This is a genomic window from Streptomyces uncialis (genome assembly GCF_001905345.1).
Classification (GTDB): domain Bacteria; phylum Actinomycetota; class Actinomycetes; order Streptomycetales; family Streptomycetaceae; genus Streptomyces; species Streptomyces uncialis.
On sequence record NZ_LFBV01000010.1, the window covers coordinates 199,955 to 257,625 of the forward strand.

Consider the following 57,671-nt stretch of genomic DNA (forward strand, 5'->3'; position numbering starts at 1 on the left):
TCCGATCGCGGGCGTCACCGGCACGCCTTGACTGCGTTCATCGTGCAGGGTGCGCAAGGGGTGAACAAGACAGGATTGCTCAACGAACGTTTAGCCTCGTACGGTTCTGCGGTCACCCCGCTCGAAGAGGAGGACTCATGCTGGAACGCCTCGAACTACAGGTCTTCCTCACGCTCGCCGAGGAGCTGCACTTCGGTCGCACCGCGGAGCGGCTGCACGTGACGACCGGCCGCGTGAGCCAGATCCTCAAGAAGCTCGAAGGGCGGGTGGGCACCCTGCTCTTCGACCGCAGCAGCCGTACCGTCGAACTCACGGAGATAGGCCGCCAGCTACGGGACGATCTTCAGAGCGGATATGAGCAGATAGAGACGGGACTCGCGCGCGCGACCCAGGCTGCGCGTGGTTCCGACAGCTCGCTGCGGGTCGGTTTCGTCGGTGCGCTCGCCGGTCAGGTGATGCACAGGGCCGCACAGAGATTCACGGACGACGAACTCGGCGCGCCGGTCCATATCCGGGAGGTCCAGGTCGTCGACGCCCTGGCGCGACTGCGCGGCGGGCACCTCGACGTACTGGTCATCAGCTTGCCGCTCTCCGCGCCCGACATCACGGTCGGCCCCGTGCTGTTCTCCGAGGCGCGCATGCTCGCGGTCCCGGCCGGGCATCCGCTCGCGACCAGGGCGAGCGTGACGATGGAGGATCTCGTCGGCGTCGTCGTGCTGCGGCCGACCGACACCACGCCGGGCGCGTGGCCCGCCGACCGCCACCCCCGCCGTACCCCTGCCGGATCGACCATCGTCGGCGGGCCGCGCGTGGACACGTTCCAGGAGGCTCTTCAGCAGGCGGGGGCCGGCGCGGGCGCGGTCATCGTCGGAGCCCAGGTCCTCCGCTTCTACAGCCGTCCCGACGTCGTCTACGTCCCCTTCAGCGACGCACCCCCCATCGAGTGGGCCGCGACCTGGCTGAAGACCAACGACGTCCCCCGCAACCGGTCCTTCGCCCGCATCGCCCAGAAAATCGGAAGCGGCTTCCTCCAGCAGTGAGACCGGCCCCGAAAGCTCCGACGAGGCCCCCAGCGCCGCAAGGAACCGCGCACCCCCGTCCGACCGCACAGGAAACACGTACATGTGACCGTGGAACCCTAGGGGCGCGGGGAACTGCGCACCCCCGCCCGACCGCACAGGAAACACGTACATGCGGACGTGGAACCCAAGGGGCGCGAGGAACTGCGCACCCCCGTCCGACCCGCACAGGAAAAAGCCACGCCCAGGTATGGAACCCCAGGAACCGCAAGGAACAAGCACCCCGCAGAGGAACAGCGACGAACCCCAGGACGCTACGCACCGGGCGCCCACGCCTAGGGCACGGGCGACCGCGCGTCGTAGCGGGCGAAGTCACGCCACACCACCCCCAGCACCGCCACAGCGACCACGCACGCGATCCCGCCCCCGACCACCGCGACCTCGGGCGAGGTCAGGTCGCCCACCGCGCCCGCGAGGAAGTCACCGAGCCGGGGACCGCCCGCGACGACCACGATGAACACCCCTTGGAGCCGCCCCCGCATCTCGTCGGGCGTCGCCGACTGGAGCATCGTCGAGCGGAACACCATGGACGTGGTGTCGGCGGCACCCGCGAGCGCGAGGAACAGCATCCCGAGCCAGAGGTTGCGGGTCAGCCCGAAGACGGTGACTGCGGCGCCCCAGGACCCCACGGCGAGCAGTATCGCGAGCCCGTGCCGCCGTATCCGCCCCAGCCAGCCGGAGAACACCCCGCCGAGCAGCGCGCCCACGGCGGGGGCCGCGACCAGCAGTCCGGTGGTGGTGGCGTCGCCGCCGTACCAGAGCACCGCGACGGCGGGGAACAGCGCGCGGGGGTGGGCGAGGACCATCGCGCACAGGTCGGTGAAGAACGTCATCCGGATGTTGGGCCGGGTGGCGAGGAACCGCAGCCCGTCCAGGACGGAGGCCCGGCCGCCCCGTTCCGCCGCGCCCGTGGGCCGCATCGAGGGCAGCCGCCACATCGCGTACAGGGCGGCGGAGAAGGTGAGGGCGTCGACGGTGTACGCGGCCTGGTAGCCCCACGCCCCGACGATGAGGCCGCCCAGCATCGGCCCGAGCATCAGCCCGGACGTGGTGGTCATGGACCCCAGCGCGTTGGCGGCGGGCAGCTGTTCGGGCGGCAGCAGCCGGGGGATCATCGCGGACCGGGCGGGCCCGTTGAGCGCCCCGCACACCGACTGGAGCGCGACGATCGCGTACAGGAACCGGACATCGGCGTACCCGGCGAACGCGGCGGCGGCGAGCGCGAGGGACAGCACCCAGGCCCCGGCCGACGACCACAGACCCAGCTTGCGGCGGTCGACGGTGTCCGCGACGGCGCCCCCGTACAGTCCGAACACCACGAGCGGGATCAGCGAGAAGAGTCCGACGAGGCCGACGGAGAAGCTGGAACCGGTGAGGTCGTAGACCTGGAGCGAGACGGCGAGGGAGGTCATTCCCTGGCCCACCCAGGAGACCGTGCTGCCGATCCACAGCCGCCGGAAGTCGAGGGAGGTCCGCAGCGGCGTCAGATCCGCGAGCACCCGCCGCCGCACGACCGGACCTACGGGACCGGCGGGACTTGCGGGGCCTACGGGGCTGGCGGGGCCCGGGGGACCTATAGGGCCACCGCTGTCGCGGTCACCCCCCGTACCGCTCTCCGGACTACCGGATTTCGCACTGGTCACAGCGGATGGTAGCAACGCACCCGCCCCATAAGTGCAGCATGCACCGGTTCTTTCCGGCCGATCCGCTCAGGGGATGGCCTCGATGCGTTCCAGGTGCTCCTCGCCCCATTCGCCGAGCGGGGCGAGCGCGTCGTTGAGGGAGCGGCCGAACGCGGTCAGGGAGTACTCCACCTTGGGCGGCACCTGGGGGTGGACCTCGCGGTGCACCAGTCCGCTGGCCTCCATCTCCCTGAGCTGGAGGATCAGTATCCGTTCGCTGATACCGGACACCGTGCGCCCCAGCTCCCCGAAACGCAGCGGCCCGTCACCGAGCGAGAACAGGATGAGGCCCTTCCACTTGCCTCCCATCACGGCGATGGCGGCGTCGAGTCCGCAGGTGTATCTCCGCTTGGTCACCGGCGTTCCTCCTGACAGGAATGTGAGTACCCGACAAAAATGTCGGTACTTGAGGGAATGCGCGTGCGAACCCAGTATGGGACGGGCGCCGCGCCGGGAACACCACGGAGCGGGGGGCGGGCGCGGCGGGCCGGCATGCCGTGGACGTCCGGCGATCCGACATCTCCTGGAGCGGGAACATGACCATGAACCACCGCACACCCGTGACCGTGATCGGGCTCGGCTCGATGGGCCTGGCGCTGGCCGGCGCGTTCCACGACGCCGGACATCCGACGACCGTATGGAACCGCACCCCGGCCAAGGCGGCGCCGCTGACCGCCGAGGGAGCGGTCCTCGCCCCCTCGGTGGCGGCGGCGGTCGGCGCGAGTCCCCTGGTCATCACGTGTTTGACCACCTTCGACGACACCCGCGCGGCCCTGGCCCCGGCCGCGGCGGAACTGACGGGGCGTGCCCTCGTCACCCTGAACAGCGGCTCCCCGGCCGGGGCCCGTGAGACGGCCGCCTGGGCGGACGGTCTCGGCGCCCGGTTCCTCGCCGGGGCGGTCAAGAACGTGCCCGCGGCCGTCGGGGCACCGGACACCCTGCTCTACTACAGCGGCGACCGGACCGTCTTCGACGAGTACGTGACCACGCTGGAGGTGCTGGGCGGCGACACCGTCCACCTCGGGGACGAGGCCGATCTGGCCGCCCTGTACGAGATGGCGGTGGGCGCCATGCTGCTGCCCGCCCTTGTCGGGTTCTTCCAGGGCGCCGCCGCCCTGCGGTCCCGGGGGCTGGAGGCGGCGGGCATGGTGCGGTTCGCGGGCAAATGGCTGGACATGATCAAGTCGCTGCTGCCCGTCTACGCCGCCGAGATCGACAGCGGCGACTACACCGACGGGGCCTCGTCCGTGAATCTGTTCCTCGCCGGAGCCGCCCATGACGCGGAACTGACCCGGGAGACGGGCGTCGACACGTCCTGGACGGCCCCCCTCGACGACCTGGTGCGACGGGCGGCGGAGGCGGGCCACGGCGAGCACAGCGTCGCGGCGCTGACCGAGATGCTCAAGAAGCCGCGCCGGACGGTGTGACACGCGCGACGGCGCGGATCTCTCCCCCGTTCGCCCCGTCCCGGACCCGGTCCCCTACTGCGAACGGCCCCCGGCGTCACCCGGGCGGCGGCCCCCCGCCCGGCCCACCCGCGATGCGTGGGCCCCCGCGCGGCCGGACGATGCGGAGGAAGAACGCCGCACGGCGCCGCCGTACGGTCCGCGCCCTCGGGAGGAAAACGCCCATGACCGGCAGTGCCAGCCTGGACCAGTTGCGTCGGTGCCATATCGCGGTGGACCTGGGCGCCGCCCGCACCCGGGTGTTCGTGAAGGGCGCGGGACTGGTGGTCGACCAGCCGAGCGTCGCCGCCGTCAACACCCGCACCGGATCGCTGATCGCGGTGGGTGAGTTCGCGGAACGGATGACGGGCCGCACCCCCGGCTACATCCGGGTGGTGCGCCCGGTGTCCGGCGGCTCGGTCGTGGACATCGAGATGGCGCAGCGGATGCTCCGTCATCTGATCGGCGAGAAGCTGCGCCGCGCGCTGCGCCGCAAGCCCCGGCTGCGGGCCGCCGCGTGCACCCCGCACGACGCGGACCCGCTCGCGCAGCGCGCGGCGGTGGAGACGATGGTCGGGCTCGGCGCCCGCCGGGTGGAGCTGGTCGACACGCTGCTCGCGGCGGCGGTCGGCTGCGGGCTGCCGGTGGAGCGGCCCGAGGCGACGATGATCCTGGTGTGCGGGGCCGCGACCACCCAGGTCGCGGTGCTGTCGCTCGGGTCGATCGTCACGGCGGAGCGGATCGCGGTCGGCGGGGACGCCATCGACCACGCGATCGTCCAGCATCTGCGGCACCGGCACGAACTGATGCTGCCGTCGCAGTCGGTGCGCCCGCTCCAGCTCGCCCTCTCCGGCAACGGCCTCACCCCGCACGGTCCGACGTCCACCGAGATCCACGGCCGGGACGTGGCCACCGGGCTGGCCCGTTCGGTCCAGGTCGACACGGCGGCGGTGCGGGACGCCATCCACACCCCGCTGACGGCGGTCCTCGACGGTATCGGCAAGGTGCTGCGGGACTGCCCGCCGGACCTGGTGGCCGACCTCGCGGACCGGGGCATCATGATGGTCGGCGGCAGCGCCCTGCTCCCGGGCCTGGACCAGATGCTGCGGGACGCGACGGGGATGCCGGTGCACATCGCGGAACGCCCCGACGTCTGCGCGATCCTCGGTCTCGGCGCGATGCTGGAGGGCCGGATCGCCCCGATGCTGCTGGACCCGCTGTCCGGCTGACCCGACCATCGGGCCGAGCCGAGCCGAACCCGACCCGAGCCCGACCCGAGCCCGTCCGCCGGACCGCCGGACCGCCGGACCTCCGCGCCTCCGCGCCTCCGACGGACGGGACACCTCCCGCGGACCCCGCGACGGCGCCGCTGCCGGGGAGCGGGCGGCCCAGGCGGCATCCTGGAACGGTGAGCGAAGACGACGGTACGGCGGCGGGCGGGGCCCGGCTGCCGCTTCTCCTCGAAGCGGTCCTGGAGGTCGGGACGGAACTCGACCTGCCCGCCACCCTCCAGCGGATCGTGACGCGCGCCGCCGGGCTGACGGGCGCCCGGTACGGGGCGCTGGGCGTCCTGGACCTGGGCGGCGGCCCGGACCGCCCCCGTCTGCGCGACCTGTACACGACCGGGCTGCCGGCGGCGGCGCGCGCCCGGATCGGCGGCCTGCCCGACGGGCACTCCGGGCTGATCGGCGCCCTCATCGACGACCCCCGCCCGCTGCGGATCGACGATCTCACCACCGATCCCCGCGCCCGGGGGCTGCCCCCCGGCCATCCGCCGATGCGGTCGTTCCTCGGCGTCCCGATCCATGTCGCGGACGAGGTGTTCGGCAATCTGTATCTGACCGGGAAGCGGGGCGGCCCGTTCACCGAGGAGGACGCGCAACTGCTGCGGGTCCTCGCGTCCCAGGCGGGCATCGCGATCGGCAACGCCCGGCTGTACGGCGCCGCGCGGCTGCGGGAACGCTGGATCGAGGGCGCGGCGGCGGTGACGACCGCGCTGCTGACCGCCGGGTCCGCGACGGACGCGCTGGTGACGGTCGCGGAGCGGGCGCGGCTGCTGGCGGACGCGGCGGCCGGGGCGATCCTCCAGCCGACCCGGGCGGGCGGGATGGAGATCGTCGCGGCGTCCGCGCCGGACCCGGCCGGGGAACTCCTCGGCGCGACGATCCCGCCGGGCAGCGCGATCCTGGACCAACTCCTGGGCGGTGAGCCGGTGTTCATCACGGACTCGGCGACCGATCCCCGGATGGCCACCCCGGTGCGCTCCCGCTTCGGCCCCAGCATGATGCTTCCGCTCCAGTCCGGCGGACGGCTGATCGGCACCCTCGCGCTGCCCCGCGTCCGCGGGGGCCGCCCGTACAGCGCGGTGGAGCGGACGATGGCCGCGCGGTTCGCGTCGCACGCGGCGCTCGCCCTCGTCCTCGCGGACGCCCAGACCCGTCGCGAACGGCTCGCCGTGTACGAGGACCGGGACCGGATCGCCCGCGATCTGCACGACCTGGTCGTCCAACGGCTTTTCGCCACGGGCCTGATGCTGGAGTCGACCCACCGCCGCGCGGAGCGGGCGGCGGACGGGGACGCCCCCGGGGCCGGGACCGGGGTCGCCGAGGCCGGGGCGGCCCGTACGGTACGGAACTGCCTGGCGTTCGCGGTGGACGAACTGGAGTCCACGATCCAGGAGGTCCGTACGGCGATCCTCGCGCTCCAGCAGCCGCCCGCCGACGCCCCGACCACCCTCCGGGGCCGGGTGCTGCGCGAGACGGCCGCGGCGGGCGCCGTCCTGGGCTTCCCGCCGTCGCTGCGGTTCCTGGGCGCCGTGGACACCCTGGTGGACGACCCGGTCGCCGGGCCGCTCCTCGTCGTCCTGCGCCGCGCCCTGTCGGAGGCGGCCCACCGGACGGGGGTGACCCGGGTGGCGGTCGCCGTGGACGTCACGACGTTCCTGCCGGACGGGCGGCCCTGCGTACGGCTCACCGTCCGGGACGACGGCACCGCGTCGGCGGACGACGGGTCCGGGCCGCGGGGCGAAGGCACCGCGCTGGTCTGGCGCTCACCGATCGGACCGGCCCCGGGAGCCTGACACCACTCCCCCGCGCAACGCCCCGGGGCGGTACCGGGAGCGGCCTCGGATCAGGTACCGGCACCGGCGGCGGGCCCCGTACGGCACCGCCCGGGGTGGCGTCCCGGGCCCGCTCAGGGGAGGGCGGCGGAGGCGTCCGCGACCGGGGGCTTCGCGGGGTCGGTGACGCGTCGCTGATGAGGGGTCTCTCATGGCCCTCGACAAGCGGGTGACGAGTCCGGTTTTCTGTCCGTGTCGACCTGACCACAGCTCGGACGTAGAAGCCCCGACGGGGAAGCAGGCACCTGACTCCATGGCACGACAAGCACGGGCGATCCAGACGCGCGAGTCCATCCTCCTGGCGGCCGCGGCCGTCTTCGACGAGCGCGGCTACAGCTCCGCGACGATCACCGAGATCCTCCAGCGTGCCGGGGTCACCAAGGGCGCGCTGTACTTCCACTTCGCGTCCAAGGAGGAACTGGCGCTGGGCGTGGTGGCGGCGCAGCTGGACGTGGGCGAACTGCCACCGCAGCGCACCCGGCTCCAGGAACTCGTGGACCACGGGATGCTGTTCGCCCATCAGCTGCGCCACGACCCGCTGACCCGCGCCGGGGTGGGCCTCGCGATGGACCACCGGCGGGAGCACGGCGACGACCCGGCGCCGTTCCACGGCACCCCGTACCAGTCGTGGATCGACCGGATCGGCCAGGTCCTCGCGGAGGCCGACCGGCACGGCGAGCTGCTGCCGCACGTGGTCCCCGACGACACCGCGCAGTTGCTCGCGGGCGCGTTCACCGGCATCCAGGGGATGTCGCAGACCCTGTGCGAGCGGGCCGATCTGACGCACCGGGTGATCGTGCTGCTCCAGCATGTGCTGCCGAGCATCGCGCAGCCGTCGCTGCTGCCGACCCTCGACCTCGGCGCGGACCGCGCGGAACGGCTCCTCGCCGCCCGCGTCGGCACCGCCGCGGGCACCGGGCGGGCGGGTGACGGGCGCCCGGCGGCGGAGCGGCCCGGCACGGAGCGGTCGGCCGACCTGTCGTCCGGCGCTCAGCGGCCCACCGGGGAGCACGGGATCCCCTCCCCCCGCCGGACCCCGACCGCCGTGCGCTGAGGCCCTGACGGGCCCCTGGCGCCCTCGCAAGGGGGTGCCAGGGGGCGTCAGGGACAGCAGGGGCGCCCGGGACGACGGAACGGACCGCCACGACCGCCCACGGGCCGCGCCGCCCGTGGCCACCCATGTCCGCCGGAACCGTCCCCACGGACCGCACCACCCGTGACCGCTACGACCGCCCACCCATGACTGCTACGACCGCCCGCCCAGCCGCCGCGACCGCCCCCGCGCACCGCGCCGCCGGTGGGCGGCACGGCTCAGTCGACCTCCGCCACCGCCTGGGCGAACTGCGCCGCGTACAGCCGGGCGTAGGCGCCCCCGGACCGCAACAGCTCCTCGTGGGTGCCCTGTTCGACGATGGAACCGTGCTCCATCACCAGGATGGTGTCCGCGTCGCGGATCGTGGACAGCCGGTGGGCGATGACGAACGAGGTCCGACCGTGCGAGAGCCGGGCCATCGCCTTCTGGATCAGTACCTCGGTGCGGGTGTCGACGGAGCTGGTCGCCTCGTCGAGGACGAGGATCACCGGCTCGGACAGGAAGGCCCGCGCGATGGTGATCAGCTGCTTCTCGCCCGCGCTGACCCCGGCGCCCTCGTCGTCGATGACGGTGTCGTACCCGTCGGGCAGGGTCCGGACGAACCGGTCCGCGTGCGCGGCCCGCGCCGCCTCCTCGATGTCGTCACGGGTGACGTCCCGGGACGTGCCGTAGGCGATGTTGTCCGCGATGGTCCCGCCGAACAGCCAGGTGTCCTGGAGGACCATCCCGATCCCGGCGCGCAGTTCGTCGCGGGACATCTTCGCGATGTCGACGCCGTCGACGGTGATCCGCCCGCCGGTCACCTCGTAGAACCGCATGAGCAGATTGACCAGGGTCGTCTTGCCCGCCCCGGTCGGTCCGACGATGGCGACGGTGTGCCCGGGTTCCACGGTCAGCGACAGGTCCTCGATGAGCGGCCGGTCCTTCTCGTAGCGGAAGGACACCCGCTCCAGGGCGACCCGCCCGGTGCGCTCCACGGGCCGCACGGGGTGCTCGGGGTCGGGGGCCTGCTCGTCGGCGTCGAGCAGTTCGAAGACCCGCTCGGCGGACGCGACCCCGGACTGCACCAGGTTCGCCATCGACGCGACCTGGGTCAGCGGCATGGAGAACTGCCGGGAGTACTGGACGAACGCCTGGACGTCCCCGATGGACAGCGCGCCGGAGGCGACCCGCAGCCCGCCGACGACGGCGACGAGGACGTAGTTCAGATTGGACACGAAGAACATCAGCGGCTGCATCAGCCCGCTGGTGAACTGGGCCCGGTAGGTCGCCTCGTACAGCGCGTCGTTCTCCTCGGCGAACCGATTCGCGCTCTCGTCCTGCCGTCCGAAGACCTTCACCAGGGTGTGCCCGGTGTACATCTCCTCGACATGCGCGCTGAGGGTGCCGGTGGTGCGCCACTGGCGGACGAACTGCGGCTGGGACCGCTTGCCGACCTTGGTCGCGATCAGGAACGACAGCGGGACGGTGACGAGCGCGACCAGCGCGAGCAGCGGTGAGATCAGGAACATCATCACCAGCACACCGAGGATCGTCAGCAGCGAGTTGACGAGCTGTCCGAGGCTCTGCTGGAGGGTCTGCCCGAGGTTGTCGAGGTCGTTGGTGGCACGGCTGAGCACCTCGCCGCGCTGCCGCTTGTCGAAGTACGCCAGCGGCAGCCGCGACAGCTTCGCCTGGACCTCGCCGCGCAGCCGGAACACGGTCCTGTTGATGGCCCGGTTGCCGAGCCGGGTGGCCACCAGCATCAGCAGTCCGCCTATCACGAACGTGATCAGCGCGAAACCGAGGACGGAGGCGACGGCCCCGAAGTCGACACCCTCACCGGGGGTGAAGGCCACCCCGGAGAGCATGTCGGCGACCTTGCCCTCACCGTCGGCCCGCAGCTGCGCGAGGGCCTGTTCCTTGGTCTGCCCGGCGGGCATCGGGCGGCCGACGATCCCGGCGAAGATCAGGTCGGTGGCCATCCCGAGGATCTTCGGGCCGAGCACGGACACCGCGACGCTGATCAGGGCGCAGCCGACCATCCCGTACATGGTGGCGCGCTCGGGCCGGAAGTGGCCCAGCAGCCGTTTGCCGGAGCCCTTGAAGTCCATGGACCGATGGTCGGGTCCCGTCCCGGCCATCATGCTGCGTCCCGCCGCCATCAGGCCGCCTCCGCTTCCGTCAGCTGGGAGAGCACGATCTCCCGGTAGGTCTCGTTGTCCCGCATCAGTTCGGCGTGCCGGCCCGCGCCGACGACGCGGCCCTCGTCGAGGACGACGATCCGGTCGGCGTCCCGGATGGTGGAGACGCGCTGGGCGACGATGACGACGGTCGCCTCCCGGGTCTCCGCGGTGAGCGCGGCCCGCAGCGCGGCGTCGGTGGCGTAGTCGAGTGCGGAGAACGAGTCGTCGAAGAGATAGATCTCGGGGCGCTGGACGAGGGTGCGGGCGATGGCGAGCCGCTGCCGCTGGCCGCCGGACACATTGGTGCCGCCCTGCGCGATGGGCGCGTCGAGCCCCCCTTCGAGCTGGGACTCCACGAAGTCGCGTGCCTGGGCGACCTCCAGGGCCCGCCACAGGTCCTCGTCGCTCGCGTCGGGGTTCCCGTAGCGGAGGTTGGTCGCGACGGTCCCGGCGAAGAGGTACGGCTTCTGCGGGACGAGGCCCACGGTCCGGGCGAGCAGCCGCTGGTCGATGTCCCGTACGTCGACGCCGTTCACCAGGACGGCGCCCTCGGTGACGTCGAAGAGCCGGGGCACCAGGCCCAGCAGGGTGGTCTTGCCGCTGCCGGTGGACCCGATCACGGCGGTCGTCCGGCCCGGCCGGGCCACCAGGTCGACGCCCTTGAGGACGGGTTCCTCGGCGCCCGGGTAGCGGAACCCGGCCTCCCGCAGCTCCAGGTGCCCATGGGTGCGCATCTCGCGGACGGGCGCGGCGGGCGGCACCACACTGGACTGGGTGCCGAGCACCTCCTGGATACGCTCGGCGCACACCTCGGCGCGCGGCACCATCATGAACATGAAGGTGGCCATCATCACGGACATCACGATCTGCATGAGGTACGCGAGGAACGCGGTCAGCGACCCGATCTCCATGGCCCCGCTGTCGATCCGGTGCGCCCCGAACCAGACGACGACGACCGACGACACGTTCACGACGGTCATCACGATGGGGAACATGAACGCGAGCAGCTTGCCGGAGCCGAGCGCCATCTCGGTCAGGTCCTCGTTGGCGCCCCGGAAGCGTTTCTGCTCGTAGCCGTCCCGGACGAACGCCCGGATGACCCGGTTGCCGGTGATCTGCTCGCGCAGCATCCGGTTGACGGTGTCGACCCGTACCTGCATGGCCCGGAACAGCGGACGCAGCTTGTGGACGATGACGCTGACGCTGATCCCGAGCACGGGGACCACCGCTATCAGCACCGTCGACAGCGGCACGTCCTGCCCGAGGGCCATCACGATCCCGCCCACGCACATGATCGGCGCGGTGACCATCAGGGTGAACGCCATCAGGGTCAGCATCTGGACCTGCTGGACGTCGTTCGTGGTCCGGGTGATCAGGGTGGGCGCGCCGAAGTGGCCGACCTCCCGCGCGGAGAACGACTGCACCCGGTCGAACACGGCGCCGCGCACGTCCCGGCCGACCGCGGCGGCGCTGCGGGCGCCGAGCCGGACGGCACCGACGTTGCACACCACCTGCACCAGGGTGACGGCGATCATCAGCCCGCCGAACGACATGATGAATCCGGTGTCGCCCTTGACCACGCCCCGGTCGATGATGTCGGCGTTCATCGTGGGCAGGTACAGCGTGGCGCTGGTCTGGAGCAGCTGGAGCGCCACCAGCACGGCGATGGGTTTTCGGTAGGGACCGAGGTAGGTCCGGAGCAGTCGTATGAGCACGTGCGGGTCTCGCTCACTGGGTTCGGCCGGCGGGGCCGGACGGTCGGCGGGGCGGGTGCTGGCGGTCGGCGGGGCGGGCGGTGGCGGTCGGCGGGGCGGGCGGTGGCGGTCGGTGGCCGGGCTGCTTCGGCGGGCCGGGCCGCTGGGCGGGTGGGGGGCGGACAACACTCATCACTTCACGCCCCATCGTCCGTCACGCACCACCCGTTCACCCGGCTTATTGGCCCAAGAGCACGCCAAGAAGAACCCATACGCACGTCAGCGGCCCGCCCCGGCCCTGACGGGCGGTACGGGGCGGGCCGCTGAGCGGGACCGGGGCGAAGCGGGAACGCCCGGGACGGGGCCCCGGGCGGAGGGAGCGGTACGGGGCCGGGGTCCCGGGCGGTCGGTGCGGGCCGGGCCGGGCCGGAGCCGGTGCCGAAGTCCGGGGGAGGTGGGAGCGCGCCGGAGCGGAGACGCCCCGGGCGAGGCGAGCGGGTACGGGCGCCGGGTACCGGCTCTGGGTTCCGGGTCCGGGTCCGGGTCAGAGCGAGAAGGCTCCGGGGTGGATCTGCTCCCGTACGGCCATGTACTGCTGGCGCACCGCCTGGCCGGCGGCCAGTTCCTCGCCGGGCGCGAAGACCTGTCCCGTGGCGCCGGGCCACGCCGGCGGCGTGTGCGGGTCGAGCCCCCCGCGGGACACCCCGAACGCCCAGGCGGCCTGCCGGGCCGCGCCGAGCGCCGCGTACTCGGCGGGCTGCGGCACCACGACCTGCGCCCCGAACAGCGACGGGGCGGCGGCCTGCACCGCGGGCAGGTCCGCGGCGGCGCCCAGCAGGAACACCCGCCGCACCTCCACGCCCCGGCCGCGCAGCACGTCCAGGGCGTCCGCGAGCCCGCAGAGCATCCCCTCGAACGCGGCGCGCGCCAGATGCTCGGGCTTCATGGCCTCGCGCCGCAGTCCGGCGAGGGTCCCGGCGGTGTGCGGCAGATGCGGGGTGCGCTCGCCCTCCAGATACGGCAGGAGGACCAGCCCGTGGGCGCCGGGCGTGGACTTCATCGCCAGCTCGGACAGCGCGGCGGGGTCGGGGAGGCCGAGCAGTTCGGCGGCGCCGCGCAGGGTGCGGACGGCGTTGAGGGTGTGGACGACGGGCAGATGCATCCCGGTCGCGTCGGCGAGGGAGGTGATCATGCCGCCGGGGTCCGCGAGTGGCTCCCGGTGCACGGCCATCACGGAGCCGGAGGCCCCGAGCGAGACGACCGCGTCCCCGAGCCCGATGCCGAGCCCGAACGCGGCGGCCATGGTCTGGCCGGTCCCCGCGGAGATCAGCAGGCCCTCCGGGGTGGTCCCGGCGGCCTCGGCGGGACCCAGGACGTCGGGGAGCCGGATCTGGTGGCCGAGCGCCAGCTCGACCAGGTCGGGCCGGTAGCCGCCGGTGGCGGCCGACCAGTAGCCGGTGCCGGAGGCGCCGCCCCGGTCGGTGGTGCGGCGCGCCGGGCGGCCGAGGAGCTGCCACACCAGCCAGTCGTGGGCCTGCACGGCCGCGGCGACGCGCTGGGCGTTGTCGGGTTCGTTGGCGGCGAGCCAGCGGAGCTTGGCGACGGGGTGGGCGGGCTGCGGGACGCAGCCGACGGCCTGGGCCCACGCCTCCCGGCCGCCGAGCGCGTCGACGAGGTCGGCGGCGGCGGCCTGGGTGCGGCGGTCGTTGCCGATCAGCGCGGGGCGGACGGTGCCGCCCTGGTGGTCGAGGGGCACGAGCGCGTTCTGCTGCGCGGACACCCCGATGGCCTGGACCCCTTCGAGGAGCCCGCCGCCCGCGGCGTCGCCCAGCGACAGGAGCCACGCCTGCGGGTCCACGTCGGCGGGACGCCCGCCGTCCCCCTGATCGGCCGCCGCCACGGGGTGCGGGGCGTATCCCTGCCTGAGTACGGCACCCGTGTCGGTGTCACAGACGACGATGCGCGTGGAATCGGGCGAACTGTCCAGACCGGCGACTATCCCCATGCCGGAATTCTGCACCACGTTCGGGGGTGACCCCTACCGTGGTGCCGGAGGAACGGCCCGGAGCGCGGGCCCGGCGGGGCGGATCAGGTGTTGGTCGTGCCCCAGTCGTCGCCCTGTCCGCCGCGGCTGCGCTCGCGCAGGGACCGCACCCGGTCGGCCACGGAGTCCGGGATCCGGTCCCCCGCCCGTTCGGTCACGGAGTGCAGGGCCTTGCCCGCCACCTCACGGCTCTGCTGGGCCGCGCTCTCGGCGGCGTTGCGGACGGCGGGGTTCTGGGCGAACTGCCGCGCGGACTTCTTGAGCTGCTCGTACCGCTCCCGTCCGGCCCTGGTCCCCAGCACGTAGCCGAGGGCCAGCCCGATGACGAATGTGAGCCGGTAGCGCATGGCAGCCACCCTTCCGTTGCGTTCGGTTTGCGGATCGCGGGGACACCGATTGGCGGAGCACCCCCCTGCTTGCGCTAATGTATGTGTCGCAGCGAGCGACCGCCTTCTGGCGAGTACCCAGGCAGGCTCGATCGATGCGACGAGGCAATCCTCCGTAGCTCAATTGGCAGAGCAGCCGGCTGTTAACCGGCAGGTTACTGGTTCGAGTCCAGTCGGGGGAGCTCGATCCTCCGTAGCTCAATTGGCAGAGCAGCCGGCTGTTAACCGGCAGGTTACTGGTTCGAGTCCAGTCGGGGGAGCAGCCGAGAGGGACCCCCTTAGGGGTCCTTTTTCATGTCCGGTGGAACCATGCGGGCACGCCGGAGGTCTCCTTGGTCAGCAGTGCCGACCATCCGAAGCAGGAGATCGTATGAGCGGCTATGCTGCGGCACACGGCGCGTACATATGTACGCGACACGCCGCAAGGGGGCGGTAGCTCAGCCGGTTAGAGCAGCGGACTCATAATCCGTCGGCCGTGGGTTCGAGTCCCACCCGCCCCACCGCAGGGCCCCCCAGCAGGAACGATTCGACCTGCCGGTCCGGCCCGAAGGCACGCAGCACCGCGCGCCACCCGCCGGCGGGACGCCCTTCCCCGCCACGACGAAGCCCCGCTTTGTGTGGGCCCCCACAGAGGCGTAGCGCGGAGCGCGGACGAACGCCGCACGGGTGCCCGGGGCGGGGGCGGAGGCGACGGCTCCCGTCCGCCGACCGCGTCAGCGGGAGCCCGGCACGACGACACGCTCCCGTCCCCCACGTCCGGGCCGGTCGCCGTAGCCGTGGAGCGTCATGACCGGGTCCCCACGGCGATGGCGGTGGACCCCCCGAGACACGCGAGCGCCCGCAGCACGATCCCCAGCCGCCGGTCCCCCAGCACCTCCACCTTCCACAACGGCACCAGCCGGGGGAACGCCGTAGCGAGGACAAGCGTCAGGAACGCGTCCTCCCCCTCGTCCAGCACCAGCGCACACCGGTACCGCGCCTCGAACCGAGCCCAGTCGCAGAACACGAAGGCCCCGTTCTCCACGACCAGCAGCTGACGAACGTCCCCCCGCGCGAGAACGTCACCCTCCTCGATGAGCGCGGCGACAGCGGCACGCTCGCCGATGTCACGGGTACGGGCCCACATGGTGAGGCGGTCGGACAGCGGAGACGGGGCGGGTTCCGGGTCGGGCGCTGCCGTGGGGGTCGTGATCTGTCCACTCATTGGATCAGTGGTCCGAGCACCGTCCAGGTATGGGGTTGAGGTCATATCGGGACGGTAGGGACGCAGGGTTTCTCACCGCACTCCAAGTTTCACGAAGTTTCTCCACCTGTCACCAGGGTTGCGCAAGGTTTCGCATCAAGCCCAACAGAGCTACGTGTCAATGCTGTTGGCGCCAGGAAGTCTTGAGACATCACCACTCATCACATCGGAGGACCCATGCGGCGACTGCGCTTCAACGGCACCGGCTCCGGGGGCGGCGGCTGCCCTGGCGTGCACGAGGACCTCGACACGGGTGAGGTTGTCGTCCACGGAACGCCGGTCTCAGATCCCGCGGATCTGGCCCAGCTCCAGCACTTCGACGACGGTGAGGTCGCCGTCGTCGTCCCGCGCAATACTTTGGTGGACTTCGGCCCGCGCGACGAGACGCCGCGGCTCATCAACGCCGACGACGAGTTCAACCGCCTCTTCGAGACCTTCAAGCACACGGCTTGGCGCCTGGAGACACGGCGCCGGTACGCGAGCGACGAGACGACGGAGGAATGGGCGCAGTTCGCCGCCGGGCAGCACATCGAGTGGGACTACGACGATGCCTGGTGCCGCAACGTCCGGCGGCAGACCGAAGGCGGCAAGCGGTTCGAGCGCGTGCGCCTGGTCGATCGTCCCGCCACCCCTGGGCAGAGTTACCTCCGCAGCAACGCGGTACGGAACTGCGCCGTCGGGGAGGACATCCGCAACCTCTCCCGAGCCGACGCGCAGCGGCTGCAACTGCCGGACGAGGATTTCTGGCTGTTCGACTCCCGCTTGGTGGCCCGGCTTCTCTTCGACAAGGACGACGGCCTCAAAGGCGCCGAACTCATCACGGAACCGGCGGCGGTCAACCGCTACTGCCAGGTGCGCGACGCCGCCTGGCACTATGCCGTCCCGTACGAAGAGTTCAAGCTCGACGAGTGACGAGGTCCGGTGAGCACCGACTATCAGCAAGCACGCGAGGCCCTGGGGCAACGGCTCCGGGAACTCAGACTGACCTGCCCTGACGGGCGGCTCACCGGAGAACAACTCGCAGGACGCCTCGGCGGAACGTGGACCAAATCAAAGGTCAGCAAGTTGGAGAACGGCCGTCAAACCGCTGACGCGGCCGGCCTCAAGGCGTGGGCCGAAGCAACGGGATACCCGGAAGCATATGACGGCCTGGCCGCGCAACTGCGCGGCTTCGAGTCCCACATCAGGTCATGGCGCCGGCAGTTGGCATCGGGCCACCGGCCGGTACAGGACGCCATCACGGCCGAGCACGACCGCACGCATGTACTGACCATCTGGGAAAGCGTCCTGATTCCCGGGATGCTCCAGACCGCCGACTACGCCCGGCATGTCCTCACCCGGCACGCGGCCCTGATGCAGTCACCACGGGACACGGAGGACGCGGTCCGTGCCCGTATCCGTCGCCAGGAGGGGCTGTACGAACCGAGCAGACGGTACCGAATCCTCATGTGGGAAGGGGCGATGCACGCGCTGGTGTGTCCCGCTCCGGTCCTGGCCGCGCAGCTCGACCGCCTGGCCGCGGTCACCGGCCTGGACACGCTGGAGCTGGGCATCGTCCCCTTCACCGCCTCTCTGAAGATCCACCCCGGGAACGGCTTCTGGATCTACGACGAACGGCGCGTCGTGGTGGAGGACTGGCACGCAGAGATGTGGCTCGACGACGCCCACAGCATGGCCCTGTATCTCCGCACTTGGAAGACCTTGCAGGAGTCCGCCGTCTACGGCTCCGACGCACAGAGTGTGATCAACGACGCGCGGCGCTCCCTGAATCCACGCTGAAGCGGTAGCGAGGAGGGGGCCAATCCCGCAGACGTAGGGGTCGACCCGGCTGAGCGAACGCCTCACGGGGAACCCCAGGGGACCCCCGGCGCCCGGGGCAGCAGGAACTGACCTGCATCGATACCGCGCCCCCAGCCGGGCTGCTCGACCCGTGCCCCTGCGTGAGCCTGGACCGGCCATCCACTCGCGTACTCGGGCCCCCTGTCCGGCGACCCTGCGGGCACTGCGCCCACGAGAAGATCGCGGTCCTCCCCGACGGGTCGGTCGTCCCTTGCGTACTGGGCCGGTTCATCACCGTCGGCAATGTCCGGCAGACATCACTCGCCGCCATCTGGAACGGGCCCCGGCTCCACGCGGCACGCCAGGACATCGAGTCCGCTCACAGTGGCGGCGCTCAAGCCTGCACTCCACCTCAGTTCCTCCCCATGTGCGGCCCCTGCAATCCGTGCGTGCCCTCCGTCCAGCACTGCGACCCCCGCGCCGACAACGGACCCGTCGCCTGACCCGGTCCGGCTACGATCGGCGACGCATTCGCGGACCAGACGGAGGAACAGTGTGAGCCAGCACCCAGCCGAAGCCGCTCCGATCGCCCCTGTCGCCATGGACCGGCAACCACCCCAGCGCACCGAAGCACAGTGGCTCCAGATCGCCCGCTACGTCCGGCACGCGGCCAACAAGGTGGGCCCCGACCTCCCGCTGTGCCTCGCCGGGGAACCGGAGGACTGCGGAAGCAGCGCCCAGACGCACGTCCTCGCCTGGGCCGCCGACCTCAAGGCCAGGGCACAACACCTCATCGAGACCAACGCACCGGACCAGCCCACCGCCTACCACTACTCGACCACGCACTACCGCAAGGCGTTCCACACGCTGACCGAGTAACCGAAGGGGCGAATTCCGGCCAGTACGGCCGGTGATCGGTGGGTCTACGGTGTGGTGCATCCGCTGGTGAACTCCCCCGGACATTGGCGTCCTTGGTGGGATGTGGGGGTGAAGTCCGGCCGAAGTGCGGTGAACCGGCGCCGAACGGCGGTTCGGTGCGCGAGAGTTCGATCACCTGTCCGGGAACCAGCCCCTCCGGTGTCCCTCGGTCCGGACGTCCGCGTCCGTCCGCGGCGCGCACCGGTTCACCCCCATCCGGAGGCCCGATGTTCCCCCGCTCACGTCCGCTGCGGCGGACCCTTGCCCTGGCCACGCCCCTCGCCCTGGTCGGCGCCGTGGTCGTGGCCGCCAGCGCCACAGGCACGCCGACCGACACCGCGTCCGACCGGTCCACGGGACCGGAGGTCGTGGGAACGGCCGTGCTGGACGAGATACCGCTGGCCGGGTTCAGCAATTCCCTGATACCCGGTTCGGTCCGTGACGACCGTGGCGTCCACCTCGGGATCGGCAGCGATCTGTATCCCGCCGACCGGCCCGGGGAGTTCTGGGCCCTCACCGACCGCGGCCCCAATGGCCAGATCAAGGTCGACGGGGTCAAGCGGCGCACCTTCGCCGTCCCCGAGTTCAATCCCGCGATCGTCCGGGTGAAGGTCACCGGTGAGCGCGTCCAGGTGCTCAGAGGCATCCCCGTGACCACCGCGTCCGGGAAGGCCGTCACCGGACTGCCCAACCAGACCGGCCGCGACGAGGCGCCCTTCACGTTCGACGCCAAGGACCCGCTGTCCGTCAACCCGAACGGGCTGGACACCGAGGGCCTGGCGCGTGCCGAGGACGGCACGTTCTGGCTGGTGGACGAGTACAGCCCGTCCCTGGTGCACGTCTCCGCCAAGGGCCGGGTGCTCGCCCGGTACGTGCCCGAGGGGCTGAAGCTGCGCGGCGCCGACTACCCGGTGGTCGAGGCGCTGCCGTCGATCCTGCTCCAGCGCAAGCAGAACCGGGGCTTCGAGTCCCTGACCGTGCTGCCCGGCGGCGATCTGCTGATGGCCGTCCAGAGTCCGCTGCTCGTGCCCGACAAGGCCGCGGGCGAGGCGTCGCGCAATCTGCGGCTGCTGCGGTTCTCGCCCGAGGAGGGCGAGGTCACGGCCGAGTACGCGTACCGGCTGGACCCGGTCACCGAGGTGGACCCCGCCGAGACCGACCCGGCGGAGCTGAAGGTGTCCTCGCTGGTCGCCCTCGGCCCCCGGACCGTACTGGTGCAGGAGCGGACCGACCGGTCCTCCCGGGTGCACCGGGTGACCCTGCCGCGCGGCAAGGGCATCCTCGACAGCCGCTGGGACGACCCGGCGACCTCCCCCAGCTATGAGCAGACCGCCGATCTGGCGGGCGCCGGGGTGAACGTCCTGGACAAGCGGCTCGTCGTGGACTTCGGCAAGGTCGCGGGGGTCCCCGGCAAGGTCGAGGGGATCGCCGTCGCGGGCCGTGACACGCTCGCCCTCATCAACGACAACGACTTCGGCATGACGGACGGTCCCGACGCGTTCGACGGGAACGGCCGGCTGCGCGACAGCGGGCTCAACACCACCGTGATCCACGTTCGGTTGCCCGGCCCGCTGCGCGGCTGACACACACCGTCCGACGGGCGTGGGGACGCCTGGCGGACGGTGTGCACCCATATGAACGGTTGGAAGCGGGGCGTTCCTCCGTGGCCCGGCGGGGTCATGGGGAACGCCCCGTTCCGTTGCCCTGTTCCGTTGCGCCGTTCTGTTGCCCTGTTCTGTTGCCCTGTTCCGTTGGCCCGTTCCGTTGGCCCGTTCCGTCGGCCCGCTCCGTCGGCCCGTTCCGTCGGCCCGTTCCGTCGGCCCGTTCCGTCGGCCCGCTCCGTCGGCCCGCTCCGTTGGCCCGCTCCGTCGGCCCGCTCCGTTGCCCGTTCCGTCCCTCGCCCCGGTCGGCCAGCCGTCGCGCTCCCCCGTCACTCGGCCCCGGCGAGCCCCGCCCCACCCGGTCGGGCGGCTCGTGAGGGACGGGCCGCGTGGGGCCAGGAGTAATCTGCGGGACTGGGTGCGGAGTCGCCTCCGCGCGGGGAGGGAAGCGCACACCATGGCCCGACTGTCCGACTTCTTGACCATGCCGCGGGTGGTCCGGCATCTGCCCGCGACCGCCGAGGGACTGCCTCCGGACGGGGAGATCGTCGTGGACGCGCCCGACGAGGACCTGGCGCGGGCCCTGGACGCGGCCCGGCGCGGTTCGTGGGAGCCCGCCGCCGCGCTGCTGGCCCGTACCCGGGCCGCCGCCGACTGGCAGCTCCGGTCGGACCACCTCACGGGACTCGTCACCCTGGCGCTGCATCACGTCGGCTGGCTGGAGGACTGGTTCCGGGACCGGCCGGCCGACCCCGGCGCCGCGCTGGTGCGCGCCGAACTCGCGGTGCGGCGGGCCTGGGAGATCCGGACGATGACGGGGCCCGGAACCATCCCCCGCGAACAGTTCGAGGCGTTCCGCACCGCGCTCGCGGACGCCGCGCCCCTGTTGCGGGCCGCCGCCGAACTCGGCCCCGACGACCCCACCCCCTGGGGCATCCTCCTCACCCACGCCCGGGGGCTGGGCGCGCCGCGCGAGGTGTTCGAGGAGTACCTCGCGCAGGGCCAGGTCCGCGCGCCGCACGATCTCGCGCTGCACGAGCGGGCGTTGCCGTATCTGTCGGACAAGTGGTTCGGCTCGTACGCGGAGATGTTCGCCTTCACCCGGTCGGCGGCAGGGTCCGCGCCGGAGGGGTCACCGCTGCGGGGGCTGCCCCTGTGGGCGGTGACCGAGTACTCCCTGGAGTACACCGTCCGCGACGGCGAGGGACCCGTACCGCGGGCCCTGGTCCAGGCGGCCGTCGCGGACGGTGTGGAGCTGTCGGCGCGGTTCGCGGCCGGTGACCCGATGGCCGCCGGGCTGCGCAACCATCTGGCGCTGGCCCTGTTCCGCTCCGCGCGGCGGCCCACCGCGGCGCTGGAGACGTTCCGGCTGATCGGGACGGACGCGCGCGCCCTGCCCTGGACGTATCTCGGCGCGCCCCGAGAGACGTTCATCGAGGCGCGGCGGCTGGTGCGGATGCGGGTGGCGCGCGGGACGCCGTACTTCCGGGGCGCGGTCCGGGTCCCGGCCGTCGCACCGGCGCCGGCCGGGACCGTTGCGCCGCCGCAGGCCAAGGCCGTCACGCTGTGCGGGGCGCCGCCGGAACAGGTCGTCAAGGCGGTGCTGCTCACCGGCACCACCCTGCGGCTGGCGCCCGCGCCGGGCGGCCGTACCTATCTGGAGACGGCCCCTTCGGTGGACGCCGCCGACGGGCGCGGGGCCGGGCGGCGGGCCGTCTTCGCGCTGGGCGGGGCGGTCCGGCTGGCGCGCATCCTCAGCCGCGGGGAGCAGTGGCCGGTGGTGGTCGCGCAACAGGAGGGCGGCTCGTACACGCTGACCCTGGTGCGGGACGGGGAGGAGATCGCCGCGCACAGATGGCGGGGCGTCGCGGACGTGCCCGGTCTGACGGCGGCGTCGGCGGTCTCGGCGGCCTTCGCCGAAACGCTCGGGGTCACCGACCCGCGTCCGCTGACCGCCGTGCTGCGGGACTCGGGCGCACCCCGGCGCCATCTCGCGGACGCGTTCGCCGCGCTGGGGCTGCCGCCGCTGCCGGACGGGTTCGGAGAGCGCGACGAACCGCTCGCGGCGGCGCCCGGCGCGCGGGTGGTGCTCCGCAGGTCGCTGCTGGTGGCGGTCAGGGAGATGCTCGGGCCGGAACGGGTACGTGGTCGTCCCGGTCGCGCTGGCCGTCCCGGTCGTCGACCCGGTCGTGGTGGCGGTGGCGGTGGCGGTGCGGGGCCTGGGTGAAGCGGTGCGCGGTGGTCCGGGCCGCTGCCGGGTTCCCGTGCCGGGTGCGCGACGGGTGCCGTGGACGACATGGACGACGTAACCACGTGGTCGGCAGTGCCCCGTCCGCTCAGGGCGGGGCGAGCAACCGGCCCAGCGCGGCGCGGTCGTTGACGCCCAGCTTGCGGTAGACGCGGCCCAGCGTGTTGTCGACCGTACGGACGGACAGACCGCGGTGCGCGGCGATCTCCTTGCTGGTGCGGCCCCGTGCGGCGAGGTGCGCGATCTCCAGTTCACGGGCGCTCAGCACCGCCGGGGCGCCCGGACCGCGTTCCGTCAGCACGGCCAGGGCCGGGGTCGCGGCGCCCTCGCAGCGCTCCCGCAGCAGCAGCGCGCGGGCCGTGGCGCGGCGCTCCGCGACGACCCGGGCGGGGGTCCGGTGCCGTTCGCCCGGTGCCGGTTCCCGCCAGAGCGACGCGGCCTGTGCCAGGGTCTCGGCGGCGAGCAGCACGGTGCCCAGGGCGGTCCAGGTGTCGGCCACGGCCGTGAGCGCGTCGGGGTCCGCTGCGGCGAGGGCCCGCGCGTGGGCGGCGCGGGCGGCCTCGTACGGGCCCTGCGCGGTCGCCGCGAGGTCCGTGACCCGGTCGGCGGCGGCCCGTTCGCCCCAGCGCACCAGGTCGTGCTGGAGAGTGAGGGCGGCGGCGCGTTCCCCGTGGGCGAGGGCGTCGGCGGTGGCCGTGCCCAGTACGGCCACCGCCTCCCCGGCGCGGCCTTGGCAGCGCAGCGCCCAGGCGTGCGCGCGCAGGGTGTCGGCCTGCCGCCACGGCCCGTCCGGGCCCTCGGCGACGGCCGCCAGTTCCGCCGCCGCAGCCCCCGCGTGGCCCGTGTACGCCTGCGCGAGGACCAGTCCGGCCAGGACGCGCTGTTCCGCGAAGCGGTGTCCGCACAGATGGGCCTGTGCGCGGGCCTCCCTGAAGTGCGCGGCGGCCTCGGCGGGCCGCCCCCGGTCCAGCGCGATCCTGCCGCGCACCCAGCCGAACCAGGTGACCAGCGCGGGCACCGGTGCGGCCAGCAGTTCCTCCAGCCCGTCCCGGGCGGTCCGGTCCGCCTCGTCGAGCCGCCCGGCCTCCAGCAGGGCCGCCGCGATCAGATAGGAGCTGCGGGCCGGGTAGAACACCTCGGTGCGCTCGGTCACCGCCCGGTGCGCGGTGTACGCGGCCCGCCCGCTGCGCACCGCGTCCTCGGCCCGCCCTTCCGCGAGTTCGACCCGGAGCCGGGCCTGGAGCAGCAGGACTCCGGCGGGGTCGGGTACGGGGGCCGGGTCCGGTACGGGGGCGAATGCGGGTGCGGGGTTCGCTGCGGGTGACCTGGGCAGTACGGGGACCGATGCGGGTGCGGGTTCCCTGGGCAGCGACGGGCCGGGGTCCGGTGCCAAGGCGTCAGGTCCGGACGGGGACGGGGACGGTGCCAGGGCGGACTCCGGGCCTGACGCGGACGACGGGTCCAGCGCGGACTCCGGGCCTGACGCGGACTCCGGGCAGCCCGCGAGGGCGTGGGCGGCCAGGTCTGTGCGGCCCGCGGCGGTCAGCAGGGTGACCTCCCACCCCGTGAGGACCGGCGAGGGGCCCGCCCGCCCGACGGCCTCCGCGAGGACCGCCAGGGCCCGGTCCAGCCGCCCGGGACCGTAGAAGTGATGGACGGCGAGGGTCACCGCGACGGACCCCACGTCCTCGGGCCCGGCCACGGCGAACGCCCGTTCCAGTACGGCGATGCCCTCCGTGAAGGCGCCGCGCTGGCCGAGCGCCTCCCCGAGCATCAGCGCGGCGCGGGGGTGCGGGCCGTGCACCAGGGCGGCGCGGGCCAGTCGGCACATGGTGTCGACATCGTCCGCGTACAGCGCCCGGCCCGCGGCCCGCACCAGCAGTTCCGGGTCGGCGGTGCCGGTGGCGTCGAGTTCCCAGCAGGCGACGGTGAGGGCGTCGCCCGCGCGGCGGGCGCCGTGGCCGCGTACCCGGTCGGCCTACCCGAGGAGCAGCGCGCGGGCCTTCAGCCTGCTGACACCGGCGCGCAGGACCCTCGCGTGCAGCGGGTGGGCGAGGGTCAGTTGCTCGCGGCGGCCGTCGACGTGGGAGACGATCAGACGGCGGTCCTCCAGTTCCGCGAGCACCTCGGGCCCGCTGTGGGCGAGGCCGTCGCGCAGTCCGATCGGGCCGCACACGGCGAGGAGTTCCAGCAGGGCGCGCCGGTCCGGGGCGAGCGCGTCGAGCCCCTGGCCGGACAGCCCGTCGGCGACCGTGGCGGGCAGCGTTTCGGGCAGCGGGCGGTTGAGGCACCACACGCCCCGCACCTCGCCGAGCCCGTTCTCGGCGAGGGTGGCGCGCAGCAGTTCCCGCAGCAGCAGGGGGTTGCCCCGGCTGGCTTCCCACAGGGCGCGCGCGGTGGGCGCGGCGACCGGGCCGCCGACGGCCGCCGCCAGCAGCGCGGCGCTCTCCCGCGCGGTCAGCGCGGGCAGCGGGAGGTGGCGCAGGGCGTCGTCACGCCACAGGGCGCGCAGCGCGTCGGGCCAGGGGGCGCCGTCGGGCAGGGTCGCGGCGAGGAACAGGGTGGCGTCGGCGAGCAGCAGCGACAGCAGGGCGAGGGAGGTCGGATCGAGGAGGTGGATGTCATCGACGACGAGGACGGTGGGTCCGGCGGTGGCGCGGTGGGCGGCGGCCCGGCGGCGGACCTCGGCGAAGAACCCGGCGGGGCCGTCGACCTCGCTGTCGTACGGGAGGAGCGGGGCCAGCGCCGACAGCGGCATCGCGCGGGCGGCGTCGGTGGCCTGGACCCGCAGCACGCGGTGGCCGCCGCGGTGGCGGGCCCGGGTCAGGAACTCCTCGGCGAGCCTGCTCTTGCCGACACCGGGCGCGCCGGTGATGACGGCGGCCCGGCACGACGGGCGGCGTAACGCGCGCTCCAGCGCTCCGAGTTGTGCGGCGCGACCGGCGAAGGGCAGCCGGGCCCCCGGCCGTCCCGTGCCGGTCCCGGGTATCGGCCGGGCGCCCGGCGCGTCCCGTTCACCGGGCGTCGTCGCCCCTGGCGGAGGGTGTCCCGCCGCCCGGCCGACGCCGTACGTGCTCCCGTCCCCGTACCCGCCTGGGGCCCCGTACTCACCCACGTCCTCGTACGCGCTCATGTCCCCGTCCGTGAGCGCGCCCGCGTCCCTGTACGTGACCGTGCCGGCGCAGGAGCCGGCGCCCGCGCCCGTATCCGTATCCGTAGGCGCGTTCGTGACCGTGACCGCGTCCGTGTTCGTGTCCATCCCCCGGTCCCCCTGGCGTGCGGGGTGGTCCGGCCCCCTGCCGGATGTCCGCCGCGTCCGCCGTCCCGCAGCGTGCCAGGCGGCGGGGCGCGGAGGCACGGGGTGACACACCCTTGGCCGAAACCGGGTTCCGGCCGGTGGTCCCGGGATGGGGTAGGCGGCGGCGCGTGATGGAGCAGTGGGCTGCTCTGTGCCCGGGTGGTGGCGGTGCGGGACGTTGTTCCTGCCCATCAGGGCGACGGCCGCGACCACGAACGGTTCCGGCCACCAGGATCTAGGGGGAGGAAGACTCCAGTGCGTTCCACTGTGTTCCGCAGGCTCGCCACGACCACCGCCGTTCTCGGGGCGGCACTCGCGCTCACCGCGCCGATGGCCTCGGCCGCCCAGCCCGCCCCGCTCGTGCCCGGCGAGCTGTACAAGGTCCAGCTCAACCTGCTGCGCTGCGTCAACATCTCGGAGAGCGGCGAGGACGAGCTGTATCTGAAGCTGGACGGCGGGGTCGTCGTCCCCACGTCGACCTGCGCCGAGCGCGGCACCGTCGACTACTCGGCGATCGACCCGGAGCGGTTCATCTTCGAGGGCGGCACACCCCTCAACGTCGAACTGTGGGAGCAGGACCCGGACTACATCGACCCGGACGACAAGCTGGGGGTGTTCGAGCTGAACGACGCCCGGGTCAACGCGACCAACATCGCCCGGGTGGTCAAGAACGGCGACTACAGCTACACCCTGACGTACACGGTGCTGCCGCTGTAGCGGCCGGACGGACGGGTGAGGGGGCACCGCGAACCTGCGGTGCCCCCTCACCCGTCCGGAACGACGACCGGCGTCCCCCGGTACTGCCGGGCACCCGGCACCCGGCACCCACCGCACGCGACGCCCTCAGTCCAGATAGCCGCGCAGCTGATCGGCGTAGGCGTGGTCGCGGAGCTTGTTGAGGGTCTTGGACTCGATCTGGCGGATGCGTTCGCGGGTGACGCCGAAGATGCGCCCTATCTCCTCCAGGGTGCGGGGGCGGCCGTCCATGAGGCCGTAGCGGAGCTGGACGACCTTGCGTTCGCGTTCCCCGAGGGTGGACAGGACCGCGTCGAGGTGTTCGCGCAGCAGCAGGAACGCGGCCGACTCCGCCGGTGAGGCGGCGTCCCCGTCCTCGATGAGGTCGCCGAGGGCGACATCGTCCTCCTCGCCGACCGGGGCGTGCAGCGAGACGGGTTCCTGCGCGAGCCGCAGTACCTCGCCGACGCGTTCCGGGGTGAGTTCCAGATACGCGGCGACCTCCTCGGCGGTCGGTTCGCAGCCGCGTTCCTGGAGCATCCGGCGCTGGACCCGCACCACGCGGTTGATGAGTTCGACGACATGGACGGGCACCCGGATCGTGCGGGCCTGGTCGGCGAGCGCGCGGGACATGGCCTGGCGTATCCACCAGGTCGCGTACGTGGAGAACTTGTAGCCACGCGCGTAGTCGAACTTCTCGACGGCCCGGATCAGTCCGAGATTGCCCTCCTGCACCAGGTCCAGCATGGTCAGCCCGCGGCCGATGTACCGCTTGGCGACGGACACCACGAGGCGCAGATTGGCCTCGATGAGACGGCGTTTGGCCATCCGGCCCATCACGACGAGCCGGTCGAGGTCGCCCGCGAGCCGGGAGTCCAGATCGGGCGCGGAGCCCAGTTTCTCCTCGGCGAACAGCCCGGCCTCCACCCGGCGGGCCAGTTCGACCTCGTCGGCGGCCGTCAGCAGTCCGATCCTGCCGATCTCCCGCAGGTACTGGCGGAACAGGTCGGAGGAGGGGCCGCCGTGGTCCGCGCGGGCGGCGGACCGGTCCGCCGCGGGCCCGGTGTCCGCGCCGGGGCCGGGCGGCGTCTGCGGACGGACCCTCGCGCGGCTCTGCGCGGGCACCGCCCTGAGCGGTTCGGGTTCCGCCCCGGCGGCGGCCGGGGGGACGTGCGTGTCGGTGGGGAGCTGCGCGAGGGTCCGGGTCTGCACGGCGGCGACCTCCAAGGGGTTCGCTGCTGGAGCGAGCGACAGCGGTACGACGGGAGCGGTAGGGGCGGCCTCGCCGCCGCCGTCCCGTACGCGATGAGCGGAACCGCGGGGGTCCGGGGTCCGCCATGGACGAACCGGCCGCGCTCCGAGGACTCAGGCACCGCTCCCCAGTGTGCTCTACGACACATCCTTGCCACGAGGGGCGTGCGACGACTTTTTACCTCTGTACGTGACCGGCCGGTTACGGGGCGGGTCCGGGGGACGGGTGCGCCGGAAGCCTGGCCGGGACGGCCCTACAGGGCGTCCGCGCCCCGCTCGCGCAGCGACTGACCGTACTGCTGGAGGACCCACAGCTCGTTCTGGACGGCGGCCAGATGGGCCGGGTCCCCGCCGGAGCCCAGCCGGGTGAGGGTCGACTGGATGTCCTGGACCCGGCGGTCGACCGCGCGGCGGCGGACCGCGACGAGCTGCTCGCCCGCGTACAGCTCGTCGACCGTGCGGCGCATGATCGCCTCGACGGCCAGCTCGGTCACCATCGCGCGGACCTGGTCGTCGGGGGCGGCCTCGCGGACCCGGACCAGGTACTCCTGGGGGGCGCGCGCGCCGTGCTCGGCGCCGCCCGCCTCCATGACGGCCTCCCGGACGGCCGCGTAGGGCGGCGCGGTGAACTCGTCCACGCCGTACGCGTCGAAGGCCGGGGAGACCAGCTCGGGGCGCTGGAGGGCGAGCTTGAGCAGTTCGCGTTCGGTCGCGTGGACGGCGTTGCGCAGATTGAGGGCGGCGCCCCGGGGGCGGCCCGCCCCGCTCTCGTCGAAACCGGCGGCGGTCCGCTGGGCGCCGCGCTCGGGGGCGGGGCCCTGGCCGCCGCGGTCGCGGGCCCAGCGGGCGATCTGGCCGACGCGCTTGACGACGAACTGGGTGTCGAGGATGCCGACGAGACCGGCGAGCTGGACGGCGACCTCGTGCTGGGAGGCGCTGTTCTTGATCCGGGCGACGACCGGGGCGGCCTCGTCGAGCGCGGCGGCGCGGCCCGCCGGGGTGTCGAGGTCGTAGCGGGCGACGATCTGGCGCAGCGCGAACTCGAACAGCGGGGTACGGGGCTCGGTCAGCTCCGCGACGGCTTCGTCGCCCTTGGCGAGCCGCAGGTCGCAGGGGTCCATCCCGTCGGGGGCGATGGCGATATAGGTCTCGGCGGCGAACTTCTGGTCGTCCTCGAAGGCGCGCAGGGCGGCCTTCTGGCCGGCCGAGTCCCCGTCGAAGGTGAAGATCACGCGCGCGGAGCCGTTGTCCATGAGGAGGCGGCGCAGGATCTTGATGTGGTCGGCGCCGAACGCGGTGCCGCAGGTGGCGATGGCGGTGGTGACCCCGGCGAGATGGCAGGCCATGACGTCGGTGTAGCCCTCGACGACGACCGCGCGGCTGGCCTTCGCGATGTCCTTCTTGGCGAGGTCGATGCCGTAGAGGACCTGGGACTTGCGGTAGATGGGTGTCTCGGGGGTGTTCAGGTACTTGGGGCCGTTGTCGTCGGCGCGGAGCCTGCGGGCACCGAAACCGACCACCTCGCCGGAGATGTCCCGGATGGGCCACATCAGGCGTCCCCGGAAGCGGTCGATGGGGCCGCGGCGGCCCTCCTGGGCGAGCCCGGACAGCAGGAGCTCCTTGTCGGTGAAGCCCTTGCCGCGCAGGAAGCGGGTGAGGTGGTCCCATCCGGCCGGGCTGTAGCCGACGCTGAAGTGGGTGGCCGCCGACTGGTCGAACCCGCGCTCCGCGAGGAACGTCCGGCCGATCTCCGCCTCGGGCTGGGAGTCGAGCTGCTCGGCGTAGTACACCGCGGCGGCCTTGTGGGCCTCCACCAGCCGGATGCGCTCACCGCGCTGATGGCTGGGGTTGTACCCGCCCTCCTCGTAGCGCAGGGTGATGCCGGCGGTGCCCGCGAGCCGCTCGACGGCCTCCGAGAAGGACAGGTGGTCGACCTTCATCACGAACGTGATGGTGTCGCCGCCCTCCTGGCAGCCGAAGCAGTGGAAGAGGCCCTTGCTGGGGCTGACCTGGAACGACGGCGACTTCTCGTCGTGGAAGGGGCACAGGCCCTTCAGGTTTCCACCGCCCGCGCCGCGCAGCTGGAGGTACTCGGACACCACGGCGTCGATCGGGACCGCGTCCCGGACCGCCTTCACGTCCTCGTCATTGATCCTGCCTGCCACGCCGCGATTCTACGGCGACGCACCGACACTCCCGCGCCGCGTGTGCTCCGGGGGACCCTCCGGACGTGCTCCCGGGAGCCCCGGGCACGCCCCGCCGGAACGGGACGGGCCCGGGGCGCCCGGGTGTGCGCGAGGCCCCGCGGGGCCTCAGGGGACCAGTGACGCCAGGGGCACCGAGGGGTCGGCGAGCGCGTCGGGGTCCACCCGCGCGCGTGACCTGATCAGTGCCTGGACCGGCTCGGTGACGTCCCACACATTGACGTTCATCCCGGCCAGGACGCGGCCCTCCGACAGCCAGAACGCGATGAACTCCCGCTTGCCGAGATCGCCGCGGATCACGACCTGGTCGTAGGAGCCCGCGGGCGCCCAGCCGGAGTACTCCAGGCCCACGTCGTACTGGTCGGAGAAGAAGTACGGCACGCGGTCGTACGTGACGTCCTGGCCGAGCATCGCGCGGGCGGCGGCCGGGCCGCCGTTCAGGGCGTTGGCCCAGTGCTCGACCCGCAGCCGGGTGCCGAACAGCGGATGGTGCGGGGCCGCGATGTCGCCCGCCGCGTGGATGTCCGGGTCGGAGGTGCGCAGCCCCAGGTCCACGGCGATGCCGCCGCCCTCGGAGCGGTCCACCAGCTCCAGGCCCGCGGCCTCCGCGAGGGAGGTGCGGGGCGCGGCGCCGATCGCGGCGAGCACGTCGTGCGCCGGGTGCTCCTCGCCGTCGTCGGTGCGGGCGGCGAGGACCATGCCGTCCTGGCCGACGATCTCCGTGAGCTGGGCGCCGAAGTGGAACCGCACCCCATGCTCGCGGTGCAGGTCCGCGAAGAACTGCCCGAGCTCGGGCCCGAGGACGCTGTGCAGGGGGGCCGGGCCCCGGTGCACCACGGTGACCTCCGCCCCGTAGGAGCGGGCCGCCGCCGCGACCTCCAGCCCGATCCAGCCCGCGCCCGCGATCACCAGATGGCCGTTCTCCCGGCCCAGGCTCGTCAGGACCTGGCGCAGCCGGTCGCTGTGCGCGATGCGGCGCAGATGGTGGACCCCGGCGAGCTGGGTGCCGGGGATGTCGAGGCGGCGCGGTTCCGCGCCGGTCGCCAGCAGCAGCTTGTCGTACGCGATGGCCGTGCCGTCGCCGAGCCGCACGGTCCGCGCGGTGCGGTCGATCAGGTCGACGGTCTGGCCGAGGTGCAGTTCGATGTCGTGCTGCGCGTACCAGGCCGGTTCATGGACGCCGAAGCTGTCGCGTTCGGCCTTGCCCAGCAGATAGCCCTTGGACAGGGGCGGGCGCTCGTAGGGGTGATCGCGTTCGTCCCCGATGAGGATCACCCGCCCGGTGAACCCCTCCGCGCGCAGGGTCTCGGCCGCCTTGGCGCCCGCGAGCCCTCCACCGATGATGACGAACGTCTGATCCGCGTCGACCACTTGATGCCTCCTCGTAAGCATTCCGCCAGGAGCGAGCGTCCCGCACACAGGGTGATGCGGGAAGAGGGAGTGACCCGATCAGGCCATCGCCCGTCACACCCCGTGGCGGTACGCGGGATTCCGTTCCTGTTCCGCGCCCCCGGTCGTGTGCCCCGCGCGGGGCCCGTCCAGTCCTGTCACAGGCCGGTCGGCGCGGCGCCGGGGCGGTCCGTGAGCCGGGCGTGCAGGGCGCCCGCGGACACATCCGTGAGGGACGCGATCTGATCCACGATCACCCGTTTGCGGGAGCGCGCGTCGGGTGCCGTCTCGAACAGCGCGCGGAACTGCGGGTCGAGGCCCTCGGGGGCGCGCCGCGCGAGGGCCTCGGCCAGCTCCGCGACGACGACCCGCTGTTCGGCCCGGATCAGCGCCTGTTCGGCGCGCTGCATGACGTACCGGTCGGCGACCGCCTTGAGCACCGCGCATTCGAGGCGGGCCTCGCGGGGGACGACGAGCTCCGCGGCGTAGCGGGTGAGGCGCAGCCCGGTGTGGCCGGGGTCCCACCGCGCGCGGGTGGCGTGTTCCGCCGCCACGCAGAAGCGGCCGATGAGCTGGCTGGTGGCGTCCTTCAGGCCCGCCTGCGAGGACGCGGAGCCGTCGTAGCCGTGCGGCCACCACTCCTGGGCGAGGAGCCGGTCGAGGGCCGCCGCGAGTTCCTCCGGGTCGGTGTCCGCGGGGACGTAGCGGCCGATCGCCACCTCGTAGACGTCCCGGCGCTCGGGTTCGGCGTGCAGCACCCGGGGGTCGACATGGCCCGCGTGCAGCGCGTCCTCCAGGTCGTGCACCGAGTACGCGACATCGTCCGACCAGTCCATGACCTGCGCCTCGAAGCAGGTCCGGCCGGCCGGGACGCCCTCGCGGACCCAGTCGAAGACCGGCCGGTCGTCCTCGTAGACACCGAACTTCGGGGACGCCGGGTCGGTGGGGTGGCCGCCCAGGGGCCAGGGGTACTTGGTCGCCGCGTCGAGTGCGGCGCGGGTCAGGTTGAGTCCGACGCTGACGGGGGCGGTGCCGCCGCCGTGCCCGGCGGGGGCGAAGCGCTTCGGTTCGATCCGGGTGAGCAGCCGCAGGGACTGCGCGTTGCCCTCGAAGCCGCCGCAGTCGGCGGCGACCTCGTTGAGGGCCTGTTCGCCGTTGTGGCCGAACGGGGGGTGCCCGAGGTCGTGCGACAGGCAGGCGGTCTCCACGAGGTCCGGGTCGCAGCCGAGGGCCGCGCCCAGTTCCCGGCCCACCTGGGCGCACTCCAGGGAGTGCGTCAGCCGGGTGCGGGGGCTCGGGTCCCAGGCCGGGCCGCGGGTGCCGGGGGTGACCACCTGCGTCTTCCCGGCGAGCCGCCGCAGGGCGGCGGAGTGCAGGACCCGGGCCCGGTCCCGCTGGAACGCGGTACGGCCCGGCCGTTTGTCGGCCTCGCCCGCCCAGCGCGCCTCGTCCGCGGAGTCGTAGGGGACCGTGGCGGGTGCCGGGGTGGACGTGGTGGTGCCTTCGCCGTGCATGGGCACGACAGTAGACGGCCGGACCGGGTTCGCGCGCGAGCCGCCCGCCGGGCGGACCCGGGGGCGCCCGCGGTGTGCGGCGGACGCCGGGGCCGGGGCGTTGTCTGCGGGGTGGATTACTCTGGGTGACACGAGGTCGGCCATTGCTTTGGGGGTTGGGGATGCGGCTCGTCCGGGGGGTTCGTCGAACGGCGGCGCGGGTGGTGACCCGTACGGCGCGGGAGGTGGCGCGGGTGCCGTGGCGCTCGCTGCGGCCACGGCTGCCGCGCGGCAGGCGGGGACAGCGGATCGCGGTGCAGTCCGTGATGGTGCTGTGCGTACTGGGGCTGATACCGCCCACCTGGGTCTATCTGTCCGCGGACAGCTCCTTGCGCGACCCGGGGGACGTGCCCCGTACCGAGGTGGCGATGGTCTTCGGCGCCGGGCTGCGCGGCGACGAGCCCTCCCCGTATCTGGCCCGGCGGCTGGACGCGGCGGTCGGGCTGTACCACGCGGGCCGGGTCGAGGTCATCCTCGTCACCGGGGACAACAGCCGCGAGGAGTACGACGAGCCGGACACCATGCGCGCCTATCTGACCCGCCAGGGTGTCCCGGACCGGCGGATCGTCAGCGACTACGCGGGCTTCGACTCCTGGGACTCGTGCGTACGGGCCCGTGAGGTGTTCGGGGTGGACCGGGCGGTCCTGATCAGCCAGGGCTTCCACATACGCAGGGCGGTCGCCCTGTGCCGCGCCGCGGGGATCACCTCGTACGGCGTGGGCGTGCCCGACCGCCGCAACGCGGTCTGGTACTACGGCGCCACCCGCGAGCTGATGGCCTCGGCCAAGGCCGCGTCGGACGTGGTGCTCCGGCCGAGCCCCCGGTTCCTCGGCCCCAAGGAGCCGGGGGTGGCGGCGGCGCTGGCCACCGGGCGCTGAGCGGTCAGGCGGCCCCGGTCGGTTCCGGCTGTCCCCCGGTGAGCGCGGTGTGGGCGAGCCAGTCGCTCCCGGCCAGCCGGGTGCCGTCGCGGCGCAGTCCGTCGGCCACGGACGGGGCCGCGAGGTACACCCAGGCCGGGGTGGTGGAGCCGTCGGCGCGGTGGACGTCCCGGATCACCCGCTCGTACTCGTTGCCCGGGTCCCCGGGGCCGTGGTACTCCTCCAGCTCGTCGAGGGAGACCAGCAGCCCCGGGTAGTCGCTGTCCAGCGCGGTGACCAGTTCGCCCTGTATCCGGCCGGGCCCGGGGACCTCCACGGCGTACGGGTAGCCGGGCCCGTCGTACAGCGCGGCGCCGGGGAGCGTCCCGGGCTCGTCGTGGGCGGTGCCCGCGCGCAGATACGCGTCGTGACAGGACGCGCCGGGCCGCAGCGTGCCGTAGACGAAGAAGGGCAGTGCCGTGGCGGCCCCCCGCGGTCCGTCCGTCATGCTCATATCCGATGTCCGTCCTCTCCCGGTGCGGTTACGGACGCCGATTATCCCGGGTCGGGCCACGGGTCGCCTTCGCTTGCGCCTCTGAGGTCTCCTGTGCCGGGCGTACTTGTCCCTGTGCGGGCCGCTCGTGGGGTGCGCAGTTCCCCGCAGGTCGCCTTCGCTGGCGCTTCTGGGGTTCCACACCTGGCCGCACTTGTCCCTGTGGGGGTACCGACGTGGGTGCGCAGTTCCCCGCGCCCCTGGATGCTGCCCCTGTTCGTTGTCCTTCGGGTGCGGGTCCGCCCTCGTCTTCGCGCAGTTCCCCGCGCCCCTTTGGGGCGCGTCCGGTCGGTTCTTCGGGTCGGTGCCGGTCGGGATTCTCCGTCCTCGCTCCAACGCGCTCGGTACGACGTGACCTTGCCGGACTGAAGAGCATCGGAGTCTGCGGGCAGAGATTCCCGCCCACCCCCTTACGTGAGTCCTGCGACTGCGCGAGGAAGGTGGTTCCGCAAGCGGAGGACCCGCACCTGACCGACGCCCTCAAGGAGCGCCCCCAAAGGGGCGCGGGGAACTGCGCAAAAGACGAGAACAGGCCCGCACCCGGAGAACAACAACAGGAGGCAGCATCCAGGGGCGCGGGGAACTGCGCACAACCACCGAGCGACGGCACAGGAACGAAGTACGCCCAGCCGGACAGACCTCGGAAGCGCAAGCGAAGGCGACCCCTCACGACCCGTACGGGCGGGCCTCCTTGCCCTCGCGGAGGGTCAGGCCCCACCACGTGAGCTGATCGAGCAGGGACTTCACGGCGGCCCCCGCGGCGGACGGGTCCCGATGGGCCCCGTCGTCGTCGAACTGCGACCCGGCGTTGGCGAACGAGACCGAGTCCCGGACGGTGACCGCGTGCAGTTCGGCGAAGACCTGCCGCAGATGCTCGACCGCGCGCAGCCCCCCGGAGATCCCCCCGTAGGAGACGAAGCCGACGGGCTTGGCCTGCCACTCGTCGTAGTGCCAGTCGATGAGGTTCTTCAGCGCGGCGGGATACGAGTGGTTGTACTCGGGGGTGAGGACGACGAACGCCTCGGCGTCGGCCAGCGTGGGTGTCACCTTGGCGACCTCCGCGGCCACCTCGGGCGACGGTCGCCCGGGAAGGGTCGTGGGCAGGTGGACCGCGCCGACGTCCACGAGCTCGGCGCGCAGTTCGGGCCGGACGCCGATCTCCTTGAGCAGCCAGTCGGCGACGACCGGCCCGAACCGGCCGTCCCGGTTGCTGCCCAGGACGACCGCGATCCGCAGGGGCGCCGGAGGCCGGACCTCCGGCCCGTCCGGTTCGGTCGCCGCCCCCGGCCCGCCGGACCAGGAGGGTTCGACGGGAGAGGTGATCGGGGTGGCGGTGGCGGTGGGCACGGTGGATGCTGCGGCCCCGAAGGCCGCGTTCTCGGTGTTCATGTGCCACAGCGTGTTCCCTCAACCAAACTTGAGGTCAAGCGCGCCGCACCCGCCCCGTCCGCCACCCGTCCGGCACCCCGGGAACCGTGCCCGACGCACCGTCAGCCCCCGGCCGGGGAACGCGGGACGCCGGACGCCCCGTCAGATACGCCGTCCGGCCGACCGTCACCCGTTCACAGCCCTGCGGGACGCGCTCCCGCACATTTCCGCCCGCACGTCCATGACCTGCTGAAACAGGGTGCGGCAGGGCGCGGGAGTCAGCCGTTCGCCGGAACCGGGGGCCGGGCGCCGGGAGGCGGCGGGGGCCGGGGGGCCGTTTTCTCGGGGTGCGAGGGCGCGACCGACGCAGCGGCACTTGGGGGCCGCGGGGCGCGCGCTTCCCTAGGAGCGAGTCATGCGTACTGCCCGTCTGCTGAGCGCCGCCGCGCTCGCCGTCGCCACGGCGGCGCTCGCCGCGGCCCCGGCGTGGGGCGGTGACGCGAAGGGCACCCGGCTCTTCCCGTCCTCCGCCTCGCCGGGCGACCTCGTCACCATGAACACGGGCGGCTGCGGGGCGGGCGGTACCGCGGCCGGGGACGCGAGCTCGGTCGGCGCGGGCACCTTCACGCTGGCGCCGAGCAGTCATATGGGGCAGTCCGTCGGTCAGTTCAAGGTGCCCTCGTCCGCGCATCCGGGCACGTACGAGATCGCCGTGAGCTGCGCGGACGGCAAGCAGGCCACGGCCGACCTGTGGGTGGGGCTGGCCGGGGCGGCACTGCCCACGCACCCCAAGGGGCATGTGAACACGGGGGTCGGCGGCGCACTGGGCCCCGACCCCGTCCAGACCGCGGCGGGTGTGGCGGCGCTGGCCGTCGCCGCCGCGGGCGGTACCTGGCTCCTGCATCGCCGGGCGAGAGGCGACGGGATCTGACGGACACCTCCGCTGTCCACCGGTACCGCCTTCCCTCCCCCCTCCGGTCCCGCGACCCCTCGCCGGGCCGGAGGGGGGCGCGGGAGAGACCAAGCGACCCGAGGGGGACCTCATGCGCAAGCCCGGCCACGACGACCCCGCCGCCCCCGGCCGGAGGCCGTTCCGTCCCGGGCGGGGCCCGGGGGACGGGGTGATAGCGGGGATCACCGTGCTCGCCCTGTGCGCGGGGGCGTTCCTGCTGCGCAACGGCTCCACGTCGCATCCGCCGCCGCAGCCGTCCGCCGCGCAGGCCGCGCAGGCCGTGGGCGGTACCGGGGGGCGGGGGTCGGGCGCGGCGCCCATGGCCCCGTCGCCGCCGGACCGTATCCGGGTCCCGGCGATCGGGGTCGACGCGCCGCTGACGGGGCTGGGGCTGACCCCGCAGGGCAGTCTGGACGTGCCGCCGCCCCAGCGGAAGAACCTCGCGGGGTGGTACGAGGCGGGGACGACACCCGGTGAGCGGGGTACGGCGGTCGTGGCGGGGCACGTCGACAACGCGGAGGGACCCGCGGTGTTCTACCGCCTCGGGGCGCTGGTCCGGGGGCGGACGGTGGAGGTGGCCCGGCGGGACGGGTCGGTGGCGGTGTTCACGGTCGACGCGGTCGAGGTGTACGACAACGAGGACTTCCCCGACGAGAAGGTGTACGGGGCCGCGGGGCGGGCCGAGCTGCGGGTCATCACCTGCGGTGGGCCCTACTCCGAGCGGACGGGCTACAAGGGCAACGTCGTCGTCTTCGCCCACCTCACCTCGACGAAATAGCCCCCCACGAGTTGTGCCCCCACGGGGTGCGTCGTGGTCGCCTCGGGCAGCCGGGACGGTGTCCCGCGGCCCTGGGTTCCCACCCGTGGGGCGGCTGTCCCCGTCCGGCTCCCCGCCGCCTTCGCGCAGTTCCCCGCGCCCCTGGGTCGGCGCCTCTTGCGGTACCCGTCGGGTGCGGGTGGTCCGTGGTGCGCAGTTCCCCGCGCCCCTGGGCACTCGTCCCTGGGCGCACTTGTCCCTGTGCGGGTCGCTCGTGGGGTGCGCAGTTCCCCGCGCCCCTTTGGGGCCCGTCCACTGTCCGCGTTCGCCTGCGGGCCCGGTGCCCCCGAAGGGGCGCGGGGAACCGCGCGAGGCGGGCCGGAACCCGGACAGGGACAGCCGCCCCACGGGTGGGACCACGGCCCCCGGCGAGGAACAGCGGGGTCACGACAGGTCGGACGCCTCGAACACCCCCCGGCCCTCCTCCGCGTCGATCCGCTCCCCGATCCGCTGGAGCACCCCCGTCCCGGTGCGCAGCAGTCCGGACGCCCGCGCGTGGCGCGCCCCCGTGTCGAGCCGGTGCCACAGCAGCGGATTGCCCGTCAGGACCTTCGGGTCGACCTCGACCCGGTTCCCCAGCGCGTCCCGCAGCACGAGCCTCGGCTGGACCCCGTCGCTGTGCCGCGCGGCGACGAGCAGGTCCGTCGCGACCTGCCGGGTGCGCCACAGCCCCCGGACGGCGAGCCATCCGGGCCCCGCCGTGACCAGCGGCGGGTACAGCACCGCGTACAGCAGCAGCGCCAGCGTGAGCCACAGCAGCCCCCGGACGGCGGTCAGCGTGCCGTTCGCGATGTCGACCAGGCCGATCAGACCGAGCAGGGTCGACGCGCAGTACACCGCGTCCCTGCGGTCCGTGGCCCAGCGCCGGTCCGCGGCGACCCCGGGGGCCGTGAACGGGCCGTGCCGGGCCGCCGGGCCGCGCTGCCCGACCGTGACCCACACCGGTTCCCGGCGTCCGTCCGGCCGCCGGTCCGCGTCGTCCTCCTCGTCGTCGTCCTCGCCCCGGTCGCCGCCCTCGTACCGTGTCCCTTCACATCCCATGCGGGCACCGTAGAACGACGGACAGCCCACGTCAGCGGGATTGACGCTTCGCTGACCCGGGGGCGCCATCCCTTGGCGAGTTCATGACGTATCCATGTCCGGGTCACGGCTTCCGGACGACCGGAGGCGGCGGGCGGCCGGCGGGCCGGGGGCCGTCCGGCTCAGAGCGTGTCCAGCTCCCCGTACGTGACACCGGTCAGGGCCTCGGAGGCCGCCCACAGCCGGGTGGAGACCCGGTCGTCGGTGGTCCAGCTCGCGCGCCAGGACGGGGCGGGGGCGCCGCGCCAGCCGAGGAACCGGGGGCCGGTGAAGGAGTCCGGGGCGACGCCGGGGGCGGTGGCCGCGTACAGGGTGGGCAGGGCGCCGGCCTCGGGGCCCTGGGCGATGATCCGGTTGCCCAGCTCGATGACGCGTTCGGCGGTCCTGCGGCCCTCCATCCGGACCCCGGCCGTCTGGAGGTTGGTGCGGGCGTACCCCGGGTGCGCCGCCGCGGCGACCGTGTCGGCACCGGCCGCGGCGAGCCTCGCGGCCAGCTCGTGGACGAAGAGGAGGTTGGCGGTCTTGGAGCGCGCGTAGGCGATCCAGCGGCGGTATCCGCGTTCGCTGTTGAGGTCGTGGATGTCGATGTTGGACAGCGCGTGCACCCCGCTGGACACACTGACGATCCGCGCGCCGGGCGTGGCGAGGAGGGTGGGCAGGAGTTCCCCGGTGAGGGCGAAGTGCCCGAGATGGTTGACCCCGAACTGCGTCTCGAAACCGTCGGAGGTGAGGCGGTGCGGCAGTGCCATCACCCCGGCGTTGTTGATGAGCAGGTCGAGCCGGTCGTGGTCGCGTGCCCAGGTCCGTGCGAACTGCCGCACGGAGGCCAGCGAACCGAGGTCCAGGGGGGCGAACTCCGCCTCCGCGCCTGGCACTTCGGCGAGCACCCGGTCCCGGGCCGCGGTGCCGCGCTCCTCGCTGCGGCAGGCGAGGACGACCCGGGCGCCCCGGCGGGCGAGCGCGCGGGCGGCGCAGTAACCGATCCCGCTGTTGGCTCCGGTGACCACGGCCGTCCGGCCGCTCTGGTCGGGGATGTCGTACTCGCTCCAGCGGCTCATGGCGCATGCTCCTCGCGAGGTGTCGGCGCGTCGTCCCCGCACCCTTTCATGGTCCACCGGCGCGGCGGGTCACGCTCCCGCAAGCCCATGGGCACGGCGTACGCGGCCGGGTTCGGCCGCGCTCCCGGGCGCGGAGCCCGCACGCCCGGCGCGCGGGCTCCCGGGGCGCCCCCCGGGTGCTCAGGCGCCCCGCAGCAGGGAGATCCCGAGGCCGGTCACGGTGTGCAGCACGCTGGGGCCGGCCCGGACCGTGGTGACCAGTCCCGCCTCGCGCAGGATCGTGGCGTGCTGGCTCGCGGACGCCGGGGAGATCCCGGCGCGCAGCGCCAGCTCCCCGGTGGTGCAGCCCGCGCCGATGGCGGCGAGGACCCCGGACCGGGTGCGGCCGAGCAGCCGTTCCAGGGCGTGCCGTCCCTCGTACAGGGTGCGGGTGGCGGTGACGGTGCGTGCCGGGTAGACGACGACCGGCGGGAGTTCGGGGTCGATGAGGGTGACGGGGCGGCGGCTGCAGAAGTAGGACGGGACGAGCACCAGGCCTCGGCCGCCCAGATGGAGGTCGTGCGCGACCGGGTAGTCGGCGGTGAGGACGGGCGGTTCCCAGCGCAGCACGGGCCGCAGTCCGGCGAGCAGCCCTTCGGTGCCGCCGTCGAGCAGGTCCCGCCCGGAGCGGGCCCGGTCGGCCTCGACGGCGGCGCGGACGGCGGCCCAGTGGGGGGCGACGGCGGCGGCGTGGTACGTCCGCAGCGCGCAGTCGAGCCGCCGCAGGGCGTCGCGGTCCCCGTCGCTCAGGGCGGTGAGGCGGCGGGGCGGGTCGGGGAGCATGCCGATGTCGCGGCGCAGCAGGGTGCGGGGGGTGGCGAGGATCTGGTCGAGTCCGCCGCCGAGGTCGTCGCCCGGGCTGTCCATGAGGGCGGTGGGGGTGAGGAAGTCGGGGAAGTTGCCGCGGCGCGGTATGAGCGTCCCGAGCAGGGAGAACGCGTCCCGGCCGCGGACCGGGTCGGCCATCAGCCGACGGCGGGCGGCGCCCCGCCAGGTGTCGAGGGCGGTGGGTGACCAGCGGTCCCGGAGCCGGTGCACGCTGAGCACGGTCTCCCACAGCGGGTGGGGGCGTTCGACGACCCGGACCCGCGCGAGGTCGTCCCGCGTGAAGTGGATGCGCAGCACCGTGTCCCCGATCCCCTGACCTCTGCTTTTCGGCCTGTGCCGAAAGGGCTCGCGGGAGGGGTCCACGCGCCTTCAGCATGGTGCCAGTCCGGCGCCCGGGGCGGAACGGGGACCACTGTCCCCGTCGGAACGGATTCAGGTTCCCGGAGGAGACCCGGGGGATGCGACTCCTCCCCAAGGCGCCGCGCGTTCCCGTGCGGGCGCCGGACGAACGCCGAAGAGGAGGCACCCCCGCACAGGGGTGCCGCCCCTTTTTCTCCCGGACGCCCGGTGCCGCCGCCGCGTCGGCGAGGGTGAGGGACCGGCGGCGGTCACGGGCTCGGGTTCCGCGGGGCCACCGGAACACGCGTACCGGTGGCCGTGCAGGAGACAAACGACGTGCAGGGACGGGGGCCGTACCTCACCGGACGGGCGCCCCGCCCACCCGGGTCAGCGGTGGTCGCTGCCCTTCGACTGGCCCGCGCTGGCGGCCCGGCCGGCCTCCAGCCGGGCGACCGGGATGCGGAACGGGGAGCAGGAGACGTAGTCCAGTCCCACCTCGTGGAAGAAGTGGACGGACTCGGGGTCGCCGCCGTGCTCGCCGCAGACACCGAGCTTGAGGTCGGGGCGGGTGGCCCGGCCGGCCTCCGCCGCGGCCCGGACGAGCGCGCCGACGCCGTCCTTGTCGATGGTCTCGAACGGGGACACCCCGAAGATGCCCTTCTCCAGGTACGCGGTGAAGAAGCTGGCCTCCACGTCGTCGCGGGAGAAGCCCCACACGGTCTGGGTGAGGTCGTTGGTGCCGAACGAGAAGAACTCGGCGGCCTCGGCGATCTGTCCGGCGGTGAGCGCGGCGCGCGGCAGCTCGATCATGGTGCCGAGCGAGAGCTTGAGGTCGAGCCCGGCGGCGCGCTGCACCTCGTCGATGACCTGTTCGGCCTCGTCGCGGACGATCTCCAGTTCCTGGACGGTGCCCACCAGCGGGATCATGATCTCGGCGCGCGGGTCGCCCTTGGCGTCGCGGCGTTCGGCGGCGGCCTCCGCGATGGCCCGTACCTGCATGGCGAACAGACCGGGGATGACGAGCCCGAGGCGGACCCCGCGCAGTCCCAGCATCGGGTTCTGCTCATGGAGGCGGTGGACGGCCTGGAGGAGACGCAGATCGTTCTCGTTGGCGTCCTTGCGGGACTCGGCGAGCGCGACACGTACGGAGAGTTCCGTGATGTCGGGCAGGAACTCGTGCAGCGGCGGGTCGAGGAGCCGGACGGTGACGGGCAGTCCGTCCATGGCCTCGAACAGTTCCACGAAGTCGCGCTTCTGGAGCGGCAGCAGCCGGTCGAGGGCCTGCTCGCGCTCCTCGTCGGTGTCGGCGAGGATCAGCCGCTCGACGTACTCGCGGCGCTCACCGAGGAACATGTGCTCGGTGCGGCACAGTCCGATGCCCTGGGCGCCGAAGCGGCGGGCGCGCAGCGCGTCCTCGGCGTTGTCGGCGTTGGCGCGGACCCGCAGCCGCCGGACGCGGTCGGCGTAGGCCATGACGCGGTGCACGGCGGCGACGAGTTCGTCGGCGTCGTCGGCGCCCGCGTGCATCCGTCCCTCGAAGTACTCCACGACGGGCGACGGGACGACGGGCACCTCACCGAGGTACACCTTGCCGGTGGACCCGTCGATGGAGACGACGTCGCCCTCCTCGATCACGATCCCGCCGGGCGCGGTCATCCGCCGCCGCTTGGTGTCGACCTCCAGTTCCTCGGCGCCGCACACACAGGTCTTGCCCATGCCGCGGGCGACGACGGCGGCGTGCGAGGTCTTGCCGCCGCGGGAGGTGAGGATGCCCTCGGCGGCGATCATGCCGTCCAGGTCGTCGGGGTTGGTCTCCCGGCGGATGAGGATGACCTTCTCGCCGGACCGGGACCATTTGATGGCGGTGTACGAGTCGAAGACGGCCTTGCCGACGGCGGCGCCCGGTGAGGCGGCGATGCCGCGGCCGATCTTGTCGACCTTGGCGTCCTCGTCGAACTTGGGGAACATCAGCTGCGCGAGCTGGGCCCCGGTGACCCGCTGGAGGGCCTCGGCCTCGTCGATGAGGCCCTGGTCGACGAGCTGGGTGGCGATCCGGAAGGCGGCGCCGGCGGTCCGCTTGCCGACCCGGGTCTGGAGCATCCACAGCTGTCCGCGCTCGATGGTGAACTCGATGTCGCAGAGGTCCTTGTAGTGGTTCTCCAGCGTCTCCATGATCTGCATCAGCTGGTCGTACGACACCTTGTCGAGCTGTTCGAGATCGGCGAGCGCCACGGTGTTGCGGATGCCGGCGACGACGTCCTCGCCCTGGGCGTTGCTGAGGTAGTCGCCGTAGACGCCCTGCTGGCCGCTGGCGGGGTCCCGGGTGAAGGCGACGCCGGTGCCGGAGTCGGGCCCGAGGTTGCCGAAGACCATGGAGCAGATGTTGACGGCGGTGCCGAGGTCGTGGGGGATGCGTTCCTGGCGACGGTAGAGCTTGGCCCGGTCGCCGTTCCACGATTCGAAGACGGCCTTGACGGCGAGGTCCATCTGTTCGCGGGGGTCCTGGGGGAAGTCCCGTCCGGCCTCGGTCCGGACGGTCTTCTTGAACCCCTTGACGAGCTTCTTCAGGTCGGCGGCGTCCAGGTCGGTGTCGACGGTGACGCCCTTGGCGGCCTTGGCCTCCTCCAGGGCGTCCTCGAAGAGTTCGCCGTCGACCCCGAGGACGGTCTTGCCGAACATCTGGATGAGGCGGCGGTAGGAGTCCCAGGCGAAGCGCTCGTCGCCGGCCTGCCGGGCGAGCCCTTCGACGGAGGCGTCGGACAGTCCGATGTTGAGGACGGTGTCCATCATGCCGGGCATGGAGAACTTGGCGCCGGAGCGCACCGACACCAGCAGCGGGTCGTCGTGCTGGCCGAGCCGCTTGCCCATGCGCTGTTCGAGGGTTTCCAGATGAGCGGATACCTCGTCACGGAGTGCCGCGGGTTCCTCGCCGCTGTCCAGGTAGACCTTGCAGGCGTCGGTCGTGATGGTGAAACCGGGCGGCACGGGCAGCCCGAGGTTGGTCATCTCGGCGAGGTTCGCACCCTTCCCGCCGAGCAGATCCTTGAGGTCCTTGTTTCCCTCGGTGAAGTCATAAACGAACTTCACTACCTGAGGACCTTTGTTCTTCGACATGGGACTCGACTCCTCAAGGATCGGCTGGCTGCCCTGACGGCGAGGAACATACCCAGATCAAAGGCTTATGGGTACGTCCACCTGCCTGTCGTACGACCGCAACCACTCGTCCGCCAGCAGATCGAAACCGGCAGCGGAGTGACACCCGCACCCCTGATGCGTTCACCTCTTGAACCCAAGCACACCGGAACATGACCCACTCCGCTCACCTGAGCGGATTCCCCTACATTTGATTTCGGGCAGTAAAAAAGAACGGGGTGACACTCAGTGCCACCCCTTGGAGAAGTGCATCCGCTGATCGATCGCTCATCAGAGCGGCACCACCCTCAAAGGTGGCGCGAATCACGCCCCGACCGCCCCGCCGAATCCCACGATCCGGACAGTCCTCGTGCGCGGGGATTCCCGGTGCCGGGCGGGTCCGGTGCCGGGGTATCGGGTGCCGTACGGCATGCCAAGTGGTCTCGCACCGGCTCCGCCGCGCGTCCGCGAGGCCGTGGAACTCCGGGACGATGTCAGTGGGGGGTGGTTGGCTGCCGTCATGGACCTACGACAACTGCTGTGGTCGGTGGGCAACCTCACGTGGCCGGACTCCACCGAGCTGATATGCGGCGAGTCGGCACATCCGGCAGGGCATGTGTGCGTACCCGTCCCGGAAGGGACGCCGCTGGACGACCTCGTGGAGCAACTCGCCAACTGGTACGGGGAGCCGCTCACCGAGGACAGCGAGCTGCCGCCGTCGCTGCCCGCCGTCGCACCAGGCGGCTGGAGGTATGCCTGGCCGTCCGGTGGACGATGGGTCGCGCTGGGCGACGCGCAGGCCACCGACCCCGCCCGGCTCCTCCTGGTCGTCGCCCACCGGCCTGTACCGGCCCCCGGCGGGACGTCCGCCGACGAGCCCTGGCCGGACCGGCTGGTCACCCTCACCGGCTGGATCCCGAGGGCCTACGAGGTCGACTGGGCGTCGGTCGAGTCCCGGCTGGGAAACCGCCTGCCCAGCGACTACAAGCGTCTCGTCGAGGTCTTCGGCCGCGGCCAGTTCGACGGCTTCTTCCAGATCCTGATGCCCGAGGAGGTCATCTCGTACGCCGAGACCAACAAGAAGCTCGGCCAGGACCCCTGGGAGCCACACCCGCCCTTCCCTGCATCCGGCGGAATACTCACCTGGGCGGGCAACGAGCACGAGCAGTCGTTCTACTGGGTCACCGAAGACCCCGACCCCGACCGGTGGACCGTGTACGTCACGGATGTCGGCCCCGACCCCGGAACCCGGTTCGACTGCACCGCGACGGAGTTCCTCCACCGCCAGCTCGCCGGCCCACGCCACCCCTCCTCCCACCCGGCCGCCATCCGCGCCCACTGGTTCCAGGCATGCAGCTCCCCGGACGACCTTTCCTGATCACCGGAGGCGCCCCCGATGCCGCCCTTCAGGTGCGGAACGCCCCTCCTCGCGCACTCGCCCGGCTACGGGAGGGGGTGGGCGGGAATCTCTGCCCGCAGACTCCGACGCCATCAGTGCGGCCACTGAACGTCCGTACCGAGCGCGTTGGAGCGAGGACGGAGAATCCCGACCGGCACCGACCCGAAAAACCGGCCGGACGCGCCCCAAAGGGGCGCGGGGAACTGCGCAGGAACGAGGGCGACCCGCACCCGAAGAACAGCACCAGCCAGGCAGCGCCCCCCTAGGGGCGCGGGGAACTGCGCAAAAGACGAGGGCAGACCCGCATCCGAAGAACACCGAACCGGGGCAGCATCCAGGGGCGCGGGGAACTGCGCGAAACCCACGAACGACGGCACAGGAACGAAGTACGCCCGGCACAGAAGACCCAGGGGCGCGGGGAACCGCGCAAGAACGAGGGCGGACCCGCACCCGAAGGGCAACGGTCAAGGGCAGCACCTCAGGGGCGCGGGGAACTGCGCACCCACCGAGCGACGGCACAGGAACAAGTGCGCCCACCCGGACAGACCTAGGAAGCGCGAGCGAAGGCGACCCGCACAGGAACAAGTACGCCCACCCGGACGAACCCGGGCCCGCCGGCGCCGGGCGGGAGCCGAGGGGTGGGTGGGCGGGAGAGAAACCCACCCCCTACACGCCCAGCGCGGACAACCGCTCCTCCACCCGCTCCGCCCCGTACAACTCCTCCACCACCATCGCCCCCGCCCCCACCAGCCCCGCCCGCTCCCCGAGCCGCGCCGTGACCACCTCCAGCCGGGCGGTGGACCGCGGCAGCGCCCGCTGGTAGAGCAACTCCCGTACGCCCGTGAGGAACGCCGTCCCCGCGAGGTCACCGGCGATCATCAGCACCCCGGGGTTCAGCAGGGTGACCACCGTCGCCAGTACCTCCCCGACCGCCCGCCCGGCCTCCCGGGCCAGCCGCACCGCCTCGGGATGCCCCGCGGCGAGCAGCGCCCCCACGTCCGACCCGGACGCGGCGGGCACCCCGAGGTCCGTGAGCCGCCGCGCCAGCGCCCGCCCGCTGGCGACCGCCGCGAGACAGCCGTAGGACCCGCACTTGCAGAGCGCGTCCGCGCCGGCCGGTACCCGGACGTGCCCGATGTCCCCGGCCCCGCCGTCGATCCCCCGGTACACCGACCCGTCCACTATCACCCCGGCCCCGATCCCGGTCGACACCTTGACCAGCGCGAACGCGGAGCATCCGGGGAAGGACGCGCGCTGTTCCCCGTACGCCATGAGGTTGGCGTCGTTGTCGACCAGGACGGGTACGTCCCCGGTGCCCGTCCGGGCGGTGAAGGCGTGGCACAGCCGTCCCCGGATGTCGTGGCCGTCCCAGCCGGGCATGATCGGCGGCTGGACGACCCGCCCGGTCGAGGTGTCGACGGGCCCGGGGACGGCGAGCCCTATCCCGCACACCCGCGCGGGGTCCCGGCCCGCGCGGTCCAGCAACCCGGCGAACCAGCCGCCGAGTTCGCCGAGCACGGACTCGGGGCCGTCCTCGACCCGCAGCGGCCGGGTGTGTTCGGCGAGCGGTGTCCCGTCGAGGGTGAGGACGGCGGCGCGGGCGTGCCGGGTGCCGAGGTCGGCGGCGAGCACCACCGCGTGGACGGTGTCGAACTCCAGCCGCGCCGAGGGGCGTCCGCCGAGGGGTGAGCCGACCGGTCCGGCCACGCCCTCCCGCAGCCAGCCCGCCCGGAAGAGCCGGTCGAGCCGCAGTCCCACGGTCGCCCGCGACAGCCCGGTGGCCTCCTGGAGCGCCCCACGGGTGGTGGCCCGTCCGCTGCGCACCAACTGGAGCAGGTCCCCCGATGTCGTCCGCTGCCCGCCCATGCGTACCCCCTTGCGTCGACCGATCGCACGTTACATATTGAGTTCTGCGTACCGAACAGACATAACCCGGCGGCGCGCACAGCGGAACTGACGCACCGCCACCCAGCCGCACCCACGGTCACGGTCACAGCCCCCGCCACGCACACCCCCGCACCCCGGCTCACGCCCACCGCCCCCGCACCCGCACCCGCACCCGCACCCAGGTTCACGCCCGACGCCACGCCCTCAGCCGCACCCGCGCCCCAAGCTCACGCTCGACGCCGCACCCACCCTCACGCCCACGACCCGTCCCCGAAACCACGGCCCGGGGAGACCCGCGTGTACCGCACCACCCAGCATCCACCGTCCGCCCCGCCGCCCGGTCCCGCGCCCCCCGGTTCCCCCGCGGCCGGTTCCCCCGAGGCCGGTCCCCCGGTGCCGGGGAGCCTCGCCGAGCGTGCCGCGCGGGTCCTCGACGCCAACTGGACGGGCACGTCGACCGTGCCGTCCCGCGCGCTGTACCCGCACCAGTGGTCCTGGGACTCCGCGTTCGTCGCGATCGGGCTGCGTCATGTGTCGCCGCTGCGGGCCCAGACCGAGCTGGAGACGCTGATGCGCGCCCAGTGGGCGGACGGCCGGGTGCCGCACATCGTGTTCAACCCCGGGGTCCCGTCCGGCGCGTACTTCCCGGGCCCGGACTTCTGGCGGTCGGGGAGCGCGGGCCGGGCGGCGGGCGCCCCGCGCGCGGTGGCGACCTCGGGCCTGGTGCAGCCCCCGGTGCACGCGCTGGCCGTGTGGCTGACGCACCTCGCGGACCCGGCGCTGTCCCGCGCGCGGGGCTTCCTGGCGCGGCTGCGGCCGGGGCTCGCGGCGTGGCACCGCTATCTGCTGGGCCGCCGGGACGCGGGCGGCGGCGGGCTGGCCGCCGTGGTGCACCCCTGGGAGCAGGGGATGGACAACAGCCCGTGCTGGGACGCCCCGCTGGCCCGGGTGGAGCCCGCGCCGCCGGACTCGTTCCACCGGGCGGACCTGGCCCACGGCGCGGCCGGGGACCGGCCGACGGATCTGGACTACCGGCGCTACGTACGGCTGGCCACCGGCTACCGGGACGGCGGGTACGCCGACTCCCCGGCGGTGTTCGGGGAGTTCGCCGTGGAGGACCCGGCGTTCAACGCGCTGCTGATCCTGTCCGAGCACGCGCTCGCCCGGATCACCGCCGAACTGCGCGGCGACGGGTCCGCCCGGGAGGCGCGCGCCGAGCGGCTGACCGCCGCGCTGGTGCGGCGGCTGTGGGACCCGGAGCGGGAGATGTTCCTGTGCCGGGACCTGCGCACGGACGCTCTCGTCCCGGAGCGCGGGGCGGCGGGCCTGGTGCCGCTGGTGCTGCCCGCGCTGCCGCGCCCGGTGGTGGGCGCGCTGCTGCGCACGCTGCGGGGACCGCACTTCGGCCTGGGCGGCGCCGCCCGGCTGGTCCCGAGCTACGACCTGACGGGCGCCGCGTTCGATCCGCGCCGCTACTGGCGGGGTCCGGCGTGGTTCAACGTCAACTGGCTGCTGGAGCGCGGGCTGCGGCTGCACGGCGAGCGCACGGCGGCCGACGCGCTGCGTTCCGCGCTGCTGACGACGGCCGGCGAGTCCGGGTTCGCGGAGTACGTGGACCCCCGTTCCGGTGAGGCGCGCGGTGCCCGGGACTTCTCGTGGACGGCGGCGCTGGCCCTGGACCTGGCCGTCACCGGCACCTCACCGGACGTCAAGGACCCGGCAACGTGCGCGAACGGCCCGGGCCACACGGGTACAACAGGCAGGACGAGCACGACGAGCGCGACGAGTACGGACAACATGGACAGCGCGGGCAGGATGAACGGCGCGGACAGCGCGGGCGGCACGGACGACGGGCGCGGGGCGAGGGAATCGAAGTGGGAGGCCGACGATGAGTGAGCGGCGTCATGTGCTGGTGCACGGCGGGACCTTCGCCGCCGTCGGCTCCGGCGGGGACATCACCGGGGTACGGACGGGCGGCGATTCACCGGACGGGCTGTTCGTCCGGGACGCCCGTCATCTGAGCCGCTGGCAGCTCACCGTGGACGGCGCCGTCCCGGACACGCTGTCCCCGGTGGGTCCCGGGGACACGGCGCGCTGCGTCCTGGTGCCGCGCGGCGGCCGTCAGGAGCCGCCGTCCTGCACGGTCATCCGGGAGCAGGGCATCGGCGAGCACGGGCTCGTGGAGTCGCTGCGGGTGGTGAGCAACCGTTCGGTGCCGACGACGGTACGGCTGGGGCTGACGGTGGACGCCGACTTCACCGACCCGTTCGAGCTGCGCCGGGACCACCGGACGTACGCGAAGACCGGTACGGTCCGCACCCGCGAGGCCCAGGACGGCGGGGTGATGTTCGGCTACCGCCGTGGCGAATGGTTTTCCCGCACGGAGATCACGGCCGATCCCGCCCCGGACGCCGTCGAGGAGACGGGTACCGGGGCGCGGCGGCTGGTGTGGGCGCTGGAGCTGGCGCCGCACGCGGAGACGGAGGTACGGCTGCGGGTGACCGCCCATCCGCACGGGGAGGTCTCGGTGCCCCGGGTGCCGGACTCCCCGGCGCAGGCGGCGGGCGACCTCGACGCGCTGCGCGAGGAGCTGGCGGCCCAGTGCACGGCCGTCCCGGACACCGGCTGGCCGGAGCTGACGGAGGCGTGCGCGCGGGGCCTCGCGGATCTGGCGGTGCTGCGGGTGCGGGCGGCCGGTCCGGACGGCGAGGAGCTGCGGGTCCCGGCGGCGGGCATCCCCTGGTTCCCGGCGCTGCTCGGCCGGGACGCCCTGCTGACCTCGCTGTTCCTGCTGCCGCATCTGCCCGCCCTGGCGGCGGCGACGCTGCCCGCGCTGGCGGCGACCCAGGCGACGGAACGGGAGATGTCCCGGGGCGCCGTCGCCCAGCCGGGGAAGATCGTGCACGAGGTGCGGCACGGCGAGCTGGCGCACTTCGACCAGGTCCCGTACGGCCGTTACTACGGTTCGGTGGACGCGACCCCGCTGTTCCTCGTCCTCCTGGACGCGTACACGGAGTCGACCGGTGACCGTTCCCTGGCCCGGCGGCTGGAGCCGCAGGCGCGGGCCGCGATGGCGTGGATGCTGGAGCACGGCGGGCTGAGCACGTACGGCTATCTCGTCTACCACGCGGACGAGGGCGGTCTGGCCAACCAGAACTGGAAGGACTCCCCCGGCGCGATCTGCCGCGCGGACGGGACCCGTCCGACGGGTCCGGTGGTCGCGGCGGGCGCCCAGGGCTACGCGTACGACGCGCTGCGCCGCACCGCGTTCCTGGCCCGCACGGTGTGGGACGACGACGACTACGCGGAGCTGCTGATGCGGGTGGCGGCGGATCTGCGGGACCGGTTCCAGCGGGACTTCTGGATGGCGGGTCACGCGTTCCCGGCGCTGGCGCTGGACGGCGACGGGCGTCCGCTGGACGCGCTGGCGTCCGACGCGGGGCATCTGCTGTGGTCGGGGCTGCTCGACAAGGAGTACGGGGTGGTGGTCGGGCGGCGGCTGCTGGAGCCGGACTTCTTCTCGGGGTGGGGGGTGCGGACGCTGGCCGCCGGACAGCCCGCCTATCACCCGCTGTCGTACCACCGGGGTTCGGTGTGGCCGCACGACAACGCCCTGATCGCCCTGGGCCTGGCCCGCTACGGGCTGCACGACGAGGCGCGGACGGTGGCGCGCGGGGTGCTGGCCGCCGCGCGGGCCGGGGGCGGCCGGCTGCCGGAGGTACTGGCGGGCTACTCCCGCGAGACCCACCCGGAGCCCGTCCCGTACCCGCACGCGTGCGTCCGGGAGTCCCGTTCGGCGGCGGCACCCTTCGCCTTGCTGACGGCCATAGGGGGCGGTCTGTAGGCCCCGGCGGGGCAGTCCGCAGAGCCCCTGGCGGGACGGTCGGCGGCCCTCGCGTCAACGGCGTGAGGTCCCCGAACGGGTGAGTCGCCGGGCTCCGGGCCCAGGTGTGCGGGACCCGCCCCGCGCCGAACGGGCGACTGACCGGACGGGACGGGCCGGGGCCGACCACCGACGACCGTACGGACTCGACCGCACCGGCCGCCCGGGCTCAGCCGCGCCGGCCGTACGGGCTCAGCCGCCGGAGGTGTCCAGCTCCGCTTCCTCGCTGACGCCCGCGCAGTCGTACGGGTCCTTCAGCCAGCCGTCGGGGAGGACGACGCGGTTGTTGCCGGAGGTGCGGCCCCGGGGGCCGTCCGCGCCGAGCGGCCAGTCCTGGGCGAGGTCCAGCTCCGCGAGGCCCTCCGACAGTTCCGCGAGCGACGAGCTGATCGCCAGGCGCTTGCGCATCTCGGAGCCGACCGCGAAGCCCTTGAGGTACCAGGCGACGTGCTTGCGGAAGTCGATGACGCCCCGCGCCTCGTCGCCCAGCCACTCCCCCAGCAGGGTCGCGTGCCGGACCATCACGGCGGCCACCCGTTCCAGCGAGGGCGCGGCCGGTTCGCCGGTGCCCTCGAAGGCGGCGACGAGGTCGGCGAAGAGCCAGGGACGGCCCAGGCAGCCCCGGCCGACGACCACGCCGTCGCAGCCGGTCTCGCGGACCATCCGCAGGGCGTCGGCGGCGGACCAGATGTCGCCGTTGCCGAGGACGGGGATCTCCGGGACATGGTCCTTGAGCCGCGCGATCGCGTCCCAGTCGGCCGTGCCGCCGTAGTGCTGGGCGGCGGTCCTGCCGTGCAGGGCGATCGCGGTGACGCCCTCCTCGACGGCGATCCGGCCCGCGTCCAGGTACGTGATGTGGTCGTCGTCGATGCCCTTGCGCATCTTCATGGTGACGGGGAGGTCCCCGGCGCCGGTGACGGCCTCGCGCAGGATCGCCCGCAGCAGGTGCCGCTTGTACGGGAGCGCCGAGCCGCCGCCCTTGCGGGTGACCTTCGGGACGGGGCAGCCGAAGTTCAGGTCGATGTGATCGGCGAGCCCCTCGTCCGCGATCATCCGGACGGCCTTGCCGACGGTCGCCGGGTCGACCCCGTACAGCTGGAGGGAACGGGGCGTCTCGCTGGCGTCGAAGCGGATGAGCTGCATGGTCTTGTCGTTGCGCTCGACCAGCGCCCGGGTGGTGATCATCTCGCTGACGAAGAGCCCCTTCCCGCCGCTGAACTCCCGGCACAGGGTGCGGAAGGGCGCGTTGGTGATGCCCGCCATGGGGGCGAGCACCACGGGCGGGACCACCGGGTACGGACCGATCGCCAGCCCGCCCCCGGACGGCAGGGCGGCCGGGGCGGGGCCGGGGCCGGGGGGACCGGCGGGCACACGCACGGCGGCGCTCGCGGGTGGGCTCACGGGGGCGGGGAAGTCAGCTGCGGAAGTCATCGCGGGATCGGCCATCGACGGGGACGGGGACGGGGGCATCCCACCATTGTCCCGCACGGCGCGCCTCACCTCAAGGTCGTTAGTTAGACGTACTATTAATGAATGCGGGAATCGACCCCCAAGCGGCTGGGCGCACCGGCGAACACGCAGGTCAACCCCCGGCTCGTGCTGGCGATCTGCTGTATGAGCCTGCTGATCGTCAGCCTCGACACCACCATCCTGAACGTCGCCCTGCCGACCCTCCAGCGCGACCTCCACGCCGATCTGTCGGACCTCCAGTGGACCATCGACGCGTACACCCTCGTCCTCGCCTCGCTGCTGATGCTCGCGGGCTCCACCGCCGACCGGATCGGCCGCCGCCGGGTCTTCGTGGCGGGCCTGGCCGTGTTCTCCGCCGGTTCCCTGCTCTGCTCGCTCGCCCCCGGCCTCGGCTGGCTCGTCGCCTTCCGGATGATCCAGGCCGTCGGCGGCTCCATGCTGAACCCGGTCGCCATGTCGATCATCACCAACACCTTCACCGACCCGCGTGAGCGGGCCCGCGCCATCGGCGTCTGGGGCGCGGTCGTCGGGATCTCGATGGCGGCGGGCCCGCTGGTCGGCGGACTGCTCGTGGACACCGTCGGCTGGCGGTCGATCTTCTGGATCAACGTCCCGGTCGGGATCGCCGCGCTGCTGCTCACCCTGCGGTTCGTCCCCGAGTCCCGGGCGCCCCGCCCCCGCCGGCCCGACCCCGTCGGACAGCTGCTGGTGATCGCGCTGCTCGGCTCGCTGACGTACGGGATCATCGAGGCGCCGGACGCCGGGGTGACGTCCCCGCTGATCCTGGGCTGCGCCGCCGTCGCCGTCGCCGCGCTGGTGACCCTCGTCCGCTACGAGTCGCGGCACCCGGAGCCGCTGATCGATCCGCGCTTCTTCCGCAGCGCCCCGTTCACCGGGGCGACCGTGATCGCGGTGTGCGCGTTCGCCGCGCTCGGCGGCTTCCTGTTCCTGAGCACCCTGTACCTCCAGGAGGTGCGCGAGCTGTCCGCGCTGCGCGCCGGACTGTGGATGCTGCCCATGGCCGCCATGGCGTTCCTGTGCTCCCCGCTGTCCGGACGGCTGCTGGGGGTGAAGGGACCGCGTCCGCCGCTGGTGATCGCCGGGGTCGCGATCGCCACCACGGGCGTGCTGTTCGCCGCGTTCGCCGTCGAGACCTCGGACCTCGGGCTGCTCCTCGGGTACACGCTGTTCGGCCTGGGCTTCGGCTTCGTCAACGCGCCCATCACCAACACCGCCGTCTCCGGGATGCCCGACGCGCAGGCCGGGGTCGCCGCCGCGATCGCCTCCACCAGCCGCCAGACCGGCACCACCCTCGGGGTCGCGGTCATCGGTTCGGTGCTGGCGACCGGGGTGAGCGCCGCCGCGTACCGGGCGGAGTTCGTCGACGCCGCGCGGCCCGCGTGGTGGATCATCGCGGGCTGCGGCACGGTCGTCCTGGTCCTGGGCCTGCTGACCACGGGCCGCTGGGCCGAACGCACGGCCCGCCGCACCGCCCGCGGACTGGCGGATCCGGCCCCCGCCCTCCGGGACGGGAACAGCCATGGGTGAGCGGCCGACCCGGCGGTCGGCGTGATCCCGCCGCCCGGACACCGATGAGTTCCGGACCCGCCTAAGGTCTCCCCTCATGACAGGCCCGCCGGCGCGGCGGGCCCGGGGAGCACGCCGTCACCGGACGCGCCCCGTACGGCACGAAAGGCGGGACGGCACGATGGCCGATCTTCAGCGGGAACTCCAGGACACCGTCGACCAGCTCGTCGCGAGCGGCGCCGAACGCGGGGTGCAGGCCGCCGTGTACGCGGACGGTTCGCTGGTCGCGGAGGCCGTCGCCGGTACCGCCGACCCGGCCACCGGACGCGAGGTGACCCCGTCGACCCCGTTCTACAACTGGTCCATCGGCAAGGGCGCCACCTCCGCGATAGCCCATCTCCTGGTGGACCGTGGCATGTTCGGCTACGACACCCCCGTCGCGGAGCTGTGGCCCGAGTTCGCCGCCCACGGCAAGGAGAAGGTGACCGTACGGCACGTCCTCGCGCACACGGCGGGCGTCCCGGGCATCCCGCTCGACACCACCGTGGAACAGGTCTGCGACTGGGACCACATGTGCGCGGCCCTCGCGGACGCCGAGCTCTGGTGGGAGCCCGGCACCAAACTCGGCTACCACGCCTACACGTTCGGCTACCTGATCGGGGAGATCGTCCGCCGCGCCACGGGCCGCACCATCTCGCAGGTGCTGCGCGACGACGTCACCGGGCCGCTGGGCATCGCCGACGAACTGTACTTCGGCATGCCCGAGCAGGAGCACCACCGGCTCGCGGTCCTGGAGGACGTCCCCTCCGACTTCGACATGAGCATGCTCCCGCCGGAGACGCCCATGCTGAAGGCGGGCCCCTTGTGGACGTTCCCGAACGCCGCGCTCGGCAACCGCGCCGACGTCCTCGCCGCCGACATCCCCGCGGGCGGCAAGACCTCCGCCCGCGCGATCGCCCGGATGTACGCGGCGATGCTCGGTGACGTGGACGGCGTCCGGCTGATCACCCCGGAACGGCTGCGCGAGGTGACCGAGGTGGCGTCCAGCGGCCCCGACGAGGTGTTCGGCATGCCCAGCACCTTGGGCCTCGGCTACAGCCTCGGCGCCCCGGGCGCCGAGCCCGACCCGCGCACGACCGTCTTCGGCATGGGCGGGATGGGCGGCAGCTGGGCGGGCGCCGACACCGCGACGGGCATCACGTTCGCGGTCACCAAGAACCGCCTCGGCCCGGACTTCGAGGCGGCGACGGCGATCATCGCCCTGGTGCGGCGGCACACGGCCTGACCCCCGCCGGTCCGGATGAGCGGGCACGCACCGCGCCCACTCATCCGCCGCCGCCCGTACGGCAGTCACAGGGGGACTGCCGTACGGGGTCCCGGGCCGGGTCGTAGCCGCCGGTGCCCCGGCATCGGCGGCACTCACGCTCGCGCGGCGGGCCGGACATCGACCCGTCCGAGACCCGCCCGCGCGCGTGACAGAAGGGACAGGGACGGCCACCGGCCGCGTCCGGGGCCTTCACGGCAGGTACCAGTGGGGCTTGAGGTAGGCGCTCATGATGACGAGGAAACTGATCGCGTAGATCGCGAACGGGACGAGGGCGTCGAGGTTGCGCGCGACCGCCTGCCGCAGCGAACGGCTCCGCCGGGGCGCACGCCGTTTCCGATGCCGGTGCCGCCTCACGCCTCCCCCGCCTCCGTCTCGCGGCGCGTGACGGTGCCGGGGACGACGACGGCCGTGAGCCGCCCGCCCCGTACCCGCTGGAGGACGTCCTTCAACTGATCCACGAGCCGGGCCGCTTCCCGCTCGCTGAGCATGAGCCCCGTCCCGGCGGGGACGGGGGTGTCGCCCTGGACCACCGTCAGCGGCAGGAACACCATGTCCGGGGCATCGCCCTTGATGACCCGGTGGATCGGTTCCCCGGGCGCCCGGTTGATGGTGATGCCGGTGGGGGTGATCGGTTGCGCGCTCATTTGCCGTTACCTTTCGTTCGCCGTGAGTTGCTTGCTGCACTGCGAGCTTCAACGGACGGGCGGTAATCTCGGAAGACGGTTTATGCCTACAACGCGCTTTGTAGGAAGGAGTGTTGGCCATGGGGCATGCGGAGCGTCACGAACGCCAAGCAGCATTCGAGTTCATGGGCGAGGAGCTGAGGCGTCTCCGCACAGAAGCGAACCTCAGCCAAGAGGACTTGGGCCTGCGACTTTGCCTGGGCGACGGCATGATCGGGCACTTTGAGGCCGGTCGCCGCAAACCGAATCTGGAACAGGCGCAGCTATTGGACCTGACCTTGGACACAGGCGGGTTCTTCCACCGCTGGCGCCGCTGGATCGATGAAGGACACTTTCCAGATCACTTCCGCGCCGCTGCGGAACTCGAAGAAACTGCCACCGAGATAAGGCTGTTCGGGCTCTCGCTGGTGCCAGGGATTCTCCAGACGACGGACTACGCCTACGCCGTGCTTCTGGAAGGTGCCGCCAACCCGGCGACCGTCAAGATGGAGATCGAACTGAAGCTCGCGGGCCGATCGGATCGTGCCCGCGTCCTCGACCGGCCGGACCCACCGGTGGTGTGGGCCATGCTGGACGAGGCCGTCCTGCGCCGCAGAGTGGGTGGCGGGGCCGTGATGGGGGCGCAGTTGCGCCATATCGCGGCACTCGGTCGTGCCGGGCGCGTGCGAGTTCATATCCTCCCTTTCGCGCAAGGCGCGCACCCTCTGATCGAATCGTTGCTCGTGTTGATGGCGTTCAACAACGCCCCGTCGGTCGCCTACGTGGAAGGGCTTCGGACAGGTCATTTGATGGATGATCCCGCTTCGGTCACTCACTGCAACACGGCATATGCTCTCGCCCTGGGGCAGGCACTTCCTGTGGAAGCCTCGCTCGCTCTACTCATCGCAGCGGCAGAGGAGCACGAACGTGCTGATGGAATCCCAGGCTAGGTGGCGTCGATCGAGCTACAGCGGGCCCAGCGGCGGCGAATGCCTGGAAGTGGCCGACGGCGTACCGGACGCCGTCCCCATACGGGACAGCAAGCGGCCCGACGGACCGATACTCCTCGTCCAGGCCCCGGCCTGGACGGCGTTCATCGGAGCGGTCCGGACGAGGGACCCGCTCGGCGGCTGAGGGAAATGAGGACCAGGCATGACCACGCGCAACGGGCCGGTGTGGAGCGTTCCTCTCGACGGAGGGCGGATCGAGATCCCGTCGAGCATCGAGGGTGTACGAGCCGCCCTGGAGACCAGGGGACTCGCGGAGTTCGACGCCGAGATCGCCCGGACCCCGGCCAAGCACCTGGTGTACGTGATTCTCGGCTGGGCGCTGCCGCCGGACGCCGAGGAAGCGGATCCGGAAGCCGTCGGCCGTCTCAAGAGCGGTGACTTCAGCGGTGTGCTGGACGAGAACGGAGAGGTGGTAGCCCCCACGCATCCGCCACTGGACGAAGCGGCGGGTGAGGTCGCCCCTGCGGTGTGGTCCACGGGCTTCCCTGTCGGGTCGAAGACCTTCCCGGCGACGATCGAGGGCATCCGCGCCGCCCTGGACACCGAAAGACTCCCTGA

46 protein-coding genes and 3 tRNA genes (1 of these 49 cut by a window edge) are annotated in these 57,671 nt (G+C 73.1%); 26 read left to right on the plus strand and 23 right to left on the minus strand.

The genetic code is table 11. From position 1 onward, the window contains the following. Window positions 1–137: 137 nt before the first annotated feature. Complete coding sequence (locus tag AB852_RS31150) at window positions 138–1,040, plus strand: LysR family transcriptional regulator (protein WP_073793565.1); 903 nt, start codon at window positions 138–140, stop codon at window positions 1,038–1,040. A gap of 314 nt (window positions 1,041–1,354) precedes the next feature. Here AB852_RS31150 and AB852_RS31155 read toward each other — a convergent pair whose 3' ends face one another. Together AB852_RS31155 and AB852_RS31160 are read right to left on the minus strand one after the other, a co-directional pair. Beyond that, window positions 1,355–2,590 (minus strand): MFS transporter, encoded by a 1,236-nt coding sequence (locus AB852_RS31155; protein WP_245876989.1) that lies wholly within the window; start codon window positions 2,588–2,590, stop codon window positions 1,355–1,357. Between the two features lie 198 nt (window positions 2,591–2,788). Further along, window positions 2,789–3,118, minus strand: coding sequence for a winged helix-turn-helix transcriptional regulator (locus AB852_RS31160; RefSeq protein ID WP_073793566.1), 330 nt, complete (start codon window positions 3,116–3,118; stop codon window positions 2,789–2,791). A gap of 179 nt (window positions 3,119–3,297) precedes the next feature. Between AB852_RS31160 and AB852_RS31165 the strand changes: the two genes are divergently transcribed. The 4 genes from AB852_RS31165 to AB852_RS31180 all read left to right on the plus strand — a co-directional run bounded on the left by AB852_RS31165 (window position 3,298) and on the right by AB852_RS31180 (window position 8,378). Beyond that, complete coding sequence (locus AB852_RS31165) at window positions 3,298–4,188, plus strand: NAD(P)-dependent oxidoreductase (protein WP_073794237.1); 891 nt, start codon at window positions 3,298–3,300, stop codon at window positions 4,186–4,188. 203 nt (window positions 4,189–4,391) lie between these two features. Next, a complete protein-coding gene (gene mreB, locus AB852_RS31170; protein ID WP_073793567.1) occupies window positions 4,392–5,435 on the plus strand; it encodes a rod shape-determining protein in 1,044 nt (347 codons plus the stop codon). Window positions 5,436–5,614: 179 nt separating this feature from the next. Next, entirely contained in the window at window positions 5,615–7,285 is a 1,671-nt protein-coding gene (locus tag AB852_RS31175) for a GAF domain-containing protein (protein ID WP_073793568.1), read from the plus strand. Window positions 7,286–7,577: 292 nt separating this feature from the next. Further along, complete coding sequence (locus AB852_RS31180) at window positions 7,578–8,378, plus strand: ScbR family autoregulator-binding transcription factor (RefSeq protein ID WP_073793569.1); 801 nt, start codon at window positions 7,578–7,580, stop codon at window positions 8,376–8,378. A gap of 257 nt (window positions 8,379–8,635) precedes the next feature. Here the strand turns inward: AB852_RS31180 and AB852_RS31185 are convergent, their stop codons facing one another. The 4 genes from AB852_RS31185 to AB852_RS31200 all read right to left on the minus strand — a co-directional run bounded on the left by AB852_RS31185 (window position 8,636) and on the right by AB852_RS31200 (window position 14,667). Next, complete coding sequence (locus AB852_RS31185; protein WP_425444202.1) at window positions 8,636–10,543, minus strand: ABC transporter ATP-binding protein; 1,908 nt, start codon at window positions 10,541–10,543, stop codon at window positions 8,636–8,638. 17 nt (window positions 10,544–10,560) lie between these two features. Beyond that, complete coding sequence (locus AB852_RS31190; protein ID WP_073793571.1) at window positions 10,561–12,297, minus strand: ABC transporter ATP-binding protein; 1,737 nt, start codon at window positions 12,295–12,297, stop codon at window positions 10,561–10,563. Window positions 12,298–12,820: 523 nt separating this feature from the next. Then, window positions 12,821–14,281 carry a xylulokinase gene (locus AB852_RS31195; protein ID WP_073793572.1) on the minus strand — a complete coding sequence of 487 codons (1,461 nt, stop codon included), beginning with the start codon at window positions 14,279–14,281 and terminating at the stop codon, window positions 12,821–12,823. 83 nt (window positions 14,282–14,364) lie between these two features. Beyond that, the gene (locus AB852_RS31200) at window positions 14,365–14,667 is read right to left on the minus strand and encodes a YtxH domain-containing protein (protein ID WP_073793573.1); all 303 of its coding nucleotides are present in this window, start codon (window positions 14,665–14,667) and stop codon (window positions 14,365–14,367) included. 148 nt (window positions 14,668–14,815) lie between these two features. Between AB852_RS31200 and AB852_RS31205 the strand changes: the two genes are divergently transcribed. From AB852_RS31205 to AB852_RS31215, 3 genes are all read left to right on the plus strand, one after another. After that, window positions 14,816–14,888: transfer RNA gene (locus AB852_RS31205), tRNA-Asn, on the plus strand. A 5-nt stretch (window positions 14,889–14,893) separates the two neighbouring features. Continuing rightward, a tRNA-Asn gene (locus AB852_RS31210) sits at window positions 14,894–14,966 on the plus strand. Window positions 14,967–15,132: 166 nt separating this feature from the next. Further along, window positions 15,133–15,206 (plus strand) — tRNA-Ile (locus tag AB852_RS31215). Between the two features lie 284 nt (window positions 15,207–15,490). Here AB852_RS31215 and AB852_RS31220 read toward each other — a convergent pair. After that, on the minus strand, window positions 15,491–15,910 hold the full coding sequence (locus AB852_RS31220) for a hypothetical protein (protein WP_143201309.1): 420 nt from the start codon (window positions 15,908–15,910) through the stop codon (window positions 15,491–15,493). Between the two features lie 216 nt (window positions 15,911–16,126). Here AB852_RS31220 and AB852_RS31225 point away from each other — a divergent pair, with 216 nt between their 5' ends. The 6 genes from AB852_RS31225 (at window position 16,127) to AB852_RS31250 (ending at window position 22,474) form a co-directional block, all read left to right on the plus strand. Continuing rightward, complete coding sequence (locus tag AB852_RS31225; RefSeq protein ID WP_073793575.1) at window positions 16,127–16,861, plus strand: DUF6879 family protein; 735 nt, start codon at window positions 16,127–16,129, stop codon at window positions 16,859–16,861. Window positions 16,862–16,870: 9 nt separating this feature from the next. Then, window positions 16,871–17,728, plus strand: coding sequence for a helix-turn-helix domain-containing protein (locus tag AB852_RS31230; protein WP_073793576.1), 858 nt, complete (start codon window positions 16,871–16,873; stop codon window positions 17,726–17,728). 161 nt (window positions 17,729–17,889) lie between these two features. Beyond that, window positions 17,890–18,231, plus strand: a complete 342-nt coding sequence (locus AB852_RS31235; protein WP_073793577.1) for an SPASM domain-containing protein — start codon at window positions 17,890–17,892, stop codon at window positions 18,229–18,231. A 52-nt stretch (window positions 18,232–18,283) separates the two neighbouring features. After that, window positions 18,284–18,607, plus strand: coding sequence for a hypothetical protein (locus tag AB852_RS31240; protein ID WP_107499397.1), 324 nt, complete (start codon window positions 18,284–18,286; stop codon window positions 18,605–18,607). A gap of 266 nt (window positions 18,608–18,873) precedes the next feature. Then, on the plus strand, window positions 18,874–20,229 hold the full coding sequence (locus AB852_RS31245) for an esterase-like activity of phytase family protein (protein ID WP_073793578.1): 1,356 nt from the start codon (window positions 18,874–18,876) through the stop codon (window positions 20,227–20,229). Between the two features lie 475 nt (window positions 20,230–20,704). Then, entirely contained in the window at window positions 20,705–22,474 is a 1,770-nt protein-coding gene (locus AB852_RS31250; protein WP_073793579.1) for a hypothetical protein, read from the plus strand. A 109-nt stretch (window positions 22,475–22,583) separates the two neighbouring features. Here AB852_RS31250 and AB852_RS41440 read toward each other — a convergent pair whose 3' ends face one another. Both AB852_RS41440 and AB852_RS31260 read right to left on the minus strand, forming a co-directional pair. Next, window positions 22,584–24,371 (minus strand): helix-turn-helix domain-containing protein, encoded by a 1,788-nt coding sequence (locus AB852_RS41440; RefSeq protein ID WP_073793580.1) that lies wholly within the window; start codon window positions 24,369–24,371, stop codon window positions 22,584–22,586. 102 nt (window positions 24,372–24,473) lie between these two features. After that, window positions 24,474–25,754 (minus strand): AAA family ATPase, encoded by a 1,281-nt coding sequence (locus AB852_RS31260; RefSeq protein ID WP_073793581.1) that lies wholly within the window; start codon window positions 25,752–25,754, stop codon window positions 24,474–24,476. A gap of 294 nt (window positions 25,755–26,048) precedes the next feature. Here AB852_RS31260 and AB852_RS31265 point away from each other — a divergent pair, with 294 nt between their 5' ends. Next, window positions 26,049–26,510, plus strand: coding sequence for a hypothetical protein (locus AB852_RS31265; RefSeq protein ID WP_073793582.1), 462 nt, complete (start codon window positions 26,049–26,051; stop codon window positions 26,508–26,510). 126 nt (window positions 26,511–26,636) lie between these two features. Here the strand turns inward: AB852_RS31265 and AB852_RS31270 are convergent, their stop codons facing one another. From AB852_RS31270 to AB852_RS31285, 4 genes are all read right to left on the minus strand, one after another. Further along, a complete protein-coding gene (locus AB852_RS31270) occupies window positions 26,637–27,740 on the minus strand; it encodes an RNA polymerase sigma factor (protein WP_399502880.1) in 1,104 nt (367 codons plus the stop codon). Window positions 27,741–28,033: 293 nt separating this feature from the next. After that, window positions 28,034–29,944: a DNA primase gene (gene dnaG, locus AB852_RS31275; protein ID WP_073793584.1), complete on the minus strand. Its 1,911-nt coding sequence runs from the start codon at window positions 29,942–29,944 to the stop codon at window positions 28,034–28,036. A gap of 147 nt (window positions 29,945–30,091) precedes the next feature. After that, the gene (locus AB852_RS31280) at window positions 30,092–31,354 is read right to left on the minus strand and encodes an NAD(P)/FAD-dependent oxidoreductase (RefSeq protein ID WP_073793585.1); all 1,263 of its coding nucleotides are present in this window, start codon (window positions 31,352–31,354) and stop codon (window positions 30,092–30,094) included. A 176-nt stretch (window positions 31,355–31,530) separates the two neighbouring features. Then, the gene (locus AB852_RS31285; RefSeq protein WP_073793586.1) at window positions 31,531–32,886 is read right to left on the minus strand and encodes a deoxyguanosinetriphosphate triphosphohydrolase; all 1,356 of its coding nucleotides are present in this window, start codon (window positions 32,884–32,886) and stop codon (window positions 31,531–31,533) included. Window positions 32,887–33,191: 305 nt separating this feature from the next. Here AB852_RS31285 and AB852_RS31290 point away from each other — a divergent pair, with 305 nt between their 5' ends. Further along, complete coding sequence (locus AB852_RS31290; protein WP_073794242.1) at window positions 33,192–33,803, plus strand: SanA/YdcF family protein; 612 nt, start codon at window positions 33,192–33,194, stop codon at window positions 33,801–33,803. Between the two features lie 4 nt (window positions 33,804–33,807). Here the strand turns inward: AB852_RS31290 and AB852_RS31295 are convergent, their stop codons facing one another. Together AB852_RS31295 and AB852_RS31300 are read right to left on the minus strand one after the other, a co-directional pair. Next, complete coding sequence (locus AB852_RS31295; protein ID WP_079185055.1) at window positions 33,808–34,296, minus strand: gamma-glutamylcyclotransferase family protein; 489 nt, start codon at window positions 34,294–34,296, stop codon at window positions 33,808–33,810. A 705-nt stretch (window positions 34,297–35,001) separates the two neighbouring features. Continuing rightward, window positions 35,002–35,724: an NADPH-dependent FMN reductase gene (locus AB852_RS31300; RefSeq protein WP_079185056.1), complete on the minus strand. Its 723-nt coding sequence runs from the start codon at window positions 35,722–35,724 to the stop codon at window positions 35,002–35,004. A 394-nt stretch (window positions 35,725–36,118) separates the two neighbouring features. On the opposite strand from AB852_RS31300, the gene AB852_RS31305 reads away from it, so the two are divergent. Both AB852_RS31305 and AB852_RS31310 read left to right on the plus strand, forming a co-directional pair. Then, a complete protein-coding gene (locus AB852_RS31305; RefSeq protein WP_073793587.1) occupies window positions 36,119–36,634 on the plus strand; it encodes a hypothetical protein in 516 nt (171 codons plus the stop codon). Between the two features lie 112 nt (window positions 36,635–36,746). Then, entirely contained in the window at window positions 36,747–37,433 is a 687-nt protein-coding gene (locus AB852_RS31310; RefSeq protein WP_079185057.1) for a class F sortase, read from the plus strand. 423 nt (window positions 37,434–37,856) lie between these two features. On the opposite strand, the gene AB852_RS31315 is transcribed toward AB852_RS31310, so the two are convergent. The 4 genes from AB852_RS31315 to ppdK all read right to left on the minus strand — a co-directional run bounded on the left by AB852_RS31315 (window position 37,857) and on the right by ppdK (window position 43,930). Continuing rightward, on the minus strand, window positions 37,857–38,513 hold the full coding sequence (locus tag AB852_RS31315; protein ID WP_178391164.1) for a hypothetical protein: 657 nt from the start codon (window positions 38,511–38,513) through the stop codon (window positions 37,857–37,859). Between the two features lie 161 nt (window positions 38,514–38,674). Further along, window positions 38,675–39,610, minus strand: coding sequence for an oxidoreductase (locus AB852_RS31320; RefSeq protein ID WP_073793588.1), 936 nt, complete (start codon window positions 39,608–39,610; stop codon window positions 38,675–38,677). Between the two features lie 180 nt (window positions 39,611–39,790). Beyond that, entirely contained in the window at window positions 39,791–40,774 is a 984-nt protein-coding gene (locus tag AB852_RS31325) for an ArsR/SmtB family transcription factor (protein WP_073793589.1), read from the minus strand. A 429-nt stretch (window positions 40,775–41,203) separates the two neighbouring features. After that, window positions 41,204–43,930: a pyruvate, phosphate dikinase gene (gene ppdK / locus AB852_RS31330; RefSeq protein ID WP_073793590.1), complete on the minus strand. Its 2,727-nt coding sequence runs from the start codon at window positions 43,928–43,930 to the stop codon at window positions 41,204–41,206. Between the two features lie 538 nt (window positions 43,931–44,468). Here ppdK and AB852_RS31335 point away from each other — a divergent pair. Continuing rightward, a complete protein-coding gene (locus AB852_RS31335; protein WP_073793591.1) occupies window positions 44,469–45,326 on the plus strand; it encodes an SMI1/KNR4 family protein in 858 nt (285 codons plus the stop codon). Between the two features lie 687 nt (window positions 45,327–46,013). Here the strand turns inward: AB852_RS31335 and AB852_RS31340 are convergent. Continuing rightward, window positions 46,014–47,213, minus strand: a complete 1,200-nt coding sequence (locus AB852_RS31340; protein ID WP_073793592.1) for an ROK family protein — start codon at window positions 47,211–47,213, stop codon at window positions 46,014–46,016. Window positions 47,214–47,627: 414 nt separating this feature from the next. On the opposite strand from AB852_RS31340, the gene AB852_RS31345 reads away from it, so the two are divergent. Together AB852_RS31345 and AB852_RS31350 are read left to right on the plus strand one after the other, a co-directional pair. Continuing rightward, on the plus strand, window positions 47,628–49,130 hold the full coding sequence (locus tag AB852_RS31345) for an MGH1-like glycoside hydrolase domain-containing protein (RefSeq protein ID WP_245877023.1): 1,503 nt from the start codon (window positions 47,628–47,630) through the stop codon (window positions 49,128–49,130). Then, complete coding sequence (locus AB852_RS31350; protein ID WP_073793593.1) at window positions 49,123–51,078, plus strand: amylo-alpha-1,6-glucosidase; 1,956 nt, start codon at window positions 49,123–49,125, stop codon at window positions 51,076–51,078. Before AB852_RS31345 ends, AB852_RS31350 begins: the two co-directional genes overlap by 8 nt. Window positions 51,079–51,309: 231 nt before the next feature. On the opposite strand, the gene dusB is transcribed toward AB852_RS31350, so the two are convergent. Next, complete coding sequence (dusB, locus tag AB852_RS31355; protein WP_237543272.1) at window positions 51,310–52,380, minus strand: tRNA dihydrouridine synthase DusB; 1,071 nt, start codon at window positions 52,378–52,380, stop codon at window positions 51,310–51,312. A 270-nt stretch (window positions 52,381–52,650) separates the two neighbouring features. Between dusB and AB852_RS31360 the strand changes: the two genes are divergently transcribed. Together AB852_RS31360 and AB852_RS31365 are read left to right on the plus strand one after the other, a co-directional pair. Further along, on the plus strand, window positions 52,651–54,135 hold the full coding sequence (locus AB852_RS31360; RefSeq protein WP_073793594.1) for an MFS transporter: 1,485 nt from the start codon (window positions 52,651–52,653) through the stop codon (window positions 54,133–54,135). Between the two features lie 160 nt (window positions 54,136–54,295). Further along, window positions 54,296–55,399: a serine hydrolase domain-containing protein gene (locus AB852_RS31365; protein ID WP_073793595.1), complete on the plus strand. Its 1,104-nt coding sequence runs from the start codon at window positions 54,296–54,298 to the stop codon at window positions 55,397–55,399. Between the two features lie 231 nt (window positions 55,400–55,630). On the opposite strand, the gene AB852_RS40060 is transcribed toward AB852_RS31365, so the two are convergent. Then, window positions 55,631–55,795, minus strand: a complete 165-nt coding sequence (locus AB852_RS40060; RefSeq protein WP_178391165.1) for a hypothetical protein — start codon at window positions 55,793–55,795, stop codon at window positions 55,631–55,633. Continuing rightward, window positions 55,792–56,085, minus strand: a complete 294-nt coding sequence (locus AB852_RS31370; RefSeq protein WP_073793596.1) for a hypothetical protein — start codon at window positions 56,083–56,085, stop codon at window positions 55,792–55,794. The genes AB852_RS40060 and AB852_RS31370 overlap by 4 nt, the downstream gene beginning before the upstream one ends. A gap of 119 nt (window positions 56,086–56,204) precedes the next feature. On the opposite strand from AB852_RS31370, the gene AB852_RS31375 reads away from it, so the two are divergent. The 3 genes in view from AB852_RS31375 to AB852_RS38915 are tightly spaced (at most 18 nt apart) and all read left to right on the plus strand, a layout consistent with a single transcriptional unit that may run on beyond the window. Continuing rightward, window positions 56,205–57,053, plus strand: a complete 849-nt coding sequence (locus AB852_RS31375) for a helix-turn-helix domain-containing protein (protein ID WP_073793597.1) — start codon at window positions 56,205–56,207, stop codon at window positions 57,051–57,053. After that, the gene (locus AB852_RS31380) at window positions 57,037–57,237 is read left to right on the plus strand and encodes a DUF397 domain-containing protein (protein ID WP_073794259.1); all 201 of its coding nucleotides are present in this window, start codon (window positions 57,037–57,039) and stop codon (window positions 57,235–57,237) included. The genes AB852_RS31375 and AB852_RS31380 overlap by 17 nt, the downstream gene beginning before the upstream one ends. A gap of 18 nt (window positions 57,238–57,255) precedes the next feature. Beyond that, a protein-coding gene (locus AB852_RS38915) for a hypothetical protein (protein WP_073793598.1) crosses the window boundary here: on the plus strand, window positions 57,256–57,671 show its 5' portion. Its footprint extends 160 nt past the window's final position; the window shows 416 of its 576 coding nt (coding positions 1–416); it begins with the start codon at window positions 57,256–57,258; its stop codon lies off the right edge, out of view.

What these genes read in the sequence shown, in the direction of transcription:
- AB852_RS31150 (WP_073793565.1), top strand. Translation starts at nt 138, where the DNA reads ATGCTGGAACGCCTCGAACTACAGGTCTTCCTCACGCTCGCCGAGGAG.
- AB852_RS31165 (WP_073794237.1), top strand. Translation starts at nt 3,298, where the DNA reads ATGACCATGAACCACCGCACACCCGTGACCGTGATCGGGCTCGGCTCG.
- mreB (WP_073793567.1), top strand. Translation starts at nt 4,392, where the DNA reads ATGACCGGCAGTGCCAGCCTGGACCAGTTGCGTCGGTGCCATATCGCG.
- AB852_RS31180 (WP_073793569.1), top strand. Translation starts at nt 7,578, where the DNA reads ATGGCACGACAAGCACGGGCGATCCAGACGCGCGAGTCCATCCTCCTG.
- AB852_RS31185 (WP_425444202.1), bottom strand. Translation starts at nt 10,543, where the DNA reads ATGATGGCCGGGACGGGACCCGACCATCGGTCCATGGACTTCAAGGGC.
- AB852_RS31195 (WP_073793572.1), bottom strand. Translation starts at nt 14,281, where the DNA reads ATGGGGATAGTCGCCGGTCTGGACAGTTCGCCCGATTCCACGCGCATC.
- AB852_RS31200 (WP_073793573.1), bottom strand. Translation starts at nt 14,667, where the DNA reads ATGCGCTACCGGCTCACATTCGTCATCGGGCTGGCCCTCGGCTACGTG.
- AB852_RS31220 (WP_143201309.1), bottom strand. Translation starts at nt 15,910, where the DNA reads ATGAGTGGACAGATCACGACCCCCACGGCAGCGCCCGACCCGGAACCC.
- AB852_RS31225 (WP_073793575.1), top strand. Translation starts at nt 16,127, where the DNA reads ATGCGGCGACTGCGCTTCAACGGCACCGGCTCCGGGGGCGGCGGCTGC.
- AB852_RS31245 (WP_073793578.1), top strand. Translation starts at nt 18,874, where the DNA reads ATGTTCCCCCGCTCACGTCCGCTGCGGCGGACCCTTGCCCTGGCCACG.
- AB852_RS31250 (WP_073793579.1), top strand. Translation starts at nt 20,705, where the DNA reads ATGGCCCGACTGTCCGACTTCTTGACCATGCCGCGGGTGGTCCGGCAT.
- AB852_RS31260 (WP_073793581.1), bottom strand. Translation starts at nt 25,754, where the DNA reads ATGGACACGAACACGGACGCGGTCACGGTCACGAACGCGCCTACGGAT.
- AB852_RS31285 (WP_073793586.1), bottom strand. Translation starts at nt 32,886, where the DNA reads ATGCACGGCGAAGGCACCACCACGTCCACCCCGGCACCCGCCACGGTC.
- AB852_RS31290 (WP_073794242.1), top strand. Translation starts at nt 33,192, where the DNA reads ATGGTGCTGTGCGTACTGGGGCTGATACCGCCCACCTGGGTCTATCTG.
- AB852_RS31295 (WP_079185055.1), bottom strand. Translation starts at nt 34,296, where the DNA reads ATGAGCATGACGGACGGACCGCGGGGGGCCGCCACGGCACTGCCCTTC.
- AB852_RS31300 (WP_079185056.1), bottom strand. Translation starts at nt 35,724, where the DNA reads ATGAACACCGAGAACGCGGCCTTCGGGGCCGCAGCATCCACCGTGCCC.
- AB852_RS31305 (WP_073793587.1), top strand. Translation starts at nt 36,119, where the DNA reads ATGCGTACTGCCCGTCTGCTGAGCGCCGCCGCGCTCGCCGTCGCCACG.
- AB852_RS31310 (WP_079185057.1), top strand. Translation starts at nt 36,747, where the DNA reads ATGCGCAAGCCCGGCCACGACGACCCCGCCGCCCCCGGCCGGAGGCCG.
- AB852_RS31315 (WP_178391164.1), bottom strand. Translation starts at nt 38,513, where the DNA reads ATGGGATGTGAAGGGACACGGTACGAGGGCGGCGACCGGGGCGAGGAC.
- AB852_RS31320 (WP_073793588.1), bottom strand. Translation starts at nt 39,610, where the DNA reads ATGAGCCGCTGGAGCGAGTACGACATCCCCGACCAGAGCGGCCGGACG.
- ppdK (WP_073793590.1), bottom strand. Translation starts at nt 43,930, where the DNA reads ATGTCGAAGAACAAAGGTCCTCAGGTAGTGAAGTTCGTTTATGACTTC.
- AB852_RS31335 (WP_073793591.1), top strand. Translation starts at nt 44,469, where the DNA reads ATGGACCTACGACAACTGCTGTGGTCGGTGGGCAACCTCACGTGGCCG.
- AB852_RS31340 (WP_073793592.1), bottom strand. Translation starts at nt 47,213, where the DNA reads ATGGGCGGGCAGCGGACGACATCGGGGGACCTGCTCCAGTTGGTGCGC.
- AB852_RS31350 (WP_073793593.1), top strand. Translation starts at nt 49,123, where the DNA reads ATGAGTGAGCGGCGTCATGTGCTGGTGCACGGCGGGACCTTCGCCGCC.
- dusB (WP_237543272.1), bottom strand. Translation starts at nt 52,380, where the DNA reads ATGGCGGGCATCACCAACGCGCCCTTCCGCACCCTGTGCCGGGAGTTC.
- AB852_RS31360 (WP_073793594.1), top strand. Translation starts at nt 52,651, where the DNA reads ATGCGGGAATCGACCCCCAAGCGGCTGGGCGCACCGGCGAACACGCAG.
- AB852_RS31365 (WP_073793595.1), top strand. Translation starts at nt 54,296, where the DNA reads ATGGCCGATCTTCAGCGGGAACTCCAGGACACCGTCGACCAGCTCGTC.
- AB852_RS31370 (WP_073793596.1), bottom strand. Translation starts at nt 56,085, where the DNA reads ATGAGCGCGCAACCGATCACCCCCACCGGCATCACCATCAACCGGGCG.
- AB852_RS31375 (WP_073793597.1), top strand. Translation starts at nt 56,205, where the DNA reads ATGGGGCATGCGGAGCGTCACGAACGCCAAGCAGCATTCGAGTTCATG.
- AB852_RS31380 (WP_073794259.1), top strand. Translation starts at nt 57,037, where the DNA reads ATGGAATCCCAGGCTAGGTGGCGTCGATCGAGCTACAGCGGGCCCAGC.